This is a genomic window from Streptomyces sp. NPDC001781 (assembly GCF_053596035.1).
This window is the reverse complement of sequence record NZ_JBSFFI010000010.1, coordinates 110,779-163,739: the sequence shown is the minus strand read 5'-3', so window position 1 is coordinate 163,739 and position 52,961 is coordinate 110,779. Positions and strand designations below refer to the sequence as shown.

Annotated in this window: 71 protein-coding genes and 1 pseudogene (2 of these 72 only partly in view); 47 read left to right on the top strand and 25 right to left on the bottom strand. The window is 71.6% G+C overall.

Going from position 1 to position 52,961, the window contains the following annotated elements:
* Window positions 1–491 carry the start of a gamma-aminobutyraldehyde dehydrogenase gene (locus ACWCV3_RS12745; protein WP_451222352.1) on the bottom strand. It extends 1,048 nt beyond the left edge of the window, so the window shows 491 of its 1,539 coding nt (coding positions 1–491); the start codon lies at window positions 489–491; the stop codon falls past the left edge of the window.
* A 207-nt stretch (window positions 492–698) separates the two neighbouring features.
* Between ACWCV3_RS12745 and ACWCV3_RS12740 the strand changes: the two genes are divergently transcribed.
* On the top strand, window positions 699–1,262 hold the full coding sequence (locus ACWCV3_RS12740; protein WP_451222350.1) for an NADAR family protein: 564 nt from the start codon (window positions 699–701) through the stop codon (window positions 1,260–1,262).
* On the opposite strand, the gene ACWCV3_RS12735 is transcribed toward ACWCV3_RS12740, so the two are convergent.
* Entirely contained in the window at window positions 1,248–1,952 is a 705-nt protein-coding gene (locus tag ACWCV3_RS12735; protein ID WP_451222348.1) for a DUF4190 domain-containing protein, read from the bottom strand. The two genes, ACWCV3_RS12740 and ACWCV3_RS12735, sit on opposite strands and share 15 nt — an antisense overlap.
* Before the next feature lie 141 nt (window positions 1,953–2,093).
* On the opposite strand from ACWCV3_RS12735, the gene ACWCV3_RS12730 reads away from it, so the two are divergent.
* Window positions 2,094–3,143, top strand: coding sequence for an adenosine deaminase (locus tag ACWCV3_RS12730; protein ID WP_451222346.1), 1,050 nt, complete (start codon window positions 2,094–2,096; stop codon window positions 3,141–3,143).
* A gap of 37 nt (window positions 3,144–3,180) precedes the next feature.
* A complete protein-coding gene (locus tag ACWCV3_RS12725; protein ID WP_451222344.1) occupies window positions 3,181–3,870 on the top strand; it encodes a glycerophosphodiester phosphodiesterase in 690 nt (229 codons plus the stop codon).
* A gap of 113 nt (window positions 3,871–3,983) precedes the next feature.
* Here the strand turns inward: ACWCV3_RS12725 and ACWCV3_RS12720 are convergent, their stop codons facing one another.
* Genes ACWCV3_RS12720 through ACWCV3_RS12700 form a run of 5 tightly spaced genes read right to left on the bottom strand, consistent with a single transcriptional unit; the run spans window position 3,984 to window position 9,988 of the window.
* Window positions 3,984–6,350, bottom strand: coding sequence for an ATP-binding cassette domain-containing protein (locus ACWCV3_RS12720; RefSeq protein ID WP_451222342.1), 2,367 nt, complete (start codon window positions 6,348–6,350; stop codon window positions 3,984–3,986).
* Between the two features lie 49 nt (window positions 6,351–6,399).
* On the bottom strand, window positions 6,400–6,810 hold the full coding sequence (locus ACWCV3_RS12715) for a VOC family protein (RefSeq protein WP_451222340.1): 411 nt from the start codon (window positions 6,808–6,810) through the stop codon (window positions 6,400–6,402).
* Window positions 6,811–6,820: 10 nt separating this feature from the next.
* Window positions 6,821–7,264, bottom strand: a complete 444-nt coding sequence (locus ACWCV3_RS12710) for a helix-turn-helix transcriptional regulator (protein ID WP_451222338.1) — start codon at window positions 7,262–7,264, stop codon at window positions 6,821–6,823.
* Between the two features lie 35 nt (window positions 7,265–7,299).
* Window positions 7,300–8,493, bottom strand: a complete 1,194-nt coding sequence (locus ACWCV3_RS12705; protein ID WP_451222336.1) for an extracellular solute-binding protein — start codon at window positions 8,491–8,493, stop codon at window positions 7,300–7,302.
* Between the two features lie 46 nt (window positions 8,494–8,539).
* Complete coding sequence (locus ACWCV3_RS12700) at window positions 8,540–9,988, bottom strand: gamma-aminobutyraldehyde dehydrogenase (RefSeq protein WP_451222334.1); 1,449 nt, start codon at window positions 9,986–9,988, stop codon at window positions 8,540–8,542.
* Between the two features lie 208 nt (window positions 9,989–10,196).
* Between ACWCV3_RS12700 and ACWCV3_RS12695 the strand changes: the two genes are divergently transcribed.
* From ACWCV3_RS12695 to ACWCV3_RS12660, 8 genes are all read left to right on the top strand, one after another.
* Window positions 10,197–10,715, top strand: a complete 519-nt coding sequence (locus tag ACWCV3_RS12695) for an Lrp/AsnC family transcriptional regulator (RefSeq protein WP_161203079.1) — start codon at window positions 10,197–10,199, stop codon at window positions 10,713–10,715.
* A gap of 2 nt (window positions 10,716–10,717) precedes the next feature.
* Window positions 10,718–12,082, top strand: a complete 1,365-nt coding sequence (locus ACWCV3_RS12690) for an aspartate aminotransferase family protein (protein ID WP_451222332.1) — start codon at window positions 10,718–10,720, stop codon at window positions 12,080–12,082.
* Between the two features lie 179 nt (window positions 12,083–12,261).
* Complete coding sequence (locus ACWCV3_RS12685) at window positions 12,262–13,002, top strand: ABC transporter ATP-binding protein (RefSeq protein ID WP_451222330.1); 741 nt, start codon at window positions 12,262–12,264, stop codon at window positions 13,000–13,002.
* Window positions 12,984–14,252: a hypothetical protein gene (locus ACWCV3_RS12680; RefSeq protein ID WP_451222328.1), complete on the top strand. Its 1,269-nt coding sequence runs from the start codon at window positions 12,984–12,986 to the stop codon at window positions 14,250–14,252. The genes ACWCV3_RS12685 and ACWCV3_RS12680 overlap by 19 nt, the downstream gene beginning before the upstream one ends.
* 104 nt (window positions 14,253–14,356) lie before the next feature.
* Window positions 14,357–14,764 carry a VOC family protein gene (locus ACWCV3_RS12675; RefSeq protein WP_451222326.1) on the top strand — a complete coding sequence of 136 codons (408 nt, stop codon included), beginning with the start codon at window positions 14,357–14,359 and terminating at the stop codon, window positions 14,762–14,764.
* A gap of 10 nt (window positions 14,765–14,774) precedes the next feature.
* Window positions 14,775–15,257, top strand: a complete 483-nt coding sequence (locus tag ACWCV3_RS12670; protein ID WP_451222324.1) for a phosphotransferase-like protein — start codon at window positions 14,775–14,777, stop codon at window positions 15,255–15,257.
* Window positions 15,258–15,422: 165 nt separating this feature from the next.
* Entirely contained in the window at window positions 15,423–16,550 is a 1,128-nt protein-coding gene (locus tag ACWCV3_RS12665; protein WP_451222322.1) for an LOG family protein, read from the top strand.
* Window positions 16,551–16,708: 158 nt separating this feature from the next.
* Window positions 16,709–17,416, top strand: a complete 708-nt coding sequence (locus ACWCV3_RS12660; RefSeq protein WP_451222320.1) for an LAETG motif-containing sortase-dependent surface protein — start codon at window positions 16,709–16,711, stop codon at window positions 17,414–17,416.
* A gap of 37 nt (window positions 17,417–17,453) precedes the next feature.
* On the opposite strand, the gene ACWCV3_RS12655 is transcribed toward ACWCV3_RS12660, so the two are convergent.
* The 5 genes from ACWCV3_RS12655 to ACWCV3_RS12635 form a co-directional block, all read right to left on the bottom strand.
* Window positions 17,454–18,512, bottom strand: coding sequence for an ABC transporter ATP-binding protein (locus ACWCV3_RS12655; RefSeq protein ID WP_451222318.1), 1,059 nt, complete (start codon window positions 18,510–18,512; stop codon window positions 17,454–17,456).
* Window positions 18,512–20,113 (bottom strand): ABC transporter permease, encoded by a 1,602-nt coding sequence (locus ACWCV3_RS12650; protein WP_451222316.1) that lies wholly within the window; start codon window positions 20,111–20,113, stop codon window positions 18,512–18,514. Before ACWCV3_RS12650 ends, ACWCV3_RS12655 begins: the two co-directional genes overlap by 1 nt.
* A 50-nt stretch (window positions 20,114–20,163) precedes the next feature.
* Window positions 20,164–21,237 carry a thiamine ABC transporter substrate-binding protein gene (locus ACWCV3_RS12645; protein WP_451222314.1) on the bottom strand — a complete coding sequence of 358 codons (1,074 nt, stop codon included), beginning with the start codon at window positions 21,235–21,237 and terminating at the stop codon, window positions 20,164–20,166.
* 229 nt (window positions 21,238–21,466) lie between these two features.
* Window positions 21,467–22,573: a 23S rRNA (adenine(2503)-C(2))-methyltransferase RlmN gene (gene rlmN / locus ACWCV3_RS12640; RefSeq protein WP_451222312.1), complete on the bottom strand. Its 1,107-nt coding sequence runs from the start codon at window positions 22,571–22,573 to the stop codon at window positions 21,467–21,469.
* Between the two features lie 118 nt (window positions 22,574–22,691).
* Window positions 22,692–23,210 (bottom strand): hypothetical protein, encoded by a 519-nt coding sequence (locus tag ACWCV3_RS12635; protein WP_451222310.1) that lies wholly within the window; start codon window positions 23,208–23,210, stop codon window positions 22,692–22,694.
* Between the two features lie 375 nt (window positions 23,211–23,585).
* Here ACWCV3_RS12635 and ACWCV3_RS12630 point away from each other — a divergent pair, with 375 nt between their 5' ends.
* Complete coding sequence (locus ACWCV3_RS12630; protein ID WP_451222308.1) at window positions 23,586–23,762, top strand: hypothetical protein; 177 nt, start codon at window positions 23,586–23,588, stop codon at window positions 23,760–23,762.
* Window positions 23,763–23,854: 92 nt separating this feature from the next.
* Here the strand turns inward: ACWCV3_RS12630 and ACWCV3_RS12625 are convergent, their stop codons facing one another.
* The 5 genes from ACWCV3_RS12625 to rpsB all read right to left on the bottom strand — a co-directional run bounded on the left by ACWCV3_RS12625 (window position 23,855) and on the right by rpsB (window position 28,464).
* Window positions 23,855–24,895, bottom strand: a complete 1,041-nt coding sequence (locus ACWCV3_RS12625) for a phosphatidate cytidylyltransferase (protein ID WP_451222306.1) — start codon at window positions 24,893–24,895, stop codon at window positions 23,855–23,857.
* Entirely contained in the window at window positions 24,895–25,452 is a 558-nt protein-coding gene (frr, locus tag ACWCV3_RS12620; protein WP_026248385.1) for a ribosome recycling factor, read from the bottom strand. The genes ACWCV3_RS12625 and frr overlap by 1 nt, the downstream gene beginning before the upstream one ends.
* 179 nt (window positions 25,453–25,631) lie before the next feature.
* Complete coding sequence (gene pyrH / locus ACWCV3_RS12615) at window positions 25,632–26,390, bottom strand: UMP kinase (protein WP_031183704.1); 759 nt, start codon at window positions 26,388–26,390, stop codon at window positions 25,632–25,634.
* 190 nt (window positions 26,391–26,580) lie between these two features.
* Window positions 26,581–27,417 (bottom strand): translation elongation factor Ts, encoded by an 837-nt coding sequence (tsf, locus tag ACWCV3_RS12610; protein ID WP_030808611.1) that lies wholly within the window; start codon window positions 27,415–27,417, stop codon window positions 26,581–26,583.
* A 147-nt stretch (window positions 27,418–27,564) separates the two neighbouring features.
* The gene (gene rpsB / locus ACWCV3_RS12605; RefSeq protein WP_451222303.1) at window positions 27,565–28,464 is read right to left on the bottom strand and encodes a 30S ribosomal protein S2; all 900 of its coding nucleotides are present in this window, start codon (window positions 28,462–28,464) and stop codon (window positions 27,565–27,567) included.
* 271 nt (window positions 28,465–28,735) lie between these two features.
* Between rpsB and ACWCV3_RS12600 the strand changes: the two genes are divergently transcribed.
* Entirely contained in the window at window positions 28,736–29,314 is a 579-nt protein-coding gene (locus ACWCV3_RS12600) for a peptidoglycan DD-metalloendopeptidase family protein (RefSeq protein ID WP_451222301.1), read from the top strand.
* 181 nt (window positions 29,315–29,495) lie between these two features.
* Here ACWCV3_RS12600 and ACWCV3_RS12595 read toward each other — a convergent pair whose 3' ends face one another.
* The 6 genes and pseudogenes from ACWCV3_RS12595 to ACWCV3_RS12570 form a co-directional block, all read right to left on the bottom strand.
* The gene (locus ACWCV3_RS12595) at window positions 29,496–30,053 is read right to left on the bottom strand and encodes a TetR/AcrR family transcriptional regulator (RefSeq protein ID WP_451222391.1); all 558 of its coding nucleotides are present in this window, start codon (window positions 30,051–30,053) and stop codon (window positions 29,496–29,498) included.
* Window positions 30,054–30,116: 63 nt separating this feature from the next.
* Entirely contained in the window at window positions 30,117–30,959 is an 843-nt protein-coding gene (whiG, locus tag ACWCV3_RS12590) for an RNA polymerase sigma factor WhiG (protein ID WP_451222299.1), read from the bottom strand.
* A gap of 326 nt (window positions 30,960–31,285) precedes the next feature.
* Complete coding sequence (dprA, locus tag ACWCV3_RS12585) at window positions 31,286–32,443, bottom strand: DNA-processing protein DprA (protein WP_451222297.1); 1,158 nt, start codon at window positions 32,441–32,443, stop codon at window positions 31,286–31,288.
* Window positions 32,440–33,828: pseudogene (locus ACWCV3_RS12580) on the bottom strand (YifB family Mg chelatase-like AAA ATPase); the annotation flags it as partial. The pseudogene ACWCV3_RS12580 and the gene dprA, both read right to left, overlap by 4 nt.
* 61 nt (window positions 33,829–33,889) lie before the next feature.
* Complete coding sequence (locus ACWCV3_RS12575) at window positions 33,890–34,072, bottom strand: hypothetical protein (RefSeq protein WP_451222295.1); 183 nt, start codon at window positions 34,070–34,072, stop codon at window positions 33,890–33,892.
* A gap of 244 nt (window positions 34,073–34,316) precedes the next feature.
* A complete protein-coding gene (locus ACWCV3_RS12570; protein ID WP_451222293.1) occupies window positions 34,317–34,751 on the bottom strand; it encodes a helix-turn-helix domain-containing protein in 435 nt (144 codons plus the stop codon).
* Between the two features lie 289 nt (window positions 34,752–35,040).
* Here ACWCV3_RS12570 and ACWCV3_RS12565 point away from each other — a divergent pair, with 289 nt between their 5' ends.
* The 24 genes from ACWCV3_RS12565 to ACWCV3_RS12450 all read left to right on the top strand — a co-directional run bounded on the left by ACWCV3_RS12565 (window position 35,041) and on the right by ACWCV3_RS12450 (window position 45,767).
* Window positions 35,041–35,313, top strand: coding sequence for a helix-turn-helix domain-containing protein (locus ACWCV3_RS12565; RefSeq protein WP_451222291.1), 273 nt, complete (start codon window positions 35,041–35,043; stop codon window positions 35,311–35,313).
* Complete coding sequence (locus tag ACWCV3_RS12560) at window positions 35,310–35,498, top strand: hypothetical protein (protein WP_451222290.1); 189 nt, start codon at window positions 35,310–35,312, stop codon at window positions 35,496–35,498. The genes ACWCV3_RS12565 and ACWCV3_RS12560 overlap by 4 nt, the downstream gene beginning before the upstream one ends.
* A gap of 89 nt (window positions 35,499–35,587) precedes the next feature.
* Complete coding sequence (locus ACWCV3_RS12555) at window positions 35,588–35,950, top strand: hypothetical protein (protein ID WP_451222288.1); 363 nt, start codon at window positions 35,588–35,590, stop codon at window positions 35,948–35,950.
* Window positions 35,947–36,807 (top strand): hypothetical protein, encoded by an 861-nt coding sequence (locus ACWCV3_RS12550; RefSeq protein ID WP_451222286.1) that lies wholly within the window; start codon window positions 35,947–35,949, stop codon window positions 36,805–36,807. Before ACWCV3_RS12555 ends, ACWCV3_RS12550 begins: the two co-directional genes overlap by 4 nt.
* Window positions 36,808–36,883: 76 nt before the next feature.
* Window positions 36,884–37,069 carry a hypothetical protein gene (locus ACWCV3_RS12545; protein WP_451222284.1) on the top strand — a complete coding sequence of 62 codons (186 nt, stop codon included), beginning with the start codon at window positions 36,884–36,886 and terminating at the stop codon, window positions 37,067–37,069.
* The gene (locus ACWCV3_RS12540) at window positions 37,066–37,527 is read left to right on the top strand and encodes a MarR family transcriptional regulator (RefSeq protein ID WP_451222282.1); all 462 of its coding nucleotides are present in this window, start codon (window positions 37,066–37,068) and stop codon (window positions 37,525–37,527) included. The genes ACWCV3_RS12545 and ACWCV3_RS12540 overlap by 4 nt, the downstream gene beginning before the upstream one ends.
* Window positions 37,527–37,814: a hypothetical protein gene (locus tag ACWCV3_RS12535; protein ID WP_451222280.1), complete on the top strand. Its 288-nt coding sequence runs from the start codon at window positions 37,527–37,529 to the stop codon at window positions 37,812–37,814. Before ACWCV3_RS12540 ends, ACWCV3_RS12535 begins: the two co-directional genes overlap by 1 nt.
* Window positions 37,811–38,704, top strand: coding sequence for a Rad52/Rad22 family DNA repair protein (locus tag ACWCV3_RS12530; RefSeq protein ID WP_451222278.1), 894 nt, complete (start codon window positions 37,811–37,813; stop codon window positions 38,702–38,704). Before ACWCV3_RS12535 ends, ACWCV3_RS12530 begins: the two co-directional genes overlap by 4 nt.
* Before the next feature lie 63 nt (window positions 38,705–38,767).
* Window positions 38,768–39,304, top strand: coding sequence for a hypothetical protein (locus ACWCV3_RS12525; protein WP_451222276.1), 537 nt, complete (start codon window positions 38,768–38,770; stop codon window positions 39,302–39,304).
* Window positions 39,301–39,549 (top strand): hypothetical protein, encoded by a 249-nt coding sequence (locus ACWCV3_RS12520; protein ID WP_451222274.1) that lies wholly within the window; start codon window positions 39,301–39,303, stop codon window positions 39,547–39,549. The genes ACWCV3_RS12525 and ACWCV3_RS12520 overlap by 4 nt, the downstream gene beginning before the upstream one ends.
* Window positions 39,546–40,037 carry a hypothetical protein gene (locus ACWCV3_RS12515; protein WP_451222272.1) on the top strand — a complete coding sequence of 164 codons (492 nt, stop codon included), beginning with the start codon at window positions 39,546–39,548 and terminating at the stop codon, window positions 40,035–40,037. Before ACWCV3_RS12520 ends, ACWCV3_RS12515 begins: the two co-directional genes overlap by 4 nt.
* Window positions 40,034–40,480, top strand: coding sequence for a hypothetical protein (locus ACWCV3_RS12510; RefSeq protein ID WP_451222270.1), 447 nt, complete (start codon window positions 40,034–40,036; stop codon window positions 40,478–40,480). The genes ACWCV3_RS12515 and ACWCV3_RS12510 overlap by 4 nt, the downstream gene beginning before the upstream one ends.
* On the top strand, window positions 40,477–40,719 hold the full coding sequence (locus ACWCV3_RS12505; protein ID WP_451222269.1) for a hypothetical protein: 243 nt from the start codon (window positions 40,477–40,479) through the stop codon (window positions 40,717–40,719). Before ACWCV3_RS12510 ends, ACWCV3_RS12505 begins: the two co-directional genes overlap by 4 nt.
* Window positions 40,719–40,907 carry a hypothetical protein gene (locus tag ACWCV3_RS12500; protein ID WP_451222267.1) on the top strand — a complete coding sequence of 63 codons (189 nt, stop codon included), beginning with the start codon at window positions 40,719–40,721 and terminating at the stop codon, window positions 40,905–40,907. Before ACWCV3_RS12505 ends, ACWCV3_RS12500 begins: the two co-directional genes overlap by 1 nt.
* Window positions 40,907–41,344, top strand: a complete 438-nt coding sequence (locus ACWCV3_RS12495) for a hypothetical protein (RefSeq protein WP_451222265.1) — start codon at window positions 40,907–40,909, stop codon at window positions 41,342–41,344. The genes ACWCV3_RS12500 and ACWCV3_RS12495 overlap by 1 nt, the downstream gene beginning before the upstream one ends.
* 34 nt (window positions 41,345–41,378) lie before the next feature.
* Window positions 41,379–41,654: a hypothetical protein gene (locus tag ACWCV3_RS12490; RefSeq protein WP_451222263.1), complete on the top strand. Its 276-nt coding sequence runs from the start codon at window positions 41,379–41,381 to the stop codon at window positions 41,652–41,654.
* Window positions 41,655–42,566: 912 nt separating this feature from the next.
* Entirely contained in the window at window positions 42,567–42,926 is a 360-nt protein-coding gene (locus ACWCV3_RS12485) for a hypothetical protein (RefSeq protein ID WP_451222261.1), read from the top strand.
* Between the two features lie 49 nt (window positions 42,927–42,975).
* Window positions 42,976–43,536 carry a WhiB family transcriptional regulator gene (locus tag ACWCV3_RS12480; protein WP_451222259.1) on the top strand — a complete coding sequence of 187 codons (561 nt, stop codon included), beginning with the start codon at window positions 42,976–42,978 and terminating at the stop codon, window positions 43,534–43,536.
* Between the two features lie 25 nt (window positions 43,537–43,561).
* Window positions 43,562–43,885, top strand: a complete 324-nt coding sequence (locus tag ACWCV3_RS12475; RefSeq protein ID WP_451222258.1) for a hypothetical protein — start codon at window positions 43,562–43,564, stop codon at window positions 43,883–43,885.
* Window positions 43,882–44,241 carry a hypothetical protein gene (locus ACWCV3_RS12470; RefSeq protein WP_451222256.1) on the top strand — a complete coding sequence of 120 codons (360 nt, stop codon included), beginning with the start codon at window positions 43,882–43,884 and terminating at the stop codon, window positions 44,239–44,241. Before ACWCV3_RS12475 ends, ACWCV3_RS12470 begins: the two co-directional genes overlap by 4 nt.
* Complete coding sequence (locus tag ACWCV3_RS12465; protein ID WP_451222254.1) at window positions 44,238–44,474, top strand: hypothetical protein; 237 nt, start codon at window positions 44,238–44,240, stop codon at window positions 44,472–44,474. The genes ACWCV3_RS12470 and ACWCV3_RS12465 overlap by 4 nt, the downstream gene beginning before the upstream one ends.
* Window positions 44,471–45,277 carry a hypothetical protein gene (locus ACWCV3_RS12460; RefSeq protein WP_451222253.1) on the top strand — a complete coding sequence of 269 codons (807 nt, stop codon included), beginning with the start codon at window positions 44,471–44,473 and terminating at the stop codon, window positions 45,275–45,277. Before ACWCV3_RS12465 ends, ACWCV3_RS12460 begins: the two co-directional genes overlap by 4 nt.
* On the top strand, window positions 45,274–45,537 hold the full coding sequence (locus ACWCV3_RS12455; RefSeq protein ID WP_451222251.1) for a response regulator transcription factor: 264 nt from the start codon (window positions 45,274–45,276) through the stop codon (window positions 45,535–45,537). The genes ACWCV3_RS12460 and ACWCV3_RS12455 overlap by 4 nt, the downstream gene beginning before the upstream one ends.
* Before the next feature lie 56 nt (window positions 45,538–45,593).
* On the top strand, window positions 45,594–45,767 hold the full coding sequence (locus ACWCV3_RS12450; RefSeq protein WP_451222249.1) for a hypothetical protein: 174 nt from the start codon (window positions 45,594–45,596) through the stop codon (window positions 45,765–45,767).
* Window positions 45,768–45,824: 57 nt separating this feature from the next.
* Here the strand turns inward: ACWCV3_RS12450 and ACWCV3_RS12445 are convergent, their stop codons facing one another.
* Window positions 45,825–46,034, bottom strand: coding sequence for a hypothetical protein (locus ACWCV3_RS12445; protein WP_451222247.1), 210 nt, complete (start codon window positions 46,032–46,034; stop codon window positions 45,825–45,827).
* 41 nt (window positions 46,035–46,075) lie between these two features.
* A complete protein-coding gene (locus ACWCV3_RS12440; protein WP_405554302.1) occupies window positions 46,076–46,333 on the bottom strand; it encodes a hypothetical protein in 258 nt (85 codons plus the stop codon).
* 193 nt (window positions 46,334–46,526) lie between these two features.
* Between ACWCV3_RS12440 and ACWCV3_RS12435 the strand changes: the two genes are divergently transcribed.
* The 10 genes from ACWCV3_RS12435 to ACWCV3_RS12390 all read left to right on the top strand — a co-directional run.
* Window positions 46,527–46,706: a hypothetical protein gene (locus ACWCV3_RS12435; protein WP_451222245.1), complete on the top strand. Its 180-nt coding sequence runs from the start codon at window positions 46,527–46,529 to the stop codon at window positions 46,704–46,706.
* Complete coding sequence (locus ACWCV3_RS12430; RefSeq protein WP_451222244.1) at window positions 46,706–47,470, top strand: hypothetical protein; 765 nt, start codon at window positions 46,706–46,708, stop codon at window positions 47,468–47,470. The genes ACWCV3_RS12435 and ACWCV3_RS12430 overlap by 1 nt, the downstream gene beginning before the upstream one ends.
* A gap of 9 nt (window positions 47,471–47,479) precedes the next feature.
* Window positions 47,480–47,626, top strand: a complete 147-nt coding sequence (locus ACWCV3_RS12425; RefSeq protein WP_451222243.1) for a hypothetical protein — start codon at window positions 47,480–47,482, stop codon at window positions 47,624–47,626.
* Between the two features lie 13 nt (window positions 47,627–47,639).
* On the top strand, window positions 47,640–48,146 hold the full coding sequence (locus tag ACWCV3_RS12420) for a hypothetical protein (RefSeq protein ID WP_451222241.1): 507 nt from the start codon (window positions 47,640–47,642) through the stop codon (window positions 48,144–48,146).
* Window positions 48,146–48,520, top strand: coding sequence for a hypothetical protein (locus ACWCV3_RS12415; RefSeq protein ID WP_451222239.1), 375 nt, complete (start codon window positions 48,146–48,148; stop codon window positions 48,518–48,520). Before ACWCV3_RS12420 ends, ACWCV3_RS12415 begins: the two co-directional genes overlap by 1 nt.
* 75 nt (window positions 48,521–48,595) lie before the next feature.
* Complete coding sequence (locus ACWCV3_RS12410; RefSeq protein WP_451222237.1) at window positions 48,596–48,733, top strand: hypothetical protein; 138 nt, start codon at window positions 48,596–48,598, stop codon at window positions 48,731–48,733.
* 167 nt (window positions 48,734–48,900) lie between these two features.
* Window positions 48,901–49,545 (top strand): DUF4352 domain-containing protein, encoded by a 645-nt coding sequence (locus tag ACWCV3_RS12405; RefSeq protein WP_451222235.1) that lies wholly within the window; start codon window positions 48,901–48,903, stop codon window positions 49,543–49,545.
* 157 nt (window positions 49,546–49,702) lie between these two features.
* Window positions 49,703–50,089: a hypothetical protein gene (locus ACWCV3_RS12400; protein ID WP_451222233.1), complete on the top strand. Its 387-nt coding sequence runs from the start codon at window positions 49,703–49,705 to the stop codon at window positions 50,087–50,089.
* The gene (locus tag ACWCV3_RS12395) at window positions 50,086–51,435 is read left to right on the top strand and encodes a terminase large subunit domain-containing protein (RefSeq protein ID WP_451222232.1); all 1,350 of its coding nucleotides are present in this window, start codon (window positions 50,086–50,088) and stop codon (window positions 51,433–51,435) included. Before ACWCV3_RS12400 ends, ACWCV3_RS12395 begins: the two co-directional genes overlap by 4 nt.
* Window positions 51,436–51,444: 9 nt before the next feature.
* Window positions 51,445–52,961, top strand: the 5' portion of a protein-coding gene (locus ACWCV3_RS12390) for a phage portal protein (RefSeq protein ID WP_451222230.1). 808 nt of this gene lie beyond the right edge of the window; only the first 1,517 of its 2,325 coding nucleotides appear in the window; it begins with the start codon at window positions 51,445–51,447; its stop codon lies beyond the right edge, outside the window.

Genomic DNA, 52,961 nt, shown 5'->3' with positions numbered 1-52,961 from the left:
ATCGACCCGACGACCCCGATGGGCTCACGCCGGACGTAGGACGTGTGGTCACCGGAGTACTCCCCCGCCGACTGCCCCTGGAGCTGCCGGGCGGCGCCCGCGAAGAAGGCGGTGTTGTCGATGGTGCCGGGCACGTCGAACTCGCGGGTGAGCTTCAGCGGCTTGCCGCACTGGAGCGACTCGGCCCGGGCGAAGTCCTCGGCGCGGTCCGCGAGCACGGCGGCGAAACGGTTCAGCGCTTCGGAACGCTCGCCCGGCGTGACGGCGGCCCAGTCGGGGAACGCCGCGCGCGCGGCGTTCACGGCCGCGTCGACGTCGCTCTCCCCTGCGAGTTCGTAGCGGTAGACCTCCTCGCCGGTGGCCGGGTCCGTCACCGCCTGGGTGCGGCCCGAGGTGCCCGGCGCGGCGCGTCCCGCGACGAACTGCGCGCCCTCGGCGAAGCGGTCGCGGGCGGGAAATCGTTCCGGGGTGTCGGTGCCCGGCTTGTGCATGTCGCTCTCCTCCGCCGGACACCCCTTCGGGGGCCGGGTGGCGTGGCTCCAGCTCGATTTGAGTGCCGATCCTGACAGAGGAGCGGGAGTGCAACAAGGGATTCCGTTGTTGCCTTTTGGTTACGCGACGGAATCTGTCGACCAGGTGTCGAGTGGGCCAGGGAAAGGCGGGACGAGTTGTCAGTGGTGGCTGCCACACTCGCGTGCATGGGGAAGATCGACGGGGTGGAAGCACTGCTCGACGCGGTCCGGGCGGGGGTGCCCGTCAAGTATCTGCACTTCTGGGGGCACCGCCCGCAGCGGGACGGGAGTGTCGGCACGGGGTGCCTGAGCCAGTGGTGGCCGGCGCCGTTCACCGTGCACGGGGTCGAGTACGCGACCGCCGAGCACTGGATGATGGCGGGCAAGGCGCGCCTCTTCGGCGACCCGGAGGCCGAGCGGCAGGTGCTGGCCGCGGGGCATCCGGCCGGGGCCAAGAAGGCGGGGCGGCTGGTCCGGGGCTTCGACGAGGAGACATGGCGCCGGGAGCGGTTCCGGATCGTCGTCGAGGGCAGCGTGCACAAGTTCGCCGCCGACCCCTCTCTGCGCGCGTACCTGCTCGGCACCGGTGAGCGGGTACTGGTGGAGGCGAGCCCGGTCGACCGCGTGTGGGGGATCGGGCTCGGCGTCCAGGACGAGGCCGTGTGGGACCCGGCCCGGTGGAAGGGGCCGAACCTCCTGGGCTTCGCGCTGATGGAGGCCCGGGAGCGGCTGCGTTCAGAGGCGGGGTGAGGCGGGGATCCGGGGCGCGGAGTTGTAGGAGGAGCCGAAGGGGTCGTCGTCCTGCCGGCTGTCCTCCTTGTTCGCGGCGAACACGAGGATGCCGATGAAGACCGCCAGCGCGGTCACGCCCACGATGATGCCGATGATGCCGAGCACGAAGCCCGCCTGGGCCTGCCCGCGGTTGGTGGCCTCACCCCGGTCGGCACGCCTGCGGCCCTGGACACCGAGGATCACGGCGATGACACCGAGGATCAGGGAGACGACGCCGTAGAGGCAGAACAGGACGATGGAGAGGATGCCGAGCACCAGGGCGGCGGTACCGGCGTTGTTCTGCGGGACCGGGCCCATGGGGCCACCGGGCCAGCCGTAGGCCGGGGGCTGGGGGTAGCCCTGCGGACCGGGGTAGCCCTGCGGACCGGGGTGGCCCGGGTAGCCGTAGCCGGCCGGGGTGTAGGGCGGGAAGCCGGGGCCGTTCGGACCGATGGGCGGGGGTGGGACGGCGGACCCGCCGTGCTGCGGGGGCACGGTGGGACCGGTCTGGGGGCCCGAGCCGACGGCGGGCATGGAGGGCATGGTCGCCTGGTCGTGGACCGAGGGCGGGGTCGGCCGGCCCTTCTGGAGGGAGGGTCCCTGGGGCGGTGCCCACGGGTCCCGGCCACTCGCCCCTCGTCCGCCGTCGGGCTGCGCCTGCTCCGTCACGTCCTCATCCCCCCACGTAGCTTGTCAGCCCATGTTAGAGCCGCCGCCCGGCCCCTACGGAGCTGCCCCTGGCCAACCGTGACGCCGGGCAGCCCCGCCTAGGATGTCTGCGCACCATCCGACCAGCCTGGGGAGGCTCCCTTGACCGAGCGCAGCGCCGCCCGCGATCCGCACGACTTCATCGCCGGACTGCCCAAGGCCGAACTGCACGTCCACCACGTGGGCTCCGCCTCCCCGCGCATCGTCTCGGAACTGGCCGCCCGGCACCGCGACTCCAGGGTCCCGACCGACCCCGAGGCGCTCGCGGACTACTTCTCCTTCACCGACTTCGCGCACTTCATCCAGGTGTACCTGTCGGTCGTGGACCTGGTCCGCACCCCGGAGGACGTCCGGCTGCTGACGTACGAGATCGCGCGCGACATGTCCCGCCAGCAGGTGCGGTACGCCGAGCTGACCGTCACCCCGTTCTCCTCGGTGCGGCGCGGCATGGACGACCGGGCGTTCATGGACGCGATCGAGGACGCACGCAAGTCCGCCGAGGCCGACTTCGGGACCGTGCTGCGCTGGTGCTTCGACATCCCCGGCGAGGCCGGGCTGGTCTCGGCGGAGGAGACGGCCCGGATGGCCACGGACGACCGCGTCCGGCCCGAGGGCCTGATCTCCTTCGGCCTCGGCGGCCCGGAGATCGGCGTCCCCCGTCCCCAGTTCAAGCCGTACTTCGACCGCGCGCGGGCCGCCGGCCTCCACTCGGTCCCGCACGCAGGCGAGACCACGGGCCCCGAGACCGTCTGGGACGCCCTCACCGTCCTCGGCGCGGAACGCATCGGCCACGGCACCAGCTCGGCCCAGGACCCCCGGCTGCTGGCCCACCTGGCCGAGCACCGCATCGCCCTGGAGGTCTGCCCCACCTCCAACATCGCCACCCGCGCCGTCCGCACCCTCGACGAGCACCCCCTGAAGCGGTTCGCCGACGCGGGCGTGCTCGTCACCATCAACTCCGACGACCCCCCGATGTTCGGCACGGACCTCAACAAGGAGTACGCGATCGCGGCCCGCCTCCTGGGCCTGGACGAGCGGGGTCTGGCGGTCCTCGCGAAGAACGCGGTGGAGGCGTCGTTCCTGGACGCGGCGGGCAAGGCGCGGATCTCGTCGGAGATCGACGCGTACACCGAGGCGTGGCTCGCCAGGTGACCCCCCTCCCGCCCGGCCTGCTGCCAGAATGACGGCCATGCAGACCTGGACCGCCGTCGCCCACCGGGGCGACCCCTACCGCTTCCGCGAGAACACCCTCGCCTCCCTGCGCTCCGCGCTCGACCGGGGCGCGGACACGGTGGAGATCGACGTACGCCTCACCCGCGACGGCGTCCCCGTCCTCCTGCACGACGACACCCTGAAGCGCCTGTGGGAGGTCGACCGTCCCCTGTCCGCGCTGACGGCGGCCCAGGTGACGGAACTGACGGGGGGCGGCATCCCCACCCTGGCGGAAGCGTTGTCGGCGACGGAGGGCGCGCGGGTCATGGCGGACCTGTGCGGAGGCGTGACCCCCCGCACGGCGGCGGAGATCCTGGGTGTGATCCGCGACGCGGGCGCGGAGGACCGCGTCTGCTACTCGGCGGGCGCCGAATCCCTCCTGACCCTCCGCACAGCCGCTCCCACCGCCGAACTGGCCCTCACCTGGACCACTGTGGCCCGCCCCCGCCCCGCCCTCCTCAGCGCCCTGCGCCCCCACTACCTCAACTACCGCTTCTCCCTGATCGACCGCGACCTGGCCACCCGCGTCCACAAGGAGGGTTACCTCCTCTCGGTCTGGACCCCGGACACGGAACGCTCGATGCGCAAGCTGCTGGCCCTGGGGGCGGACTCGATCACGACGAACCGGATCGACACCCTGACCGCCCTGCGCCGGCAGAGGGGATAGCGCACCGCTCCGAAGCGGGTGGCACCACCGGAGCGCGGTGCGCTCGAGCGAAGTGCTCCGGCGGCCTTTGCGCATGCGGATCAGGCAGCCGGAGCCTCCTAGGGCGGTGCCCCTCACTCCCCCACGTACTCCGCCAGGTGCCGTCCCGTGAGCGTCGATCCGTCCGCCACCAGTTCCGCCGGCGTCCCCTCGAAGACGACCTGGCCGCCGTCGTGCCCTGCGCCGGGTCCGAGGTCGATGATCCAGTCCGCGTGGGCCATCACCGCCTGATGGTGCTCGACGACGATGACGGACTTGCCGGAGTCCACCAACCGGTCGAGCAGGCCGAGGAGTTGCTCCACATCGGCGAGGTGGAGGCCGGCGGTCGGCTCGTCCAGGACGTAGATGCCGCCCTTCTCCCCCATGTGCGTGGCCAGCTTCAGCCGTTGACGCTCGCCGCCGGAGAGGGTGGTGAGCGGCTGACCCAGGGTGAGGTAGCCGAGGCCCACGTCGGAGAGACGGGCCAGGATGCGGTGCGCGGCCGGGATACGGGCCTCGCCCTCCGCGAAGAACGCCTCCGCCTCGCTGACCGGCATCGCCAGCACCTCGCTGATGTCGCGGCCTCCGAGCCGGTACTCCAGCACCGCTGCCTGGAAGCGCCGCCCCTCGCACTCCTCGCACGTCGTGGCGACGCCCGCCATCATGGCGAGGTCGGTGTAGACGACCCCCGCACCGTTGCACGTCGGGCAGGCGCCCTCGGAATTGGCGCTGAACAACGCGGGCTTGACCCCGTTGGCCTTCGCGAACGCCTTGCGGATCGGGTCCAGCAGCCCCGTGTACGTGGCGGGGTTGCTCCGCCGTGACCCCTTGATCGCCTCCTGGCCGACGGAGACGACCCCCTCCCCCTCGGGGACCGACCCGTGCACCAGCGAGCTCTTGCCGGATCCGGCGACCCCGGTCACCGCGACCAGCACCCCGAGCGGGATGTCCACGTCGACGCCGCGCAGGTTGTTGGCGTCCGCGCCCCGGATCTCCAGCGCGCCGGTGGCCTGACGGACGGTCTTCTTCAGCGAGGCCCGGTCGTCGAGATGGCGCCCGGTGACGGTGTCCGAGGTCCGCAGCCCCTCGACGGTGCCCTCGAAGCAGACGGCGCCGCCGCCCGTACCGGCACCCGGACCGAGGTCGACCACATGGTCGGCGATGGCGATGGTCTCGGGCTTGTGCTCCACGACCAGCACGGTGTTGCCCTTGTCGCGCAGGCGCAGCAGCAGACCGTTCATCCGCTGGATGTCGTGCGGGTGCAGTCCGGTGGTGGGCTCGTCGAAGACGTAGGTGACGTCGGTGAGCGAGGAGCCCAGGTGGCGGATCATCTTGACCCGCTGTGCCTCGCCGCCGGACAGGGTGCCCGAGGGGCGGTCGAGGGAGAGGTAGCCGAGGCCGATCTCCACGAACGAGTCGAGGCTGTGGCCCAGCGCGGTCAGCAGCGGGGCCACCGAGGGGTCGTCGAGACCGCGCACCCATTCGGCGAGGTCGGTGATCTGCATCGCGCAGGCGTCCGCGATGCTCACGCCGTCGATGGTGGAGGTACGGGCGCCCTCGTTCAGCCGGGTGCCCTCGCACTCGGGACAGACGGTGAAGGTGACGGCCCGCTCCACGAAGGCGCGGACGTGCGGCTGGAGCGAGTCGACGTCCTTGGACAGGAACGACTTCCGGATCTTCGGGATCAGGCCCTCGTAGGTGAGGTTGACGCCCTCCACCTTGATCTTGGTGGGCTCCTTGTGGAGCAGGTCGTGCAGCTCGCGCTCGGTGAACTTGGCGATCGGCTTGTCCGGGTCGAAGAAGCCGCAGCCGGTGTAGATGCGGCCGTACCAGCCGTCCACGCTGTAACCGGGGATGGTGAGCGCGCCCTCGCGCAGCGACTTGGAGTCGTCGTAGAGCCGGGTGAGGTCGATGTCGGTGACCGCGCCCCGGCCCTCGCAGCGCGGGCACATCCCGCCGGCCCGGCTGAAGGTCACCTTCTCCGCCCTGCGCGCCCCCTTGTCCACCTTGATCGCGCCGCTGGCCTGCACCGACGCGACGTTGAAGGCGTACGCGCCGGGCGGGCCGAGGTGCGGGGCGGCGAGCCTGCTGAACAGGATGCGCAGCATGGCGTTGGCGTCGGTGGCGGTGCCGACGGTGGAGCGCGGATCGGCGCCGAGGCGCTGCTGGTCCACGATGATCGCTGTGGTCAGCCCGTCGAGCACGTCCACCTCGGGGCGGGCGAGCGTCGGCATGAAGCCCTGGACGAACGCGCTGTACGTCTCGTTGATCAGCCGCTGCGACTCGGCGGCGATGGTGCCGAACACCAGCGAGCTCTTGCCGGAGCCGGAGACACCGGTGAACACCGTCAGCCGGCGCTTGGGGATCTCGACGCTGACGTCCTTCAGGTTGTTCACCCGCGCGCCGTGGACCCGGATCATCTCGTGGCTGTCGGCGGCGTGCACGTCCGTGCCCCTGGTCATCCCGTCTCCCTCTTCACGTACTGGCTGCTCGTCCTGCGCCGGTCCTGGCTCAGCGGTGCTCCTGGATGCGGAGCATGTTGCCCGCGGGGTCCCGCACAGCGCAGTCCCGGATGCCGTACGGCTGGTCGGCGGGCTCCTGGACGATGTCGGCTCCGGCCGCCACCAGCCGGTCGAAGGTGCCGTCCAGGTCCGGGGTGGCCAGCACGAGGCTGGCGTACGTGCCCTTGGCCATCATCTCGGTGATGACGCGCCGCTCCTCGTCGGTGATGCCGGGGTCCATGGCGGGCGGGCTCAGCACGATGCTGGTGTCCGGCTGGCCCTTGGGGCCGACGGTGAGCCAGCGCAGGTTGTTGTGTCCCACGTCGTTGCGCAGCTCGAAGCCGAGGGTGTCCCGGTAGAAGGCGAGCGCCGCCTCGGGGTCGTCCTGCGGGAGGAAGCCGGCGTGAATGGTGAGGTCCATGGCCGTCACGCTAGCCCTGGCCCGGGACCCGCGCTTCTCGATTCCTGACCGGTCTGGTCACCACCTTGACCACGCAGGTCGGCAGCCCCTCCGTGGCCCGCGCGGCCTCGCTCCGGTAGACGCTCGGCGCCATCCCGACCAGCTCGCTGAACCGCGTGCTGAACGTCCCCAGCGACGAGCACCCCACCTCGAAGCACACCTCGGTCACGCTCAGATCCCCGCGCCGCAGCAAGGCCATCGCCCGCTCGATGCGCCGCGTCATGAGATAGCTGTAGGGCGACTCCCCGTACGCGGCCCGGAACTGCCGGCTGAGATGCCCGGCCGACATGTTCACCCCACGGGCCAGTTCCTGAACGTCCAGCGGCCGCGCGTACTCCCGGTCGATCCGGTCCCGCACCCGCCGCAACAACCTGAGCTCCCTCAGACGGTGCGGGGCACCGGGTGACGTGGTCATCCTGAGATCGTGCCACGGCGGGGGGCGTCGGCCCCCTACAACCCCACGATCGAGTTCCACCGCCGCGCGAACTCCGGCCGTTCCGTCGGCTTGATGTCGCGGGCGATGGCGAGGCGCCCGCGCATGGGGCCGTCGGGGAAGATCAGGGGATTCGCGGCGAGAGCGGCGGTCTCCCGGTCGGGGCTGTCGGCGAGGATGTGCCGGGCTGCCGGGACCGGGCAGACGTAGTTGACCCAGGTGGCGAGTTCGGCGGCCACCGACGGGGTGTAGTAGTGGTCGATCAGGCGCTCGGCGCTGGCCTTGTGGGTCGCGCGGTCGGGGATCATCAGGGAGTCCGACCAGAGTTCGGCACCCTCCTCGGGGACGACGAAGCGGATGTGCGGGTTGTCGGCCTGGAGCTGGATGACGTCGCCGGAGTACGCCTGGCAGGCGAGGACGTCACCGCTGACCAGGTCCTTGGTGTAGTCGTTGCCGGTGAAGCGGCGGATCTGGCCCCGGCGGACCTCGCGTTCCACCTCGTCGCACATGGTGTGGAAGTCGGCGGCCGTCCAGCGGGTGATGTCCACGCCGTTGCCCTGCATCAGCAGCGCGAACGCCTCGTCCAGCCCGGACAGCAGGGTCACCCGGCCCCTGAGGTCCCTCGCCCAGAGGTCCTTCACGTGCCGGATCTCGCGGCCGAGCCTGCGGCGGTCGTAGGCGATGCCGGTGATGCCCGACTGCCAGGGGACGGTGTACATGCGCCCGGGGTCGAAGGCGGGCCGGCGCAGCAGCGGGTCCAGGTACTCGGCCACGTTGGGCTGCTCGGCCCGGTCCATCCGCTGGACCCAGCCGAGGCGGACGTAGCGCGCGCACATCCAGTCGCTGATGACGATCAGGTCCCGGCCGGTGGGCCGGTGGTTCATCAGGGCGGGGCTGATCTTGCCGAAGAACTCGTCGTTGTCGTTGATCTCCTCGACGTAGTCGACGGAGATCCCGGTGCGCTTCTCGAAGGCGTCCAGCGTGGGCCGCTTGTTCGCGTCGCCGTCATCGGTGTCGATGTACAGCGGCCAGTTCGACCAGGTCAGCCGGTGATCGGTGGCGGACCGGTCGGGGGCGGAGCGGTCGCCGGGGCGGACGTACGCCGAGGGCACCCCGCACCCGGCGAGCGCGCCGAGCGCGGCGGTGCCCCCGAGGGCCCGCAGCACGGACCGGCGGGAGGGGGCGGAACCACGAACAGAGGTGTGAAGCACTCGGAAAGTGTGCCGCCCCGTCCCCCCGGGGGACAATCGGACCTGGTCAGGAGTCCAGCGACGTCATCACGTGCTTGATCCGCGTGTAGTCGTCGAACCCGTACGCCGACAGGTCCTTGCCGTAGCCCGACTTCTTGAAGCCGCCGTGCGGCATCTCCGCGACCAGCGGGATGTGGGTGTTGATCCACACGCAGCCGAAGTCCAGCTTCTTGGACATGCGCATGGCGCGCCCGTGGTCCTTGGTCCACACCGAGGAGGCCAGCGCGTAGTCGACGCCGTTGGCCCACTCGACGGCCTGGTCCTCGTCGGTGAAGGACTGGACGGTGATGACCGGCCCGAACACCTCGTTCTGGATGATCTCGTCGTCCTGCTTGAGGCCGGAGACCACGGTCGGGGCGTAGAAGTACCCCTTGTCGCCGACCTGGTGGCCACCCGACTCGACCTTGGCGTGCGCGGGCAGCCGCTCGATGAAGCCGGCCACCTGCTTGAGCTGGTTGGGGTTGTTCAGCGGGCCGTAGAGCACGTCCTCGTCGTCCGGCTGCCCGGTCTTCGTCTCCGACGCGGCCTTGGCGAGCGCGGCCACGAACTCGTCGTGGATGGACTCCTGGACGAGGACGCGGGTCGCGGCCGTGCAGTCCTGGCCGGCGTTGAAGAAGCCCGCCACCGAGATGTCCTCGACGGCCTTGGGGATGTCGGTGTCCTCGAAGACGACGACCGGCGCCTTGCCGCCCAGCTCCAGGTGGACCCGCTTGAGGTCCTTGGACGCCGACTCGGCGACCGACATGCCCGCGCGCACCGAACCGGTGATGGAGGCCATGGCCGGGGTCGGGTGCTCGACCATCATGCGGCCGGTGTCGCGGTCGCCGCAGATGACGTTGAAGACGCCGGCCGGCAGGACCGAGCCGATGATCTCGGCGATGAGGACGGTGGAGGCGGGGGTGGTGTCCGAGGGCTTGAGGACGACCGTGTTGCCCGCGGCGAGCGCCGGGGCGAACTTCCACACGGCCATCATCATCGGGTAGTTCCACGGTGCGACCTGCGCGCAGACGCCGATCGGCTCGCGGCGGATGATGGAGGTCAGGCCGTCCATGTACTCGCCGGCGGAGCGTCCCTCCAGCATCCGGGCCGCGCCCGCGAAGAAGCGGATCTGGTCGACCATCGGCGGGATCTCCTCGGAGCGGGTGAGCCCGACGGGCTTGCCCGTGTTCTCCACCTCGGCCGCGATGAGTTCCTCGGCCCGCTCCTCGAACGCGTCGGCGATCTTGAGCAGGGCCCTCTGCCGCTCGGCGGGGGTGCTGTCGCGCCAGGCCGGGAACGCCTTGGCTGCCGCGTCCATGGCGGCGTCCACGTCCGCCTGCCCGGACAGCGGCGCGGTCGCGTACACCTCACCGGTGGCGGGGTTGACCACCTCGGTGGTCCGTCCGTCGGCGGCGTCCCGGAACTCACCGGCGACATAGTTCCGGAGTTTGCGCAGCCCACGCGGCTCGGTGCTCACTGCCGGCCTCCTGATCTGGTTCGAGGGTTCGAGCTGTCCCCGCCCCGGAGGGCCGCACGGGCTGTCCGATGGCTGAGACAGCCCAACCCTAGTCGGGACACCCGCGTTTTCAACACCCCCACCGCGACCCGTCCTGCGAAATCCGCACACTGAACGCCCCTGGACAACGAATTTCATCGATCGAGCCTTGCGAAACTGTCGAGGTGTCGTGCACAGTGAGGGCGTGGCCAGTCGAAGCACAGAACACAGGGACTCCGCCCGCGAGTCCAGGAGCGGCACCCCGCAGTTGGACGCCGTGTCCCTCGCCATCATCGAGCAGCTCCAAGAGGACGGCCGCAGGCCCTACGCCGCGATCGGCAAGGCGGTCGGACTCTCCGAGGCCGCGGTGCGCCAGCGGGTGCAGAAGCTGCTCGACCAGGGCGTGATGCAGATCGTGGCGGTCACCGACCCGCTCACCGTGGGCTTCCGCCGCCAGGCGATGGTCGGGGTGCACGTCGAGGGCGACGTGGACGGGGTCGCGGACGCGCTGAGCGCCATGTCGGAGGTCGAGTACGTGGTCATGACGGCGGGCTCCTTCGACGTCCTCGCCGAGATCGTCTGCGAGGACGACGACCACCTGCTGGACGTGATCAACCGGCGTATCCGGGCCCTGCCCGGTGTCCGCTCCACCGAGAGCTTCGTCTATCTCAAGCTCAAGAAGCAGACCTACATGTGGGGAACCCGATAACCGTGACGCAGAAGGACCTCAGCCGCACAGCGTACGACCACCTGTGGATGCACTTCACCCGCATGTCGTCGTACGAGAACTCGCCCGTCCCCACCATCGTGCGGGGCGAGGGCACCCACGTCTTCGACGACAAGGGCAAGCGGTACCTCGACGGCCTGGCGGGTCTGTTCGTGGTCCAGGCCGGGCACGGCCGGGTGGAGCTGGCCGAGACCGCGCTGAAGCAGGCGCAGGAACTGGCCTTCTTCCCGGTGTGGTCCTACGCCCACCCGAAGGCGATCGAGCTGGCCGAGCGGCTGGCCGGCTACGCCCCCGGCGACCTCAACAAGGTCTTCTTCACCACCGGCGGCGGCGAGGCCGTGGAGACCGCGTGGAAGCTGGCCAAGCAGTACTTCAAGCTGGTCGGCAAGCCCGCCAAGCACAAGGTGATATCCCGCTCGCTGGCCTACCACGGCACCCCGCAGGGCGCCCTGTCCATCACCGGCCTGCCCGCGCTGAAGGCGCCCTTCGAGCCGCTGGTGCCGGGCGCGCACAAGGTGGCGAACACCAACATCTACCGCGCCCCGATCCACGGTGAGGACCCCGAGGCGTTCGGCCGCTGGGCCGCCGACCAGATCGAGCAGCAGATCCTCTTCGAGGGCCCGGACACGGTAGCGGCCGTCTTCGTGGAGCCGGTGCAGAACGCCGGCGGCTGCTTCCCGCCCCCGCCCGGCTACTTCCAGCGGGTGCGCGAGATCTGCGACCAGTACGACGTGCTGCTCGTCTCGGACGAGGTCATCTGCGCCTTCGGCCGCCTGGGCACGATGTTCGCCTGCGACAAATTCGGCTACGTCCCCGACATCATCACCTGCGCCAAGGGCATGACCTCGGGCTACTCCCCGATCGGCGCCACGATCGTCTCCGACCGGATCGCCGAGCCGTTCTACCGGGACGACAACGTCTTCCTGCACGGCTACACCTTCGGCGGTCACCCGGTGTCCGCCGCAGTCGGCCTCGCCAACCTCGACCTGTTCGAGCGCGAGGGCCTGAACCAGCACGTCCTGGACAACGAGGGCGCCTTCCTGCGCACCCTCCAGAAGCTGCACGACCTGCCCATCGTCGGCGACGTCCGCGGCAACGGCTTCTTCTACGGCATCGAGCTGGTGAAGGACAAGGACACCAAGGAGTCCTTCGACGCCGACGAGATCGAGCGCGTCCTGTACGGCTTCCTCTCCAAGGCCCTGTTCGAGAACGGCCTGTACTGCCGCGCCGACGACCGCGGTGACCCGGTGATCCAGCTCGCGCCGCCGCTGATCGCCAACCAGGAGACGTTCGACGAGATCGAGCAGATCCTGCGCGCGACCCTGACGGAGGCGTGGACGAAGCTCTGACCCCTCCGCCCCCGGCCCCGGCTCCGCCCGTTCGAGTGAGAACGGCGGTCCGGGGCCGTGTGCTGTGCCGCCTCCCCCTCGGTGCTGCCTACCGTGCCCAGTGACCGATCGGCCCGCTCTTCGTTCCCCCGAACAGGGCACAGGACACGGGAAAACGGATCAGAACCGAGGTGTACGCCATGGAGGCTCCGCCGGACAACGACGTGCTGTGGGCACGCTCCCTGCACTTCAAGCATCCCGACGGCTCCCCCGGCATCGCCGGCATCTCGCTGGGCGTCCGGGAGAGCGAGATCCTCGCGGTCGGCGGCCCGCGCGGCAGCGGCAAGACGACCCTGCTGCGCTGCCTGTCCGGGCAGGTCCGGGTGGACGAGGGCGAGGTGTGGTTCAACAGCTCCCCCGTGCACACCATGGGCCCGATGGCCCGCGAGAAGCTGCGCCGCGACCGCTTCGGCTGGATCGACCCGGCCCCGGCGCTCGTGCCGGAGCTGAACGTGTGGGAGAACGCGGCGCTGCCGCTGATGCTGCGCGGTACCGGCCGCCGCCGCGCCAAGGTGGCCGCGATGGAGTGGCTGGAGCGGCTGGACGTGGGCGACAAGTCCAGGAAGCGCCCGCACGAACTGCTCCAAGCGGAGCGGCAGCGCGTCGCCATCGCCCGCGCGCTGGCCCCGGGGCCTACGGTGCTGTTCGCCGACGAGCCGACCGCGCCGCTGCACCGGGCCGACCGGGGGCACGTCCTGCGCACGCTCACCACGGCGGCCCGCTCGCACGGCATCACGGTGGTCCTCGCCACGCACGACCCGGAGACGGCGGCCCTCGCCGACCGCTCGGTCTCGCTGCTGGACGGACGCCGGGTGAAGACCGTGCACCTCCCGGACACCCCGGACACGGAAGGCCGGGCGGCGTGCTCGCTCTCCGTCTGACCCGCGCGGCCAGACCCGCCGTCCAGTTGCGCCGCCTGCTCGTGGCGGCCGCCTCGGCGGGCACCGGCTTCCTGCTGCTCGGCTCCCTCGGCTACGCGATGGGCCACCCCGGGACGCCGGGCGCGGCGGCGCTGCGCCTGGCCTGGTGCGTGGTGCCGCTCGCCGCGACGGTCTACCTGGCCGCCGCGGTGGCCCGTACCGACCCCGGCACCCAGCCCCGGCCGGGGCTGTCGGCGGTGGGACTCGGGCCCGGCCGGCTGATGGCGGTCTCCGCGCTGACCACCCTGCTCGCCTGCACCCTGGGCTCGTTGGTCGCCCTGCTGTTCTTCCTGCATCTGCGCGGCGACCTGTCGGGGCTGCCCATCGACGGCAGGGGCGCGCAGTTCACCGCGGCCGGCCGGCCGCTGCCGGTCCCGGCCGCGCTGACCCTGCTGGCTCTGCTGCCGGTCACCGCGTCGGGCGCGGTGGCGCTCAGCCTCCGTCCCCGGGACCCGCGCCGTCCCACCGCGAGGGGCGCGTCCTTGGGCGCCCGTCGCCACGCCGTCCTCCACAAGGCGGAGGCCCCGGCCGAGATCCCCGTGGAGGCCGGGGCCGGGGAGGCCGGGGCCGAGGACGCGAGCTGGTCGGACGTGCTGACCGTCGCACCGCCGCCCCGCGAGGCCCCGGCGGGCTTCCCCTGGGGTGTCGCCGCGCTGGCGGCGGGCCTCGCCGTGCAGGCGTACGCCAACCGGGCCGCCCCGGCGTCCGTGCTGGCGCTGCCCGTGGAGGGTGCGGCGGTGCTGGCCGGCTGGCTGCTCACCGCGCTCGGACTGGTACTGGCCGCGCCGGGTCTCGCCTACCTGTGCGGACGGGTGCTCCAGTCGGCGCAGCCGGGCGCCCTGCGGCTGCTGGCGGGTCGGGTGCTGATGTCGGAGGCCACGCGCATCGGACGCCCGCTCGGGGTGGTCTGCGCGGTGACGTCGGCCGCGCTCGCCACGACCGCGATGTACGACCAGCCGGCGGCCGCCTTCGGCCCGCTGTCCACCGTGGCCACGCTGGTGGTCGGCGGCTGCTCCCTGGCCACCTTGCTGACGGCCGCCGTGGAGACCCGCCAGTCCCGCGCCGGCACCACGGCCGCGCTGCTCCGCCTCGGCGCCCCCGCCACGATGCTGCGGGGCTCCGCCGCGCTGCGGGCCGCCGCGCTGATCGCGCTGTTCGTACCCCTCACCCTGCTGATCGCCTACCTGTCGGCGCTGCCGCCGACGCACTGACGTGAGGCGAGCGGAAAAAGTTCGCGGGCCGCCGATGAGTTCTCCGGCGGCCCGCCGTCTGTACCGGGGAAAGCAGCACGCGCATTGATCGCAGGGGAGAGACCGTGTACCAGCAGATGATCTTCATGAACCTGGTCACCACCGACGTGCCCGCCACCCGGAAGTTCTACAGCGACCTGGGTTACGGCATCAACGAGCAGTTCAGCACGGACGACGTGGTCAGCGTGGTGATCAGCGACACCATCGTGGCGATGTTCCTGTCGCCCGCGCACTACGCCCAGTTCACCCAGAAGAAGATCGTGGACTCCCGGACCTCCAGCGAGGCCCTGCTCTGTCTGAGCGCCGAGAGCCGGGAGAAGGTCGACGAACTGGTCGAGAGGGCCATCGCGGCGGGCGGCACCTCGCACGGGGCGACCCAGGAACACGGCTTCATGTACGGCCGCGCCTTCGACGACCTCGACGGCCACACCTGGGAGATCATGTGGATGGACCCGGCCGCCGTCCAGGGGTGACCACGCCCCGATGACAACAGGCCGCGTCAGCTTCCTGAACGGTACGTCGAACTCCGGGAAGTCGAGCATCGCGCGCGAGTTGCTCGGCATCCCGGACGACGGCGTGCACCCCCATCTCGCGGTGGACTCCTTCAACGCGAAGCGAGCCCAACGGGATATGTCCCGAAAGGAGTTCGAGACCGTCTTGCGCCGGACCCGGCGCGGTTTCCACCCCTTGGTCTCGGCCATGGCCGAGACGGGCAACGACCTCGTGGCGGACCACGTGCTCGGCGAGACGTGGCGGCTGACCGACCGCCTGGCCGTACTGCGGCCCGAGGACGTCGTCTTCGTCGGAGTCCACTGCCCGCTGGAGGAACTGGAGCGGCGCGAACGGGCGCGCGGCGACCGGGAGGCGGGGCTCGGCGCCCTGCGGTACGACCTCGTCCACGCCCACGGCGACCACGACCTGGGTGAGGCGGGTCCGGGGGATGAGCCGGAGCAGCACTGGCTGTGACCGGAAAGGTTCGCCGGAAAGCTCGCGGCGTCCGGTGCGGTGCATCGCAAGGCGGACCATCGCCCGCGTACCGGATGTACCCGGGCGACGCGACAACGCGGCGAGGTGCCGTGCCGGACGCCGCGAGCCGGTGAACCTTGCCGGTCACGGCACTAGCATGTGCGGATGCCTCCGATACCCGCCCGACCCGAAGAGGTCGCCCCGGACCACGAGATCGAGTCGCTGGCGGAGTTCGACGCCGTCGTCGCCGCGCACGGGACGCTCGCGGGATTCCGCGTGCAGGCCGTCGACCTGACCGGCCGTACGGAAGACCTGCTGCGGCTCGATTCCGGGGGCGCCGCCTTCCTCGGCTGCCCCATGGACCCCGGCGCGGCGACGCATCTGACCGCCCGTGGGGCCCTGGTGTTCCCGCCGGTGCCGGGCCTGCCCTTCGACCCGTACCGAGGATTCGTCTACACGCCCGAGGAGTTGTTCGCCTCGTTGGCCGACGGGTACGAGGCGACGCCGGACGCGCTGGCGTACACGTGGTTCCAGCGGACCAGGTCCGACGGTGACATCCTCGCCTCGATGCTCCGCGCGATGCACGACGACTCGGTCTCCGACGCGCTGGACGAACATCTCACCGGTGCCCGGGTGGTGGGCGTCATGGGCGGCCACGCGATGGCCCGCGGCACCGAGGAGTACGCGGGCGCGGCCCGGCTCGGCCGCGAACTGGCCCGCGCCGGGTTCACGGTGGCGACCGGCGGCGGTCCGGGCGCGATGGAGGCGGCCAACCTCGGCGCGTACGCGGCGCCGTTCGAGGACGGGATGCTGACCGAGGCCCTGCGGATGCTGGCCAAGGCGCCCTCCTTCACCCCGTCCGTGACGGACTGGGCCCGGGCCGCCTTCGAGGTGCGCGAACGCTGGCCGGACGGGGGCGGGTCGGTGGGCATCCCGACCTGGTTCTACGGGCACGAGCCGCCCAACGCGTTCGCCTCCCACCTCGGTAAGTACTTCGCCAACGCCACACGGGAGGACGGCCTGCTGGCCCGCTCCAACGCCGGCGTGGTGTTCCTGCCGGGGGCGGCCGGGACCGTACAGGAGATCTTCGACAACGCCACCCCCAACTACTATGGCTCGCGCGGCAATCCGACACCCATGGTGCTGGTGGACGAGGAGCACTGGACCGAGAGGCTTCCCGCCTGGCCCCTGCTGCGGGCGTTGGCACGGGAACGGCCGATGGAGTCCCGTATCGCCCTGGTTGGCCGGATCGAGCTGGCTCCCGACGCACTGAAACGTCTCACCGAGCAATAAGAAGGTAAAGTCAACCCCCTTGTACCGCCTATGCATTGACATGCTTATGGCGCACTTATAAACCTGTGTGTCTTGTGGGGAGGCTGGGGCTCAGCTCCGTCCGCTGCTCCAACTCCCCTCCAGCCCCCCGCAGTTCTGCACTCAGCAAAGGACATGACTTGTCCATATCCCGCCGTAACGCGCGCCGCTCCGTGCGCATCCTGGGTGTTGCCTCCGCCTCCGCCGCTCTGCTGCTGGGTCTCTCCAGCCAGGCCCTGGCGTGCAACATCCGTGACTTCTCGGCCGAGGCCCTGTGCACCGGGGACGAGGGCCAGATCGTCGTCACCGACATCGACGCCTCGAAGCGCACCGCCACCGTCACCGTGTTCCTGGAGAACAACGGCGCCGACGACAGGCAGGTCGGTGAGAAGGAGGTGACCGGGGCCCGCGAGGGCGCCAAGGTCGTCTTCGACGAGGACTGGAAGGCCAACGCGACCTACCGCGTCCACATCAAGGTCCCCGGCCTGGTGGACGAGGACATCAAGGGCAACGTGACCACCCCGGCGACCGCGTGCAAGAAGGAGGAGTCCCCCTCCCCGACGCCGCCCGCCTCCGAGTCCCCGGCGCCCACCCCGTCCGCGTCGGTGCCCGCCGGCGACAGCGCCACCCCGGCGCCGTCCGCGAGCGAGAGCAGTGGCGGCGCCGCCCCGGTGTCCGCGGAGCCGAGCAACGCCCCCTCCGCCGCGATCGGTGACTCCAACCTCGCCGAGACCGGTGCGAACTCCAACACCGGCCTGATCGCCGGTGTCGCCGGTGCCCTCGTCGTCGTCGGCGGTGGCGCGGTGTACTTCGGCATGCGCCGCCGCGGCGCCAGGAGCGGCAGCTGACGCTCCGCCCGCCGGACCCGGCAGCGGCCCGTCCCCGTCACGCGCGGGGGCGGGCCGCTGTCCTTGCCTCGGCCCGGCCGAGGACGACGGTCTCCGCCGCGTCGAACTCCACCCCGGTCCCGGCGCCGGTCTCCGGGGCCTCGCGCAGCGGGCAGGCGGCCTCCAGGTGCGGGCCGCCGTCGCGGGGCTGGAGCCGGAGCGCCACATGGGTGCCCTTGAAGGTGCGGGCGGTCACCGTGCAGGCCAGCCCCTCGCCGGCGTCTACGAGCCGCACCCCGGCAGGCCGCACCAGCACCTCCCCGGCACCCTGCGGCGACCCCTCGGGCACGGGCAGCCTGCCCCAGGGGGTGTCGGCGGCCGTCCCGGTCACACTCGCCGGGACCACGTTCTCGAAGCCGAGGAAGCGGGCCACGAAGGCGTCGGCCGGCCTGCGCCACACCTCCAGCGGAGTCCCGGACTGCGCGATCCGCCCGTCCCGCATCACCACCACCCGGTCGGCCAGCGCGAACGCCTCGCCCTGATCGTGGGTGACGGCGAGCACGGTGGTGCCCAACCGGCCGAAGAGGTCCCGGAGTTCGATCACCAGCCGCTCCCGCAGCGAACGGTCCAACTGCCCGAGCGGCTCGTCCAGCATGAGCAGCCTCGGCCGGGGCGCGAGCGCCCGCGCGAGGGCCACCCGCTGCTGCTCACCGCCCGACAGCCCGGCGACCGCACGCCGGGCCGCGCCGGGAAGCCCGACCAGCTCCAGCAACTCCTTCACCCGGGCGTCCCGTTGCTCCTTGGGCATGCCGTGCATGCGGAGTCCGAAGGCGACGTTGCCGCCGACGTCCCGCTGCGGGAAGAGCTGGTGGTCCTGGAACATCAGCCCCACCCCGCGCCGGTGCGCGGGTACCCCCGCCTGGTCACGGCCGTCGAGCGACACCCGCCCCGAGGACAGGGGCTGGAGTCCGGCCACGCTCCGCAGCAGGGTCGACTTGCCGCTGCCGCTGGGCCCGAGCACGCACACCACCTCGTGCTCGGCGACCTCGAGGTCCACCGTGTCGAGCACGGGCCGCCCGCCGAGACGGACCGTCGCCTCTTCGAGGCTCAGCAGCATCAGAACTCCCCCGTCCGGTCGGTGCGCAGCCGCTCCAGCACGAGCAGCGCGGCCGCGCAGACGACCATGAGAATCGTGGAAAGGGCCATGGCCTGGCCGTAGTTCAGCTCTCCCGGCCGTCCGAGCAGCCGGGCCACCGCCACCGGCAGCGTGGGGTTGTCGGGCCGCGCGATGAACACGGTCGCCCCGAACTCACCGAGCGACACCGCGAACGCGAACCCGGCCGCGACCAGCAACGCCCGCCGCACCAGCGGCAGATCGACCTCCCGCCACACCCGCCAGGGCGACGCACCGAGCACGGCGGCCGCCTCCCTGAGCCGGGCGTCCACCGCCCGCAGCACCGGCAGCATGGTCCGCACCACGAAGGGCGCGCCGACCAGCGCCTGCGCGAGCGGGACCAGGAACCAGGACTGGCGCAGGTCCAGCGGGGGCTCGTCCAGCGCGATCAGGAAACCGAAGCCGACCGTCACCGCGGAGACACCCAGCGGCAGCATCAGCAGCGCGTCGAACCCGCGCATCAGCCGGCCCGCGTCCCGCCGGGCCAGCGCCGCGGCGGCGAGGGCGCCGACCACCAGGGCGATACCGGTGGCGGCGACGGCGTACTCCAGCGAGGTCCACACCGCGTGCAGCGGCGCCACCAGGAACGTACCGCCGTCGGCGTCGGTCAGTGCCCGGTAGTAGCCGAAGCCCGGCGCGTCCAGCGAGCGGCGTACGAGTACTCCGAGCGGCAGCACCAGCAGGACGGCGACGGTGGTGAGGACTCCGCCGAGCAGGGCCCACTGGCCGGCGCCGCGCGGACGGCGGGCGGTGCCGGAGGCGTCGACCAGGCGCAGCGCGGTCTCCCGGCGCCGTACCGTCCAGGCGTGCACGGCGAGGATCGCGCCGACCGCCGCGAACTGCACCAGCGTGAGGACGGCGGCCGTGGTCAGGTCGAAGACCTCGGAGGTCTGGCGGTAGATCTCCACCTCCAGGGTGGAGAAGGTGGGTCCGCCGAGGATCTGGACCACACCGAAGGAGGTGAAGGTGAACAGGAAGACCATCAGCGCGGCGGCGGCCACGGCGGGCGCCAGCGCGGGCAGGGTCACCTGGCGCCAGGCGCGCAGCGGGGACGCGCCCAGCATCCGGGCGGCCTCCTCCTGCCGCGGGTCGAGCTGTCCCCAGAGACCGCCGACGGTGCGGACGACGACGGCGTAGTTGAAGAAGACGTGCGCGACGAGGATCGCCCACACCGTGGTGTCCAGGCGGACGCCCCACAGCTCGTCCAGCAGTCCGCCGTGGCCGACCAGGGCGAGGAACGCGGTACCGACGACCACCGTGGGCAGCACGAACGGCACGAGGACGACGGCCCGCAGCACCTGCTTGCCGGGGAACTCCAGCCGCGCGAAGACCCAGGCGGCGGGCAGCGCGATCAGCAGGGTGAGCGCGGTGGAGGCGAGCGCCTGCCAGGTGGTGAACCAGAGCACGTGCCGGATGTCGGAGCGGCCGAGCACCTCGGTGAACCGCCCGAGGTGCCAGGCGCCGCCCGCCTTGAGCCCGCGCGCGGTGATCGCGGCGACGGGCCAGGCGAAGAACAGCGCGAAGAACGCGACGGGCAGGGCCATGAGCCCCAGCCGCGCCGCGCTCCCGCGGCTTCGCCGTCCGGCCGCTCCGGTCACTTCAGTACGAGTGACGTCCACGAGCTGACCCACTGGTCGCGGTTGGCGGCGATCCTCGCGGGCGCCATGGTCGCCGGGTCCTTGGCGGCGGGCCCGTACTCGGTGAACTCGGCGGGGACCCGGGCGTCCTTGGTCACCGGGTACACGAACATGTTGAGCGGCATGTCCTGCTGGAACCGCTTGGTCAGGAGGAAGTCGAGGAACGCCTTGCCGCCGGCGGGGTTCTTCGCGTGGTTCAGCAGGCCGGCGAACTCGACCTGCCGGAAGCAGGTGCCGTCGGCGACGCCGGTCGGGGCGGTCTTCGGCTTCTTCTTGGCGTAGATCACCTCGGCGGGCGGCGAGGAGGCGTACGACACGACGAGCGGGCGGTCACCGCCCGCCTTCCTGCCCTCGGAGGAGCCGGAGAACTCCTGGTAGTAGGCCTGCTCCCAGCCGTCGACGACCTTGACGCCGTTGGCCTTCAGCTTCTTCCAGTACCCCTCCCAGCCCTTGTCGCCGTAACCGGCCGCGCTGCCGAGCAGGAAGCCGAGGCCGGGCGAGGAGGTCGCGGCGTTCTCGGTGACCAGCAGGTTCCTGTACTTCGGGTCCGCGAGGTCGGCGAAGGTGCGCGGCGGCTTCAGCTTGTGCTCGGTGAAGTACGCCTTGTCGTAGTTGACGCAGATGTCGCCGTGGTCGACCGGGGTGACGCGGTGCCTGGCCGCGTCGAGCTGGAAGGCGCCGTCGACCTGGCCGAGGCCCTTGGCGGCGTACGGCTGGAAGAGGCCGTTGTCGAGGGCGCGGGAGAGCAGGGTGTTGTCGACACCGAAGAAGACGTCCCCCTGGGGGTTGTCCTTGGTGAGGATCGCCTTGTTGACGGCCTGGCCGGCGTCGCCGTCCTTGAGGACGCGCAACCGGTAGCCGGACTGCTTCTCGAAGTCCGCGATCACGTCCTTGGACGCGGCCCACGAGTCGTGGCTGACGAGGGTCACGGTCCTGGTGTCCGCGGCCCCCTTGGTGTCGGTGGACCCGCACGCGGAGAGCGTGAGCAGGCCGAGGCCGGCCGCCGCGGCCACGAAGGTCTTGGTGTGCACTGGTGATCCTCCTGGGTGGGCCAGGAAGAGACGCGGCCCTGCGCGGACTCCGCGAGGGAGGCCGGGCAGGGCGCAGCAGCTTGAGTGGTGACCGAACTTCCTACCCAGAATGACCTGGGCGAGGTTCAGAGGGTCTGCGGCCTGGTTGCCGCACTCTCAGCGCTGTGGCGCTCCCCTGTCGGAATATGCAGATGTATGACTCGTATGACGTTGTACTGACCGGCCCAGGTTACCGCTCGGTGGCCGCGAGCTGGCCACACGCCCCGTCGATCTCCTGACCGCGGGTGTCCCGGACGGTCACCGGCACGCCGTGCGCGGCGATGGCCTCCACGAACGCCTTCTCGTCCTCGGGCCGGGACGCGGTCCACTTGGAGCCGGGGGTGGGGTTGAGCGGGATCAGGTTGACGTGCACGGGCCTGCCCTTGAGCATCCGGCCGAGCCGGTCGCCCCGCCACGCCTGGTCGTTGATGTCCCGGATGAGCGCGTACTCGATGGACAGCCGACGGCCCGACTTCGCCGCGTACTCGAACCCGGCGTCCAGCACCTCGCGCACCTTCCACCGCGTGTTCACGGGGACGAGGGTGTCGCGCAGCTCGTCGTCGGGGGCGTGCAGGGAGATCGCCAGCCGGCACTTCAGGCCCTCGTCGGCGAAGCGGTGGATGGCGGGGACGAGGCCGACGGTGGACACGGTGATGCCGCGCTGGGAGAGGCCGAGACCGTCGGGGGCGGGATCGGTGAGGGCACGAACGGCCCCGACCACGCGCTTGTAGTTGGCGAGCGGCTCGCCCATGCCCATGAAGACGATGTTGGAGAGCCGGGCGGGCCCGCCGGGGACCTCGCCGTCCCTGAGCGCACGCATGCCGTCCACGATCTGGTGCACGATCTCGGCGGTGGACAGGTTCCGGTCGAGGCCGGCCTGGCCGGTGGCGCAGAACGGGCAGTTCATCCCGCACCCCGCCTGGCTGCTGATGCACATGGTGACCCGGTCCGGGTACCGCATCAGCACCGACTCCACGAGCGTGCCGTCGAACAGGCGCCACAGCGTCTTACGGGTGGTCCCCTGGTCCGTGGACAGATGCCGGACCACCGACATCAGCTCCGGGAACAGCGCCTCCCGCAGCTTCTCCCGCGAGCCGGCCGGGATGTCCGTCCACTGCTCGGGGTCGTGCGCGTACCGGGCGAAGTAGTGCTGCGAGAGCTGCTTGGCACGAAACGGCTTCTCCCCCGCCTCCGCGACGGCGTCCTTCCGCTCCGCGGGCGAAAGATCAGCGAGATGCCGCGGCGGCTTCTTGGCTCCGCGGGGGGCAACGAAAGTGAGTTCTCCGGGCTTGGGCATGGTGGTACCAGTGTCTCAGATCGACTTGGGGTGCCCGGGCCGGAGCGGGGTGGGGGTGGTCACCCCTCGGTGGTGTCCGTCGACGTACCACGGACGCTGCCGGGAGGCCGTCGGCTGGTCACCACACGTCGACGGACCAGACATCCCCCTTTTGATGTCCGCCTGGATCTGGGTCGCCTGACCCGTAGGGGTCAGGGTCGGCGACGACGTGGATGCGGGCGGCGGACGCGGATACGCGGTAGCAGTCCATGTCACTCGACGTGCTGTGCTGGTCGAGTTCCACCGTGTGGCCCAGGGCCAGGATGGCGGCCTGCAGTTCCTCGAACGGGACTCTGGGTGCGAATTCCCCGTATTCCCGTGAGAGCGGGGACGGCACGATGCTCGGGGACTGGTCGTACAGGAGTCGTTGGATCTTCACGCCGAAACCGAAGCACGACATCTGCCCTTGCCGCCCTGGCTGGTCCGGCGAGAAGTTGATCTCCACGAGCCCGTAGTCCCGCCGCAGCAGGCCACCACCGGGAACATCGAGGCTCGTCGCCCCCAGAACGGCTTCCCAGGTTTTCGGGCCGGCACCGAGACCAACTCCGAGAACCTCACCGCAGACGGCGACATGAGCGTAGAAGTCCAGAGCGGACACCGGCCAACTCCCTCAACAGTCCGGACACAAGTGGCTTCAGCCCCGCCGGCCCACTGCCCGCAGCACACCACCTGATCGAAACGAGCCCTCGAGTAGCGGCCCTGAGCCCAGAGCCCAGAGCCCAGAGGAGACTACTGGTCGGATGCCGCCGAGCTTCCACGTATCTCGGGGTAGAGGCGGTGTCAGCGATGTACAGCTCGAAGGGCAGGAAGTCGCCGATGAAGGGCAGTGTCCAGTCGGCCTTGAAGAGCTGGCCGAACGCCTGGGTGCTGCTGGGGCTGATCCGGAAGAGCCGGAAGCCCTGCGCTGAGACGCGCGACGGTCCGAGTCCAGAGTGGCGGCCTGCCCTGCGGACCGAGGCGGAAGGGTAAGGGAATGCCGACGGCTCTCAAGGTTCTGATCGTGGCCACGTGCTGCGCCACGATCGGGCTGGTCCTGAACATCATCGACGCTGGTATCAGCCCGCTGGTCGGGGTGATGACCGCCCTCTGGGCCGTACTCTTCGCGACGACGGCCTGGGCCGTGATCAACGACCGCCGTCGGCGGGCCTGAGACCGCGCCGACGCCGGCTTCAGCCTTTCTGCGGGGACAACGCAGCGGGCCCCGCTCTCGGAGGGAGAGCGGGGCCCCGGGCCGAACGGCGACTAGGAGCCCACGAACGCCACCAGCAGCAGCCACACCACTGGTGCCGTGGGGAGCAGGGAGTCTAGGCGGTCCATGATTCCTCCGTGGCCGGGGAGGAGGGTGCCCATGTCCTTGATGCCGAGGTCCCGCTTGATCATGGACTCGCCGAGGTCGCCCAGCGTGGCGCTGCACGCGACCGCGAGGCCGAGGACCAGGCCCTGCCACCAGGCGCCGTCCTCGATGAGGAACTGCATGCACAGGGCGCCCGCGACCATGGCGAAGGCGATCGCGCCCAGCAGGCCCTCGCGGGTCTTGCCGGGGCTGATGCGCGGAGCGAGCTTGCGCTTGCCGAAGCGCCAGCCGACCGCGTACGCGCCGGTGTCGCTGACCACGGTGAGGAGCAGGAACGTCAGCACCCGCCAGGCACCGTCGTCGGCGGTGAGCATCATCGCGACGAAGGTCGCCAGGAACGGCACGTAGAAGGCGGCGAAGACGCCGGCCGTGACGTCCTTGAGGTAGCCCTCCGGCGGCTGCGTCATCCGCCAGACCAGGACGGCCAGCGCGGTGAGCGCCGTGGCCACCCAGGCGCCCTCGGCGCCGCGCGCGTACCCGGCGACCACCATGGCCGCGCCGCCCACCGCGAGCGGCACCAGGGGTGCCTTGATGCCCTTGCGTTCCTGGAGCCGGCTGGTCAGCTCCCACAGACCGACGACCACCGCGACGGCGACCACACCGACGAACACGGCCTTGACGACGAAGAGCGAGGCGATGATGACCACGCCGAGCCCCACGCCGACGCCTATGGCCGCGCTCAGGTCACGGCCCGCGGTCTTCTTCGGCACGGGCACCGGCTGAGGGGCGTCGGGCATCGGGTCGTCGTCCTGGTCTCCGCCATACGCGGGTACGTCGGGCACGCTGGGCATGGGGCGAGTCTGCTGCGCCTCGGGCGCATCGTATGCGGGACCCGCCGTGACAGCCCCCTGGACAGGCCCACCCGCGGTGGGCCCCCAGTACCCGGCCTGCCCCGCCTGCGGCGGCGCCCCCCAGGAAGAGTCGCTCATCAGACTTCGAGGAGCTCCGCTTCCTTGTGCTTGAGGAGCTCGTCCACCTGCGCCACGTACTTGGCGGTCAGGTCGTCGAGCTCCTTCTCGGCGCGGCGGCCCTCGTCCTCGCCGACCTCGCCGTCCTTGATCAGCTTGTCGATGGCGTCCTTGGCCTTGCGGCGCACGGAGCGGATCGAGACCTTGGCGTCCTCGGCCTTGTGCTTGGCGACCTTGATGTAGTCGCGGCGGCGCTCCTCGGTCAGCTCGGGGAACACCACACGGATGATGTTGCCGTCGTTACTGGGGTTGACGCCCAGGTCGGAGTCACGGATCGCCTGCTCGATGTTGCGCAGCGCGCTCTTGTCGAACGGGGTCACCACGGCCATCCGCGGCTCCGGCACGGAGAACGAGGCGAGCTGGTTGATCGGCGTCGGGGCACCGTAGTAGTCCGCCACGATCTTGTTGAACATCGCGGGGTGCGCACGGCCGGTGCGGATCGCGGCGAAGTCCTCCTTGGCGACCACGACGGCCTTCTCCATCTTCTCCTCGGCTTCGAGGAGGGTCTCTTCGATCACCACTTGCTCCTGCGTGTCTTGAGTAAGGCCCGGCCCCGATGCCCGGTCGGGCGGCGGGCCGGCTGCGTCGCGTCTGCTTCCTGCACGGTTCCCGACCGGCAGAAGATTGTCCATCCCCCGGCCGGGGCGCGTTCCGTCCTTGCCCCGGACGGGTCGCGCCGGTGGCGCGGGGCCGCCGGTCAGTCCCGGCTTCCCTCGTCACCCACGAGCGTGCCGATCTTCTCACCCTTGACAGCCCGCGCGATATTGCCCTCGGCCAGCAGCTCGAACACGAGGATCGGCAGGCTGTTGTCGCGGCACAGGGTGACGGCGGTGGCATCGGCGACCTTGAGGTCGCGGGTGATGACCTCGCCGTAGCCGAGCGCGTCGAACTTGACGGCGTCGGGGTTGGTCTTGGGGTCGGCGTCGTAGACACCGTCCACACCGTTCTTGCCCATGAGCAGCGCCTCGGCGTCGATCTCCAGGGCACGCTGGGCGGCGGTGGTGTCGGTGGAGAAGTACGGCATGCCCATTCCGGCACCGAAGATGACCACGCGGCCCTTCTCCAGGTGGCGCACGGCGCGCAGCGGGATGTACGGCTCGGCGACCTGGCCCATCGTGATGGCGGTCTGCACGCGGCTGTCGATGCCCTCCTTCTCCAGGAAGTCCTGGAGGGCGAGGCAGTTCATCACGGTGCCGAGCATGCCCATGTAGTCGGACCGGGCCCGGTCCATGCCGCGCTGCTGGAGCTCGGCGCCGCGGAAGAAGTTGCCTCCGCCGATCACGACCGCGATCTCGGCGCCGTCACGCACGACGGCGGCGATCTCGCGGGCGATCTTGTGCACCACGTCCGGGTCGACGCCGAGGCCACCGCCGCCGGAGAAGGCCTCTCCGGACAGCTTCAGCAGAAACCGGCCGCTTACTTTGCCGTCGTCGCTCTTCTGGGCCTTGGTGGTCATGGAGATCCCGCCTCTTTCACGTGTTGCACATACGAAGAAGGCCATTGCCGGTGGGTCGCTTCTCGCTCCCGTGCGCGGCAATGGCCTCCTCGTCAGATCTGCTGCCGTCCGCCGCACAGCCACGGACGGCGGACCGCGCGGACGACTGCTGTCGACCCTATCGGGGTCGCGCGTCGATCGCGGTACGGACTCAGATGCCGACCTTGATGCGCGAGAAGCGCTTCAGGGTGACACCGGCCTCGTCCAGCACCTTCTGGACGGACTTCTTGTTGTCCAGGGCGTACGGCTGGCCGAGCACCGTGGCGTCCTTGAAGAAGCCGTTGAGGCGACCCTCGACGATCTTGGCGATCGCGGCCTCGGGCTTGCCCTCGGCGCGGGTGGTCTCCTCGGCGATGCGGCGCTCGGACTCGACGACCTCGGCCGGCACGTCCTCCTTGGAGAGGTACTTCGGCGCGAACGCGGCGATGTGCTGGGCGATGCCCTTGGCGACCTCGGCGTTGGGCTTGTCCAGCTCGACGAGGACACCGATCTGCGGGGGCAGGTCGGGCATCGTGCGGTGCATGTACGCGGTGACGTAGCCGTCGGTGAACTGCGCGAAGCGGTCCAGGACGATCTTCTCGCCGAGGTTGGCGTTGGCCTCGTCCACGAACGCCTGGACGGTCTTGCCGGGCTCGATCTCGGAGGCGAGGAGCGCCTCGATGTCGGCCGGGGAGGTCTTGGCGACGTGCTCGGCGATGGCGTTGGCCACGGCCTGGAACTTGTCACCCTTGGCGACGAAGTCCGTCTCGCACTTCAGCTCGACGAGGACACCCTCGGAGTTGTCGTCGGCGATGATGGAGACCACGGCGCCGTTCTCGGCGGAGCGGCCCTCACGCTTGGCGACGCCCTTCTGGCCCTTGATGCGCAGCGCCTCGACGGCCTTCTCGACGTTGCCCTCGGCCTCGTCCAGCGCCTTCTTGCAGTCCATCATGCCGGCGCCGGTGAGCTCACGGAGCTTCTTGACGTCGGCGGCGGTGTAGTTCGCCATGAGTCAGTGAGTCTTTCTGGAAGTCTTGGGAGATCGGAGATCCGCACGGGCCCGCGACCGGCCGGTGGCCGGGTCGCGGGCGTCGTGTCGGGCTACGGATGACGGACGGGGTCTGGGTTCGTGCCGGCCCCGCCGTCAGCGCCGGTGTCAGGCCTGCTCGGCCTTGGGGGCCTCGACCTCGGCGGCAGCCTCTTCGACGGCCTCGGAGACCGCGGCGTCGGGGGCGGGGGCCTCGGCGGCGGTCTCGACGGCCTCGGTGGCCTCGTCGGCCTTCTTCTCGCCCTCGAGCAGGTCGCGCTCCCACTCGGCCAGCGGCTCGGCCGCGGCCTTCTCGCCCTTGTCACCGGTGGCGACGCGCGAGCGGGAGATGAGGCCCTCGGCGACGGCGTCGGCGATCACGCGGGTGAGCAGGGTGACGGAGCGGATCGCGTCGTCGTTGCCCGGGATCTTGTAGTCGACCTCGTCGGGGTCGCAGTTGGTGTCGAGGATGGCGACGACCGGGATGTTGAGCTTCCGGGCCTCGCCGACCGCGATGTGCTCCTTCTTGGTGTCCACGATCCAGACGGCGCTGGGCACCTTCTGCATCTCGCGGATACCACCGAGGGTCTTCTCGAGCTTGGCCTTCTCGCGGGAGAGGACCAGCAGCTCCTTCTTGGTCAGACCGGAGGCGGCGACGTCGTCGAAGTCGATCTGCTCGAGCTCCTTGAGGCGCTGCAGACGCTTGTAGACGGTCGAGAAGTTGGTGAGCATGCCGCCCAGCCAGCGCTGGTTGACGTAGGGCATGCCGACGCGGGTGGCCTGCTCGGCGATGGCCTCCTGCGCCTGCTTCTTCGTGCCGACGAACATGACCGTGCCGCCGTGGGCGACGGTCTCCTTGACGAACTCGTAGGCGCGGTCGATGTACGACAGCGACTGGAGCAGGTCGATGATGTAGATGCCGTTGCGCTCGGTGAAGATGAAGCGCTTCATCTTCGGGTTCCAGCGACGGGTCTGGTGACCGAAGTGGACGCCGCTCTCCAGCAGCTCCCGCATCGTGACGACGGCCATGGCCATCTCCTTGAGTTTCTCGGTTGTGCCGCGTCCGCCGGACGGCGGTCGCGCCTGACGCCCGCGGTGCGCCGTGCCGCGAAGGACCGAGGGGCGCTTGTACGAACCCTGTGACGGGCTTCGTACCGGGGCGTGCGAAGTCGACCCGGTGACCCGGATCGCCAGAAGAAGTGTACGGGACGGCCGGGGCGGCGGGTGACGCCGCTGTCCACAACCGGCAGGTTGTCCACAGATCCCGCCGGGATCGGCCGTTGGACGGCAGGGTCCTCGTATGCGATCACTGGTGCGTCACGGGCCGAACCGGGTGCTTGTGCCCCTGCTGCTGGCCTTCGCCGCGCTCACGCCCCTGGCGTGGGCGGAGCCGCCGCCGGAAGGGAGACCCCCTGGTGAGCGGGTGCCCGCGCTGGCCCGGACGTGGCCGGTGGGGACGCGTCCGACGGTGCTGCGGGGCTGGGAGCCGCCCGCCACCGTGTACGCCGCCGGGCACCGGGGCGTGGACCTGGCGGCGGGGCTGGGCGCCCCGGTGCGGGCGGTCGCGGCGGGCCGGGTGTCGTACGCGGGGCGGGTGGCGGGACGGGGCGTGGTCGCGGTGGCGCTGGCGGGTACCGCGCTGCGGACGACGTACGAGCCGGTGCGGGCCGGGGTGAGGGCGGGTACGGAGGTCCGGGCCGGGGAGGTGGTGGGGACGGTGGAGGGCACCGGGTCGCACTGCCCCGAGGCGTGCGTGCACTGGGGGCTGCTGGACGGGGAGACCTATCTGAACCCGCTGGGACTGCTGCCGCCGCGGCTGCTCGGGCACGGCCCGTCCCGGCTGCTGCCGGTGCTGGGGGTTCCGGTGCCGCCGGGTTAGGGCCTGCCCGGCGGATCGAGGTGCGCGGAGGCAGCGGTGCCGGTCGACCCCGGTGAGCGTGGTCTGGTGCGTCCGGGTGCGAGGCGGAGGAGGCAGTCGACGCGGAGCGTCGGCGAGGGGCGGCAACGCGGCGAGGGGCGGCACCAGCCCCGCGAGCCCGGCATGGTCCGAACGAGAGGCCCTAGCCCCGGACGCCCCGCAGCGCTATGGCGACGGCCGCCTCGGTGATCGCCTCGGGATGTTCGGCCGCGCCGAGTTCGATACGGCGCACGGCCGCGTCCACGACGCCCTGGAGCAGCATCGCGGCGAGCCGGGGCTCCTCGTGCCCGAGGTCGGCCAGGGCCTCGACGATCATGGCCACGAGCCCGCCGTGGGCGGCGCGGATCTTCTCCCGGGCCCCGGTGTCGAGTTCGCCGGCGGAGATGGCCACGACGGCGCGGTGCCGCCGGTCCCCGACCAGGGCGAGCTGGCGGCGCACATACGCCTCGACCTTGCCCTCTGCGGTGGGGGCGTCGGCCATCGCGGCCTCGACCTCCGCCGCCCAGACGGGGAAGTCGGCCTCGCACAGTTCCTCGACCACGGCGCCCCGCGACCGGAAGTACTCGTACACCGACGACCTGGCAAGACCGGTGCGCTCCGCGAGCGCGGGGAAGGTCAGCGCGTCCGTCCCGCCCTCGGACAGCAGGGTCCGGGCCGCGTCCAGCAGGGCGGCTCGCTGCATCGACCGGTGCTCGGCCACGGAGGCCGCTCGAATCCTTGGCACGCACCCACTTTACGGACCGGCCGCGGAACGCGGCAGGAGTCAGCGTCCGAAGCTCGCCAGTTTGGCCCGGAGCTGGAGCACCGACTTGGTGTGGATCTGGCTGACCCGGCTCTCGGTGACTCCCAGGACGTTGCCGATCTCCGCGAGGGTCAGGCCCTCGTAGTAGTAGAGCGTGACCACGGTCTTCTCCCGGTCGGGCAGGGTGTTGATGGCCCGCGCCAGGAAGCGGCGCAGCTCCCGGTCCTCGGCCACCTCGACGGGGTTGTCGGCGGCGGTGTCCTCCAGGGTGTCCATGAGGCTGAGCCGGTCGCCGCCCTCGCCGCCGACGTGCAGCAGTTCCTCCAGCGCGACGACGTTGGCCAGGGACAACTGGCTGAACACCGCGTGCAGCTCCTCGACCTCCACGCCCAGTTCGGTGGCGACCTCCTGCTCGCTCGGCGTCCGCCGCAGCTTCGCCTCCAGCGTGGCGTAGGCCCGCTCGTAGTTGCGGGCCTTCTGCCGGACCGAACGGGGAATCCAGTCCAGTGCCCGCAGTTCGTCGATCATGGCGCCGCGGATCCGGGTGATCGCGTACGTCTCGAACTTGATCTCGCGCTCGATGTCGAACTTCTCGATCGCGTCGATCAGCCCGAACACCCCCGAGGAGACGAAGTCGGCCTGCTCCACGTTGGACGGCAGCCCGACGCTCACGCGGCCCGCCACGTACTTCACGAGTGGCGAGTAGTGCAGGATGAGCTGCTCCCGGAGGCGCTCGTCCCCTGTCGCCTTGTACGACCGCCACAGCTCGTCGAGCGTCGAGGGAGCGGGCGGCCGCACGCTGCCGCCGTCGCGGGCGGCTGGGGGGGCCGCCGCCCGGTCGGAGCCGGAGGTGTGCTGGGGCATTCGTCGCCTAGTGCCGTTCTGCCGTGAAGTGCCGTGAACTGCGGTGCCGTCGGTGGGGATGCGGGTGGGTGCTGGGTACCGGGTCGTCGGTGGGCGCGGGCCGCGCGAAGGGGTGCGGGCCGGCCCGTCCGTGCCCGAACTTTCGTGAGCGTAGCGTGACTGAGGAGTCGCGGTGTGCGAACAGCTGGGCACCACCCGTGCGCGCCCCCCGGCACGACCCCGCTCCCCCGCTTCACCCGGTTCGCTCAGCGTGACCGGTTACGGGCGTCAACTCCGTTGAATCCCAAGGGCGTAGAGGATTCCCCCGGACGGCCGAACACCCTCGGTCAGAGCAGGTGCGGATCCCCGCCGACCGGGACCACCGCCTGGCGTGTCAACCTCCAGCCGTCGTCGTGTCGTTCGACGTAGCCAAGCGCTCGAAGCTCGTACAGCCGGGCGACCGCCTCCTCACGGGTGGTGCGCGCCTCGCGGGCGATCTCCTCGGGCCCGGCCGGACGGGCGGCGGGCAGGGCGGCGAGGACCGTGGCCGCGTCGGGGTCGAGCAGGTCGCGCGGGAGCACCGGGCCACGCCGGGGCGGGGCCAGTTCACCGATCCCGCCGACGAGTTCGACGACGTCCGCCGCGTCGGTCACCAGCACCGCCTCCCCGCGCAGCAGCTCGTGCACCCCGGCTGAGCGTCCGCTGGTGACCGGACCGGGCACCCCCATGGTGAATCTGCCGAGTCGCTGGGCGGCTCGGGCCGTCGCCAGCGAGCCGCTGCGGCAGGCGGCCTCGACGACGACCGTGCCCCGGGTGAGCGCGGCGATCACGCGGTTGCGGACGATGAAGCGGCTGGGCGTCGGATGATCCCCGGGCGGCAGCTCTCCGATGACGAGACCCTGCTGGGCGATCCGGTCGAGCAGCGCGGCGTGCCCGCGCGGATACGCCTGGTCCACCCCCGAGGCCAGCACGGCCACGGTCGCCCCGTCGGCCGCGAGGGCACCCCGGTGCGCGGCACCGTCGACCCCGTAGGCCCCGCCGGAGACGACCACCCAGCCCCGTTCCGCAAGCCCGGCGGCGAGGGTGGCCGCCACATGGGAGCCGTACTCGGTGCAGGCGCGGGCCCCCACGACGGCCACGGAACGCAGCGCCCACATCCGCAGTCCCGGCCGGCCGCGCACCCACAGGCCCACAGGGCGTCCGTCGCCCAGGTCATCGAGCTGGGCGGGCCACTCGGCGTCCCCCGGGCACACGAACCGTGCCCCGGCCTCCCGCGCGGCCGCCAGATCCGCCTCCGGCTCGGCGTGCGCCGCCCGTGCCAGCAGCCCGCGCCACCGGGTGCCGCTCACCCCCGGCAGCGGGTCACCGCCCTCTCGCAGCCGTCGCACCACCTCCGGGACCCCGAACAGCCGCAGCCACCGTCCGCCGGTGTCGTCGCCGGGTTCGATCACTCGGGTGAGGAACACCCGCCCGGTCCGCTCATCCGCCGCGCGGTCCGCCGTCATGCCACCGCTCCGATGGCCATGGGCACACCGCGGGGCACGCCGGTGCGCAGTTGCAGGGCGAGGGCCACGTCCCCGGGGTCCGGGCGGTCGTGTCCGGCCAGGTCGGCGACGGTCCACGCGACCCGCAGCACCCGGTCGATGCCGCGCGCGCTGAGCACGCCCCGCTCCAGATGGCGCTCGGCCTCGTCCATGGCCCCCGCGACGGCGTGGAAGCGGCTGCGCAGCTCCCGTCCGGGCACTTCGCTGTTGGTGGCCCACGGGGTCCCGGCCAGTCGGGCCGCCGCCCGCTGCCGGGCCTCACTTACCCGCTGCGCCACGGTCGCGGTGGACTCGCCGCGCGCACCGGGGTCGGTCAACTGGGCGCGGGTCACCGGGTCGACCTCCACCCGCAGGTCCACCCGGTCCAGCAGCGGGCCGGAGAGCCGGGACTGGTAGCGCCGGATCGCGGAGGGCGGGCAGTCGCACAGGGAGTCGCGCTGCGAGAAGCGCCCGCACGGGCACGGGTTGGCCGCGAGCACCATCAGGAACCGCGCCGGGAACCGCACCACGCCCGCGCTCCGCGCGATCACCACGTGCCCGGACTCCAGCGGCTGCCGCAGCGCGTCCAGCGTCTGGCCGTGGAACTCGGGCGCCTCGTCCAGGAACAGCACGCCCCGGTGGGCCAGGGAGACGGCGCCGGGCCGGGCGACGCCTGGACCTCCGCCGACCAGCGACTGCATGGTGGCCGAGTGGTGCGGGGCGCAGTAGGGCGCCAGGTCGATGAGCGGCTTGCCCGGTGGGAGCAGCCCGGCCACCGAGTGCACGGCGGTGACCTCCAGGGAGTCCTGCCGGGTCAGCGGGGGCAGCACGGCGGGGAGCCGTTCGGCGAGCATCGTCTTGCCCGCGCCCGGTGGGCCTTGGAGGAAGAGATGGTGCCCGCCGGCCGCGGCCACCTCCACGGCCGTGCGGGCCGAGGTCTGGCCCACCACGTCGGCCAGGTCGTGGCCCTGGTCGTGCTGGGCGGCTCCGGCGCCGTGCATACCGGTGGCCGCGCCGGTACCGGGCATCCGGAGCCCGGCCAGGAGCGGATCGGGGCGTCCAGTGGCGTCCGGCTCCTCCTCGGGTACCGGTTCGTCCGCGAGGACGGCGATGAGCTGGCGCAGACTGCGGACGCCGAGCACGGACACTCCGGGCACCAGCGCGGCCTCGGCGGCGGCGCACTCCGGGACGACGACCTGGGTGTACCCGGCGTCGGCGGCGGCCAGGACGGCGGGCAGGATGCCCCGGACCGGCCGGACCCGGCCGTCCAGACCGAGTTCGCCGATCATGACGATGTCGGCGAGGACCCTGGGGTCGATGCGCTCGGCCGCGCCGAGCACGGCACTCGCCACGGCGAGATCGAAGCCTGGTGAAACGCAGTAATAAAGCCGCAGGTCGAGTGACCTGCGGCCTCACTGATCCTCAGAACTACCGTGCGCCGGGCCAGTTCTGCACCCACCAGCCCTCACGCACGATGCGCTGGAGCTGGTCGCGGAACTCGTCGGCAGCCTTGGGGTGCACGTACTTACGGGAGACGAGCCAGAGGAACTCGCCTTCCTGCTCTACCCCGATCACCGCCCTGTCGCCCGGCAGGGCGTCGCGGAGCTCCATTCTCAACTCGGCGACGGGTTCAGAGCCGCTCGTCTGGGGAACGTCCTCTTCACCTACCAACGCCTGGTTCTCCCCGTCGGCCATCGCTGTACCTCCCCGCGTTACTGCACCGCCAGATGCGTACTCGCTCATACGTTCGAACGAGTGTTCACACTGATCCTGAACGCCCCCCAGGCGGATCATTGACGATGCCACACGGTTACCTGTGTGACCAGAGAGAATCGCTGTGTAGCTGAAAGTCGTACTAATGGTCCGACTTGCCTTGGCCAGGGCCGTTACGCTGCGCTCGGCGGCGGGCGAAGATCTCCGCAATCTCCGCGAACTCTTGACGGTCTTCCTCGCTCATCTCCTCGGCGCGCGCCACGATGATGCGGGTCGTCAGGTCGTCGCTCCAGACCACATCCGGGTCCGCTCGCGGGTCGAAACCTAGGAACTGGGCAGCCGCCGCGGCCTTGAGGACGCGCTCCGGGAGCCCGAGGGCAGAGGCGAGAATCGTGACGGCGCCCTCCCTGGGGGTCAGGACAGACTCGCCGCGCTCCAGCTTCGACAGCCACCCGAACTTCACCTGTGCCTCGCCGGCCTCGTCCACCGTCCGAGCTTCCAGCTCGCGGAGGCTGTAGCCCAGCTCAGCGCGGCGCGTGCGGATCAGGTCGGTGAAGTCGGTGCGCTGCTCAGACATGGCATGCATTGTGCCCTCTCGCTCCCCTGCGTGACGCCACGTGCCTACGTTACGTCGCCCGACTATCGAACAAATGGCAGGTCAACGGGCACAACCTTCTGCCCCCTGGCACTAAGTGTCTACGTGAGCGCACAGCTTCGCCACCCTTCGTGAACGGCTTGACCTAATCCGAACCCCTTGTGCGTCTGCGTAGACAGCACGTCTACGGCTGTGTACAGTCCTTCTTGTCCACACAGACGCACACATTGTCTACGGAGGTGAACACCCCTTGCGTCCGCAACAGAACCCGATGCACATCGTGAGCTCCGACCTGCTGGTCCTCCTCATGAAACGCACAGGCGACGGCCAGCCCGTCAGCGTCCGCGAACTCGCAGATGCGGTCGGTTGCCACCCCTCCAAGATCGACCACCTGCGCAACGGCCGCCGCCAATCGGCAACTCAGGCCGAGGCAGAGGCAATTGCCAGACGGCTTGGAGTCGACCTGATGTGCCTCTGGGAGCACACCGGCCGCACCGTCGCAGCGTCGGCCGAGCTGTCCCCCATCGCCGCGGTGCCGGCGTGAGCGCGCCCGCGGGGTTCTCCCGCGCCGCCGCGGAGCGCCTGCTCGGCCCGGCCGTGGTGGACGCGGTCCGCCGCCAGGTGGACGCCGCTCCGCCCCTGGGACCGGAGCAACGAGCGCGCCTGCGGGCCGTGTTCGTCACGGCGCAAGGCCTGACACCACGGACGCCCGCTGCGGAAGCCGCCTGACCCCATACGCGCCGAAGGGCCGCCCGCTTGTCCGGCTCGGCGACCCCACGACCGGCGCACCTCTACACACAGAGAAAGAGAGGCCACCGATGGCCATGGACTCTACCGTCCGCCCGCTCTCGGAGTTGACGGACCTGATGGCGCAGACCAGTGACAACCGCATCGCGGTGGAGTCGCTGCTCGACTACACGCCGCTGCCCGCCCCGACCCTGATCGCCCGCGCCGAGGCCGTGTTCATCACGGTCGCCGACGTGGACGACCTCGGCCTGTGGCTGAACGAGCTGGGCGGCAAGGTGCACCGCACGTGGGCGGGTGACGGCCTGGAGCTGTGGACCCTGCTGACGCTGACCCCGCCGTCCCGCCGCCGGGGCCGGGTGCCGGTCCGGGTGTCGGTGCCGGTGCCGGCGGGCGAGCTCGTCATGGACTACATCCGTGCGGCGGTGGCGGCATGAGCGAGACGCTGATGACGCCGGAGCGGCGCTCCACGATCGAGAGCCTGCTCGGCGGCGCGAAGCCCGCTACGACCGTCCTCGTTCAGCAGATGGCGAAGGCTGTTCAGGACCGGGCCGCTCATGAGCACCCGACGTGGGAAGACCTGTACTGCCTCAACCTCGTCTCCTGGATGGGTGAGCGCACCGCACCGGTGCTGCGTCGCCTACTGGACGCGGAGTCCCAGGCGGAGCGGTATCGGACCGCATGGCGCACGGCCCGTACCCGAGCGCTGGCCCTGGGGGGCGCCGCTGACCGGGCCGGGGAACGAGCCCGTGCGGGACAGGCCGCGCTCCAGGACATGCTTGAAGCGCTGCTGACCAGGCAGATCGAACGAGACGCCGCGCTGAAGAGGGTCGCCGAGCTGGAGGCGCAGCGGGAGCGGCGCCGGGTGCGGCTCGTTGCCGCAGAGGCCGACCTGCTGGAGATGCGCGGCCTGCTCTCTCCGAACGGCCAGCCCCGCCGCATCCCGACCGAGGTCGAGATTCACGAGCGGGTGTCGCCGGCCGTTGAGTGGCTGCTGCGCCGCGTCGCCGAGCTGGAGGTCGCGCCGGCCACGGTCTACCGCGCCGAGCATCCGGACTCCGGGATCACCCTCGGCCACTACGGCACCGAGGCCGCCGCCCGCGCCCACTGCGAGGCCGAGGAACGGCGCGCGTGGTCGTCGTCCAGCGTTCTCCGCTTCGACTGGATCGAGGACGACGAGGACCGCGTCGCCGAGCTGGTGGTCACCGCCGGGCAGAACGAGGAGTCCACCACGGGCTACATCGTCACGGCCCTGGAGCTGGCCTCCGAGTACGACGAGGAGGCGGACGCGTGATCCCCCTCGCCTTCATCTTCGCCGCGCTCGCCCTGTACCTCCTCGGCGCCGTCGCCGTGGTCCGGGGGTGTGAGCGATGACCCCGCGCCCGTTCGGCTGCGACGGCAACGACTGCGACTACGACGAGCAGGCCCGCTGGTTCCACGTGGACTGTGCGCTCGCCGGTCGTGGCGCCTCGGAGATCCGGCACCCGTCGATGCTGCCCACCCGCCGCTACTTCGCGGCCAACCCGCTGCCGGTGCAGGAGAGGCGGTCCGCGTGAGCACCGACTTCTACCAGCCCGGCACCACCTACAGCCACCCCATGCACGACTGGGCGTTCCGCGTGGACGCCATCACCACGCACCCCGAGAACAACGAGCTGACCGCGCTTGGTTGGCGGTTCTTCAAGGGCGAGTGGGAGCCCTGCGCCTACCACCGCGACGACTGGGAGATCGGCCAGTTGGCCGGGTGGATCGAGGAGCAGAGCAGCCGCCCGGCGGCCGACGCCACTCCCGGCCTGACCGGGCGCCAGGCCCGCCTCCTCGACGCGATCCGCACCCACGAGGGCCCGTGGACCACCGCCCGCGCGCTGTCGCTCTACGCCCTCACCGACCCCGGCGTCGTCCAGCGCGGCACCGCCCGCCGCGACCTCGAAGCGCTCCACAAGGCCGGACACCTCGCGCTCGTGGACGACCCCGACAACCGCCACTTCGTACTGCACAGGAAGGGCGACGCCTGATGACGACCGTCGCGCAGGCCGGGGCTCAGCCCCCGGCCGCCGGCCCCGCCCCCGGCTGGCCGCAGGACTGGGACCGCGTCCTGGACAAGGCCATCCGCGAGTGGGGCGGTCAGTGGACCACCGCCCGCGTCCAGCAGCTCTACGGCGTCCGGTACGGCCGGCGCCTGTACCGCGAGGACGCCCGCGCGTTCCTGTCCCGCCGCGCCCGTCAGGGCGTGATGCGGCTGCACGACGAGCCGAACGCCCGCTACTACACCCCGATCACCCGGAAGGACGGCCGCCCGTGACCGCCACCGCCCCCAAGCTCACCGAGCAGCAGGTCAGCTTCCTGCTCCAGCCCATCAGCGGCAAGCGCGTCCGCAACCTGCGAGGCATGTCCCACCTCGAAGCGTGGGATGTCCGCCGCCAGCTCATCCGGATCTTCGGGTTCGACGGGTTCACCGTGGAGACGCAGTCCCTGGACCTCGTACACGAGAACGGCAACCCGAACTACCGGAAGAAGAACAAGGCAGGCGAGGAGTACGGACCGACGTACACCGCCTGGACGATCGTGTACCGGGCACAGGTCCGGCTCACGGTGAAGGCGACCGACGGCCGACCGCTCGCGGTGTTCGAGGACGCCGCCGCAGGCGACGCGGTCAACCAGCCGTCCGTGGGCGACGCCCATGACCTCGCCATGAAGACGGCCCTCTCGCAGGCGCTGAAGCGGTGCGCGGTCAACCTCGGTGACCAGTTCGGCCTCAGCCTCTACAACGACGGTTCGCAGAGTGCCGTGGTCATGCGGTCGCTGGCCTACATGGGTGAGCCCGTGGCCGAGTCGGAGGACGCGCCGGTCGGGGCGGAGCCGACGCCGGACGGGCCGGGCAGTGAGCCGGAGCCGGAGCCGGAGCACCAGGCGGTACACGCGCCGGCCGCCGCGCAGCAGACCCGCCCGAAGCCCACGCCCGCACCGGACCCGACCCCGGCCGCCGCTCCCCGCCCCGGGGCCATGCCGCCCGCAGGAGCCGCCGAGCGGCAGACCGCCCTCGATGCGATGTGGGCCGCCGCCCGCGACGCGCACTTCGTGGACGGCCTGCCCGCGCAGTTCGCCGACTCCTTCGGCCACCCCATCGAGCAGGGCACGGCCGCCGAGTTCCGTCAGGCCACCGCGCTGATGCGCGGCACGGCCGCCGCCTGACCCACCGAACGCACCACGGGCCGCCCCGCGGCAATCGGGGCGGCCCACCCCAAGGAGTAGCACATGAGCCTGAAGGACACCGCGCGCACCGTCGCCGTCCTCTCCACCTTGCAGGACGCCATCGGCGACCAGCTCAAGGCCGCCAAGCGCGACCTGGAGACCGGACTGCGGGACGCCAAGGCCCAGACCGGCACGCAGAAGATCGCCGTTGCTCTGGACGAGGGCGAGGACATCGGCACCGCCACCCTCGTGCAGCCGAAGCCGGCCGCCGCCATCACCGACCTGAAGGCGTTCACCGCGTGGGTCGTCGCCAACTGCGCGACCGAGATCGAGCGCCGGTTCGTCACCGAGGTGCGGCCCGCGTTCCAGAAGAAGTTGCTGGCCGAGATCACGGCGGCGGGCACCGCCGAGTGGGCCGACCCGGAGACCGGTGTCATCCACGAGGTGCCCGGCGTGACCATGCAGGGCCGCTCGGCGTACACCCGGCTGACCGTGCCGGACGCGGGCAAGGCGGCTATCGCCGCCGCCTGGCAGGCGGGCACGCTCACCCTCCCCGGTATCACCGGCCCGGCCGAGGTGGAGACGGGGGCTGAGTCGTGAGCCTCCGTACCCTCCTGCGGCAGCTCCGCCGCCCCGGCTCTGGTCGCCGCCGCGCGACCGGCCCCCAGCCCACCGACCACGCCATCACGATGCTGCGCCCGGTGGACGCCCTCGTCACGGATGAGGCGTGGTGCCCGGCCGAACAGCAGGTCACCCTGCACGCGTTCCTCGCGCTCGGCGGCCGGATCTGCTGGACGTGCCGTCACCTCACCATGACGCCCGTCCCGCCCGGAGGTGCCGAGTGAGCACCCCGTTCCTGCCCGAGGTCCCGGCCGCCACCCCGGCGGCCGGGCCCCAGCCCGGACCGTTCGTCATCGCCCTGCCCACCGGGCTGAAGCTGCTCAACAGCAACCAGCGTCTCCACCGACACGAGCAGGCCCGCATCACCGCGAAGCTGCGCGCCGCCGCGATGGAGGCCGTCAGCGAGTGCCCGTCCCTCATGGACGCCCTCAGCGTCACCGGAGACCAGCCCCTGTTCCAGCGGGCGCACATCCTCGGCGTCGTGCACCCGGGGTCCGCGCGGCGTGCAGACCCGGCCAACCTCTACCCGTCCTTCAAGGCCGCGGTGGACGGCCTCGTGGACGCGGGCCTGTTCGAGGACGACGACCACACCCGCGTCGTCGGCCCGGACATGCGCCTCGGCCGCGTCGTGAAGCGCGGACAGATCGTCCTCGTGGTGAAGGGCCTGGCCCCCGGCGAGGACCCCCTCGGCTACCAGGCGGTGACCCCATGAAGGTCCGCGCCGACGTTGCCGAGCTGCTGCGCGCTGGCCTCAGCAACCGCGCCATCTCCCGCGAACTCCACGTGGACGCCGCGGACGTGGCCACCGCACGAGACGTGCTCGGCCTCCCCAAGGCCAAGTCCGGGAAGCGCGCCGCCGGATCACCCGAAGACCTGTTCTGGCGGCGCGTCCAGCCCACCGAAGACGGACACATGGTGTGGACCGGCTACCGCGGGAAGGCCGGTGTCCCCGGCCTGCGGCACGGCGGCCGGTTCTACACCGCCAACCGGCTGGCCTTCCGCATCGCCACCGGCCGGGACCCGGAGGGCAAGGTGCTGCCGTCCTGCGGGCGCAACGACTGCACGGCGCCCAGGCACCAGGCCGACCGGGAGGGGCGGGCCGAGGAGCGGAAGGTCGATGCCCTGTACGCCGGGATCTTCGGGGCGTCGGCGTGATCGGCCGGAAGCGACGCCGCGCCCCGCCGGCCGAGCCCGAGTACCGGCCGGGCCAGCTCCTCGACTGGCGCGACTCCCGCCACTGGTCCGACCGGCCCCTGCCCTGCCGCTACTGCGGCTTCCCCGCGCACACCCGGGACTCCCGGATGAAGCCCGCTCACAAGGTCTGCGCGGAGGACGCCCTCGCCACCCAGGCCGCCGAAGCGGCCGACGCCTACCACCAGAACGGACAGACCTGATGGCCCTGCACATCACCGGCCTTGCGCACGGCGACGTAGCCGAGGTCATCGAGTGCCTGCTGGTCGGAGCCGACCACTGCTCCGACCACGCACCCGAACTCGCCGAGCAGCGCCGGGCCATCGCCCACCGCCTCGGCGACGCCCTCGACCAACTCCCCACCCCCGAACTCCGAGAGGACTCCATCTGATGCCCAAGCTCGCCCCGGCCGACGTACCCGAGGTCAAGCTCGACGCCGCCGCCGCACCCATCGAAGCCTGCCTCTCCCGCGAACAGCGCCGCGGCCTCTTCGAGAAGCCCGGCACCACCGTCTACGCCATCGTCGCCCTCACCTCCAAGAGCTACACCGGGCACGCCGAGGGCGAGGACAAGGACCCCCAGGTCAAGGTCCGCGTCACCGAGTGCGAGGTGGCCCGCAGCGACGAGGACGCCGCCGCCCTCGCGGACGCCAAGCGCGCCATGTGGAGGGGCCGTCAGATCGACGGCACGTTGGACGAGGTCGGCGAGGGCCCGCAGCGCCCCGCCGCCGCCCTCCTCGATGTCACGGCGAGCAAGCCCACCGAGGACGAACTGCGCGAGCACAAGCGCCGCGTGGAGGACAAGCGCCGCGCCGAGTACGTCCGCTGAACCACCCACCACCCCCCGAACTGAAGGGACCGCCATGACCAGCGGCTTCAACCCCGTCAAGACGCCCGTCTCCGAGTACCCGCACCCCGTCGGCACGACGATGCGCGGCTCGATGGGCTCCCTGTCCACCGTCACCGACCGCGACGGCTTCGCCTTCCTCGCCTGCTGCACCGAGCACGAGGCCCAGGGCAAGGCGTCCGGCTACTTCGTCCAGTCCGAGGACGGACGCGTCCTGGACCGCTCGGTGCCCGAGCCCGAGGCCGACGGCTACGTCTGCCCGCACGTGCCGGGCGCCGGCCTCCTCGGCTGACCCACCCCCGTCCGGGGCGGTCGTACACCGGCCGCCCCGGACCGGTCCGGATCTTGCCGGATCGGTTCCGCAACAACACGAGAGAGAAACCGAGTTGAGCACTGAGGAGCAGGCCACCGCCCCCGGCAGCGTGCCGAACGCGTACGGCAACGCCCTGTCCTGGCGCTGGACACGGCAGATGTCCGCGTACCTACGCCGGTCCGGCCTGCCCCTGCTCCTGTGCCAGCTCCGAAACCTCGCCGCCGCCTCCGGAGAGATCGCGTTCAGCGGGGACCGCAAGCCCATCCGCATCCAGGACATCGCCAAGGCCGCGTGCTGCGACGAGAAAGACGCAAGGCGCTACATGGAGGCCGCGATCCGGGCCGGCGTCGTCCGCGTTCTCGGCGAGCGGAAGCGGGGCAAGGCGACCCGATACGCGTTGATCGTGACCCCGTACCCGGACTGGCAGGCGGCCGAGGATCACCTCCGGGGAACCGCCCGGAAGCGGGCCCCGGGGTGGGAGCAGCCCGCCGAAAGTTCGGGGGACAGAGACCCGAACCAGTTCGGGGGACAGCGCCCGGAACTTACCGCCGGTACGGCTGAAGAAGTTCGGGGGACAGCGCCCCGTATGAGTTCGGGGGACAGCGCCCCGAACGGTTCGGGGGACAGCGCCCCGAACAACCCAGGAGGGTACCCATGGGGTTCCCAAGACGGGGCTGAGGTTGTTTCCCAACCTCAGCTAGATGGGCCCCCCGGACAGCAATCCGAATCCCACGAACACCCCCACACCAACCGGCGAGACGCCGGACCGGCACCCACCGCCACCGCCGGCCGCTGCCGCGAATGCTCGATCCCCCTCATCCGCCCCGGCCGCGACCTCTGCGCCGGATGCGAGCAGTACCTCGCCACCACCACCCACGGAAGGCACAGCGCGTGAGCCCCATCCGACCGGAGAACCGCGACCGCTACCCGAGCAACTGGCGAGACATCAGCCTCCGCATCCGCACCGTCCGCGCCGCAAGCCGCTGCGAGTGCCACGGCGAATGCGGACGCGGCACCCACACCGGCCGCTGCCCCAACCGCAACGGCCAACCCGCCTACGGCACCGGCTCCACCGTGGTGCTCACCGTCGCGCACCTCAACCACACCCCCGAGGACTGCCGCGACGACAACCTCCGCGCCATGTGCCAGGGCTGCCACCTCCACTACGACCGCGACCACCACCGCCAGACCGCAGCAGCCACACGCCGAGCAGCCATCGAGAGCGCCGGCCAACTCGCCCTCGACACCTGACCAGCAGCCCAGCCAACCGCCCCAGCACCAACCCCTTGGGAGCGCCGGAATGACCAGCCTTCACGACCTCACCGCCCGCACCCCCGGCCTGCCCTGCCGCACCGACCCCGAGCCCTGGTTCAGCCCCGACCCCACTGCCCGCCAGTACGCCGTCCAGCAGTGCCGCACCGCCTGCCCCCTCCTCGCTGCCTGCCTTCAGCACGCCTTCACCGCGGGCGAGCAGTCCGGGGTGTGGGGTGGCGTCGACATGGACGCCCGCACGATCGGCTGCGGGACCGAGCGCGGGTTCCGGGTGCACAAGCGGCGCAGCGAGGAGCCGTGCGAGTCGTGCCAGGCCGCGCACGACGAAGCGGTGGAGACGGACCGGCGGCGCCGGCTGGCGGCTGAGCATGCGGCTGGGGGCTCGTTGCGCGGCTACTGGATGCATCGCCGGTTGGGGGAGGACGCGTGTGTTCCGTGCAAGCGGGCGCAGGCCCGTAGGTCGCAGGAGCGGCGAGACGAGGCCCGTGCGGCGGCTGGGCGGGCGCGTGGGGCGTGGGGCGACTCCGGGGACGCCGATGACGTGCCGGGCGCTCAGGCGGGCGTACACGGGCTTGCTGCTGCCAGTTGACCGACCATCACCGAGGAGACCGATCATGACCGCGCCCGATGACTTCGAGTTCCGCGTCTCGCCGGACCGCCGACAGATCGCCGTGTGGGAGCCCGGCAACGAGCCCTGGTTCGCACCCGAGTCCAACATGCACGGCAGGTGGATCACGTCCGACGACATGGACCGCCTCGGCTGGACGGCCTACCGTGCCGCGCCCGTGGACCGGGCCGCCGTCCTGAACGCTGCCGCGCAGCACCTGTACACCGCGCTGTTCCCCGCCGTTTACGACGACCTCGGGCAGAAGGCCGCCGAGGGCGTTCAGCGGGCCGTGTCCGAGCTGCGCCGCATGGCCGACGAGGCCAGCCGATGAGGCACCTCACCACCACCCTCACCACGGCCTACGCCCTCGCCGCCGCCGCACTCATCCACGCCGGCCTCACCGCCGCACAGACCGGCCAGCCCGGACACGCCGCGCTCTGCGCCGCCGCCGCCGTACTCCTCGGCCTCGGCATCGTCCACCACGCCTACCACCGCGACCAGCTACGCACCGCCCTCGCCCGGCTGGAGCGCGCCGTCCGGCCGGCGGGCCCGAGCGAGCAGCAGCTCGCCGACGAAGCCGCGCTCGCCTGGCACGCGGTGGCCGATGCCTGCTGCCTGACGTGGCTGATGTCCAAGGGCGTCGACCACGACCCGACCACCTGCACCCCGAAGGACCACCACGCATGAGCCCCGTTGATGAACTCCGCGCCGCTGCTGCCAAGCTGCGCCCGTCCTCCCCAGCCGCCGCCGTCCACGTCACGCCAGCCGTGATGGAGGCGCTGGCCAAGCTCCTTGACGACTCGGCCACCGTCCACCTGCCCGACACCGAGTGCGGCTACTGCGACTCCGCGCGCAACCCGTTGCGCCTGCCCTGCCCGGCCCTCGCCGTAGCCCGTTCAATCAACGGAGAGCAGCGGTGAGCCCCGCCCCCTACAGCCCCGACGCGCGGGCCGTCGTCCGCGCCATCGACGCCCTGACGACGCAGGTCAAACGCGTCGCCGACACAATGGCGACGCCCGTCGCCGTCATCCGCGACGGGGTGACGACGCCCCTCGACGCCCAACCGCAGACGACCGACGACGGGACACGCTGCCCTTCCTGCGACCACAAGCGCGAGTCTCACGACGGCAACGGCAAATGCTGGTTCACCGGTTGCATGACCGCCCCGTGCGCGCAGCACCCGGCCCCGGCCGCCGACGAGGAGGCGCAGCGGTCCGTCCGGCGGGACAACCTGCTCCTCCTTCTCACCCGGCTCCAGGGCGGGCTCTTGAGCGCCGAGGAGAAGGAAGCCCTGCGCCAGTGCGTGAGGGCGGAGATCACCGAGGGGGACACCGCGCGCGAAGTGGCAGCCGGGAACAAGCGGCACGTGCAGGTGATGTACTGCGAGCTGACCGAGGCCCAGGCCGCCATCGAGCGGGTGCGCGCCCTGCGCCAGCCGTTCGTCATGTGGCGCGACATCGCTGCCGCCCTGAACGGCACCGAGCAGGCCGCCGAGGAACAACCCACCTGCACCGCCACCATCCCCGACACCTCCACCCCGGACACCCTCCACCACTGCGTGATGCCAGCCGGCCACTACGACGAGACTGACGTGCCCGTACACCCCTGGCCCAACCGCCGCCCCGGAGGCTGGCACACGGACGGCGAAGGACACGCATGGCTGGACCGGGCCGCCAACGCCACGCCCCACACCGAGCCGACCGCCGAGGACGGCACCGAGTGACCGCCCCGCCCACCCCGCGCCCCTTGACCCAGCGGCAGCGCACGCTCCTCTTCCTCGTCGCCGCAGGCGGCACCAACGCGAGCATCGGCCGCGCGCTGGGCATCCAGCCCGACACCGTCGCCGGACGGCTCGGGCACATCTACGCCACGCTCGGTGTCCCCGACCGCGCGTCCGCCCTCGCCTTCGCCATCTACCGGGGCGAGATCACCCCGGCCGACCTCGCCCGGATCTACGGGCAGCAGCCCTCTGGCGGAACCTGATCACCCCGTGGCACCGTCCCACCCATCACCACCAGCACCACAGACCAAGGAGCGCTATGGCAGACGAGCAGCCGGTCACGGCCGCAGAGATGGCCCAGGCGATTGCCGCAGCCATCATGGATCGAGCTGAGAAGCTGACCAAGTACCCGGACAGCAGGGAAGCCGCCGCCGGACTGAAGGATCTGGCCGAGGCGTACGCCTGGCTGAAGTCCGCGAGCCAGCCGCACTAACGACGCAGGTCAGACGCCCCGTTACCCCGTCCGACGACGGCAGGTGACGGGGCGTCGTCACGCCCACTGGTCCGGGCCCACCCCGCGCCAGTCGATCAACGGCGAGCCCGGCAGCTCCTCGGGCTCCAGCTCCAGCCCAGCCCGCCGCAGGAACTCCGCCACGTCCGCGAGCCCGTACGCCAGCCCGAGAATCTCCCCGTCCACGCGCACCCGACGGCCGCCCGACGGGGACGGCGGAGCAACGACGACGCGCAGGGGATCGGGCACCTGACCAGCGTCACCCCGCCGACGACGGGGCGCAGCCGGGACTACGCCGACCGGCCCTTACCCGCCGCGATCTGGCCGGCCGTCTCCCCGGTCACGCCCATCCGCTCACCGATCACCCGGTAGGTGTGGCCGCCCGCCTTCGCCGTACGCACCGCCTGCTGCCGCACATCAGCCACCAGCCGGTGCAGCTCGGGCCACTCGCGCAGCACCTCGGCGCAGGCCGCCGCCCTGTCCAGCGCATCCGGGATCGCCTCCAGCGCGCGCAGCGCCTCACGCACCCGCTCAACCTCACCAGCCACCACGCCACCTCCCGGCCCGGAGCGTAGGCCCGCACGATCACCCGTCCAGGGGGTACCCACTGGCGCCCAAGGGGTACCCCTTGGTACCGTCCTGACGGGCCCGACGACGACCGACGACGCCCCACAACTGAACGAGCCCCGGCGGTGGTTGCACACCGGCCGAGGCTCTGACCACCGGAGAGGTGAAGTCTCCATGGCTGACCGCAGCGTACCTGCAACCACGCCCGTCCACGAGGACGCGAACGCGACCACCGCGCAGCTCCAGCAGCGCGCCGCCGCCGACCTCGCCGCCGCCCGCACCGCCGCCGAGGCGAAACAGGAGCACGGCGGCCCCGGCAACCGGCAGGGCATCCTCCTCGGCGGTGCCCGCTGATGGCCGCCCCCTGGTACGCCCGCGTCGCCACCACCGCCGGCCGCCCCGCCGTCCTCGGCGCCACGCTCATCATGTCGATGCCCGGCGAGTACCACGTCGCCAAGTTCGCAGGCTGGACCGACCCCTGGGCGTACGGCATGCCGTTCTCCCTGTCCGCCTACGCCGGTATCGCCGCCGTCGTGGCCGCCACCCGACCGAAGGGCGCACGCGGCCGGTTCTCCGCCACCGTGGGCGCAGCGTTCGCCATCGTCCTCGCGCTCGCCGCGCAGGTCGTCGCGCACCTGGTCACCACCGGGCACATGGACCATGACCAGGCGTGGCTCATCGCGGTCACGTCGATGGTGCCCCCGGCCGTGCTCGCGCACCTGCTGCACCTCGCGGCCACGCCCACGCCTGCCACCGAGAGCGTGCCTGCGCCCGCCCCGGCCCCGGCCGTGACCGTGGAGCGCACCGAGGAGCCGCCCGCGCCGGTCACCGCGGCCGTACCGCCGAAGCCCGAGCAGGCACCCGCGCTCCCGCCCGTCGAAGATCACGTTGCGGACACCCGCAAAGCGATCACCTACCGGGACCCACGCTGCGCCGCGATCCGCCCCCTGTACGACGACGGCACCCGGCCCGGCACCGCCGCCATGCGCGACGCCCTGATCGCCGCCGGATACGGGCGGGTCGGTGACAGCACGATCCGCGGCGACATCCGCGCCGAGATCGAAAAGCACGAGCCGCACCTGAAGCAGCTCCCGCCGGCCATCGGCCGCACCGCGTAGCGGGCCGCCGTGCTCCTCGCCGTGTTCTTCGTGCTCGCGGCCCTCGCCGCCCTGATCGGCCTCGCCCTGGTCGACCTCCGCACCGTCCCGCCCATCACCGGGACGACCGCGATCATCCTGACCCTCGCGGCGCTCGGCGTCGCCGTCCTCCGCTGAAGGACCCCAGCTCATGACGTACGTAACCTACGGCGGTGTCACCGTCGGCATCTGCCTCCTCCTGCACCAGCTCGTCACCTGGTGGCCAGGCACCAAGGCCCTCCGCAAAGACCCCGTCCGCCACGCGGCCTCCCTCGCCCCGTTCCTCCTCGCGTGGGCGTACGGCGTCCTCGCCATCCTCACCGTCGGCGGCCTCGTCGGCTGGGGCGCCCGCACCACCCTGTGGATCTCCAACTGGCTGGGAGACGTGTCCCTGGTCTGGGGCGTCGGCGGGGACACCGGGCACAAGGCCAGCGCCAGCCACTACCTGCCGCTCACCCAGGCCGGCGGCGCGCTCGTGCTGATCCTCACCGTGGTGCTGATCGCCATGGCGAAGAAGTCCCGGTACGGCGACGAGATCAAGCGCGGCGCCTGGTGCGGGGTGTGCCTCGGCACCAGCGCGGGCGTGGCCGGGTTCGCCGCGGTGCCGCTGGCGATGGCTGCGAACGCGATCGGCGACCACGTCTACGGGGTCATGTGATGGCGAAGCGGGAGCCCGAGCTCGAGCCCGAGGCGCCGCCGTCGCGGTTGGCCGGCGGCTGCGTCCTGGCCCTCCTCGCCGCCGTGGCCCTGGCCGCGCTGTTCGCGGTGGACGAGGCGGTGGGGGTCCTCGTCGTGGTGGTGGCCGGGACGTTCGCGCTGTGGCGCTCGGCCCGCCGGGTGTCCGATTCGTCCGCCCCTCCCCCACCGGAAGCGGGGCGCCCCTCCTGCCGTGAATGCGCTGGTCATGAGCTTGTGAGCGCGACCCCTTCCCGAAGCGAGAAGGGGATGTGGATCTACGCCACGGCCACGCCGGACCGGCCCAACCACACCCACATCCACGTCGGGCCCCCGTCCGACGAGACACCCGCATAGCCCCGGGGCGGGCGCCCGCCTGCCAGCTAGTCGCCCGCCCCGACCCCACCCCAACCACGAGACGGAGACGCCATCATGGCACTCGGCTGGAAGAAGAACCCGAGCCCTGACGACCCACGCCTGAAGGGCCGCGAGACGGAGTACCAGGCATCGCGCGGCGGCTGGTTCCCGCCGAAGGACAAGCCGGTCCCCGGGGCGAAGAAGGGGAAGTGACCGCGGGCCGTCACACCCCGCTGCCACACTGATCCTGGGCCCCGCCGTGAAGTTCCCCCGACGGCGGGGCCCAGCCGCGTCCAAAGAATCTTGGTTCGCCGTGCAACCACACACGTCCTTCACGAGTCATACACCCGCAGCACACCTCACAGCCCTCGGGGGGACACATGAACCAGCAGCCGCAGCAGCCCGGTTGGAACGGCCCGCAGCAGCCCGGCCAGCAGCCGCAGGGATGGGCCGGACCCGGCGCCCCGCAGCAGTGGGGGCCCCCGCCGCAGCCCCCGAAGAAGACCGGCGCCGGGAAGATCATCGGCCTCGGATGCCTCGGCATCGTCGGCCTGTTCGTCGTCATCGGCATCGCCGCAGCCGTGGCCGGCGGAGGCGACAGCGACGAGGGCAGCAAGAAGCCCGCCGCCACGGCGAGCAGCAAGCCGAAGGGCGACGCGGGCAAGAAGGGTGACGACGCGAAGGCGGACAAGCCCACCGGTCCGATGCAGGTGACCGCCAAGACGGTGGCCTTCAAGAAGAGCATCCTGGCCAGCGGCGACAACTACACCAGCGTCTCGGTCACCATCGCCGCCACCGGCAAGGACGAGGTGGACGTGAACCCGCTGTACTGCTCGATCATCGACAGCACCGGCAGCAAGCACAGCGCCGAGCTGGCCATGGACGAGGACCAGCTCGACGCCACGAAGCTGGCCCCGGGCGAGAAGACCACGGGCTCGATCACCGGCAAGGGCAAGTTCACCCCGAAGTACGTGTCGTGCACGGACGGGCTGATCGGCGACGCGGTGCGCGCCGACGTGTCCTGACCTCACACCCTCCCGGAGCCCCGTCGACCAGCGTCGTCGGGGCTTCGTCGTGCCCGGCGGATTGCAGCCCCCAAGATCCTGGCCCGCCCGAAATCCGTACCGTCCTGCCCAGGGAGGTGCGGTGGCGCGGCGACAGCCCCAACACGATCTCGGCCTCGTGCGGCAGCACGAGGTCGTACGCCTGCGTACCCAAGAGCGGATGCAGTTCCGGCAGATCGCCGAGCACCTGCACTGCGACGTGAAGAACGTCTACGAAGCGTGGAAGCGCGGCGTGGCCGACCTCGCCAAGCAGGCCGCCGACGCCCACGGCCAGTACCTCGGCGAGCAGCTCGCCAACCTGGACATCGCCATCAACTCCCTGATGCCGAAAGTCATCAAGGGCGACGTGCGCGCCGTCGAAGGACTCGTCCGCCTCTTCGACCACCAGGCGAAGCTCCTCGGCCTGTACGCCCCGGTGAAGGTCTCCGCCACCGTCACCGACGAACTGACCGCGCGCATCATGAACCTGGCCGACCAGTTCGAAGACCTCGGAGCCCCGTCATGACGCGGGCCGACGCCCTGCGCGAGAAGCTCCGCGACCTCCCGCCCGAGGCCCTGGAGGCGCTGGAGCGTGAGCTGGCCGCGCGCCTGTGGCAGCGACGTTGGGACCGGTGGACGCCGTACCCGTGGCAGGTCCCCCCGGACCACATCGAGACCCTCGGCTGGTGGCTCCAGCTCGGCGGGCGCGGCACCGGCAAGACCGACGGCTGCGCCCGCTACATGGTCGCCCACGTCAACGGGCCCCCGTGCGACGACCGGCTGCCCGGCGGGCACCGCATGGCCATCATCGCCCCGACGCAGGGAGACGCGGCTGAGGCGTGCGTCAACGGGCCGTCCGGGCTGAAGGCGCACGACCCGCGGGTGACGCTGCGGCAGACCACTGGCGGGACGTTCGCGCGCTGGCCGTCCGGCGCCGAGGCGAAACTCTTCGGCTGCCACACCCCCGACGACGTGGAACGCCTGCGCGCGGGTGGTAACCGGTGCCTCGTGTGGATGGAGGAGGTGGCCGCGCAGCGCCGCCTCGGCGAGGCCATCACGCACAGCGAGATGGGCCTGCGCATCGGCCCGAACCCCCACTACATCGCGTCCACCACGCCCAAGCCTCGGACCGAGTTGATCGCCCTCACGAAGCGCGCCGACGTGGTCATGACGCGCGGCCGGACCCGCGACGCCGTGCACCTCCCGCAGGAGCAGCGGGACAAGCTGATCGCCAAGTACAAGGGCACGCGCACCGAGGCGCAGGAGCTGGACGGCATCCTCCTGGAGGACATCGAGGGCGCGCTCTGGTCCCGTGCCGGACTGGACGCTGCCCGCGTCGGTGCCGCCCCCACGCTGGCCAGCGTCGTCGTCGCCATGGACCCGGCCGCCACGTCCACCGACGACGCCGACGAGATGGGCATCATCGTGGCCGGCCGCGGCGCCGCGTACATCCCGGACCGCAACGGCTTCCCGCGCCAGCACGGGTACGTGCTCGATGACCTGTCCGGCCGCATGCCGCCCATCGAGGCCGCACGCAAGGCGATCCGCGCGTACCACGAGCACCGGGCCGACGCGATCGTGGCCGAGGTCAACAACGGCGGCGAGTGGATCGGCACCGTGGTCCGGCAGGTCGACCCCACCGTGAACTACCGGACCGTCACCGCCTCGCGCGGCAAGGCAACCCGCGCCGAACCGGTGGCCGCGCTCACCGACCAGCACAGCGCGCACATCGTCGGCAGCCTCCCGGACCTGGAGGAGCAGCTCGTCACGTGGGTCCCCGGCGACGACTCACCCGACCGGCTCGACGCCTACGTGTGGGCCCTCACCGATCTCATGCTCGCCCCCGCGGGCAACACAGCCGCGGTCGCCTAGGAGGACGACTTGAGTAGCTACAGGAACCGGGCGTTGCGGCGCGCGGCCGAGGCGCGGGCCGCCGGGCTCGAAGCGCTGCGGGACCGGACGCCCGTCACCGTGGCCAGCATCGGCGGGCAGCAGTCCCTCACCATGGCGCTGGACGCCGAGGCCCGCGGCTACGCGAACTCGGCGGTGGCCTACCGGTGCGTGGACGCCATCGCCTCCAACGCGGCCTCCGTGCCCCTGGTGGTGCGCCGCCCGGACGGCGAGGCCATCGACGGGCACCCGGTCGCCCGCCTGTTCAACAAGCGACCCAACCCGCTGATGTCCGCCCGTGCCTTCAAGTCCCTGCTGCTTCAGCAGCTCGAACTCGCGGGCCAGTCCTTCGTCTGGCTGGACCGGGGCGAGACCGGCCTCGGCGACGTGAGCGAGATGCACCTCGTCTTCGATCAGGTCGACGTGATCGTGGACCGGCCGCTCGCGCAGCGCCCCACCACGGCGAACGTGCTGGGCTTCATCATCCGGCGCGCGGACGGCACGCAGGTCCCGGCGCTGCCCGAGGAGATGCTGTGGCTGCGCTACCCGCACCCGTGGGACCCGCTCGGCTGCCTTCCGCCCTGGCGCGCGGCCCGGCACGCCGTCGACATGGACGCGTACGCCCGCGAGTGGCAGCGCTCCTCCTACGCCAACGGCGCCCGGCCGACGGGCGTCGTCTACCTCGGCGACATGGGGGAGACGGAGTTCAACGCCGTCAAGGCCGCGTGGCGCTCCTCGATGCAGGGCCCGGCCAACGCCGGGAAGAACCTGCTGGTCCGGTCGGAGCCGCGCGCGGGCGGCAGCAGCGGCATCGGCTACGAGCGGCTCACCTTCACGCCCGAGGAGATGGAGTACCTCGAATCTCGGATGGCGAACGCGGCCGAGGTGATGCTCGCCTTCGGTGTCCCGCACGACTACCTCGCCGGGGGGACGACGTACGAGAACCGCAGCGCCGCCCGCGGCACCCTGTGGTCCGACACGATCGGCCCGAAGCTGGAGGTCATCGGCTCCGAGATCGACCTGCGCATGCTGCCGTCCGACGCCGAGGAGGCCGAGTTTGACCTGTCGGGGGTGGCCGCGCTCCAGGAGGCGCAGGACTCGGTGGCCAACCGGGTACGGGCCTCGGTGTACTCCGACACGCTGATGATGGACGAGGCGCGTGCCGAGCTGGGCTACGACCCGCTGCCGGGCGGGATCGGGCAGAACACGCTCACCCCGTACCGCGCCCTGTTCGCCCCCGTGCAGGGGCAGGCCGGCGCGGATGCCGCCCGGTCGTGGGACGCCGACTTCTCCCGCCTCCCGGCGACGACGCCCGACATGGGGGCCGTCGTGGAGCGGGCCGTGGAGTCCGTGCTCGCCCGACTGCTCGGCGGCACGTCACCGCAGCTCGACGCCCGTCCGACGCCCCGTCGCCCCGAGCTGAACCGCGCCGACGACGACGCCCCGTCGTCCCCGTCGCTGACCGAGATCGGCGCCGCGTACGACGAACTGGAGGGCGCAGGCCGGCG

Coding starts and splice junctions, on each gene's coding strand:
- ACWCV3_RS12550 (WP_451222286.1), top strand. CDS start 35,947: ATGAGCGAGACGCTGATGACGCCGGAGCGGCGCTCCACGATCGAGAGC.
- rlmN (WP_451222312.1), bottom strand. CDS start 22,573: ATGCCCAAGCCCGGAGAACTCACTTTCGTTGCCCCCCGCGGAGCCAAG.
- dprA (WP_451222297.1), bottom strand. CDS start 32,443: ATGACGGCGGACCGCGCGGCGGATGAGCGGACCGGGCGGGTGTTCCTC.
- ACWCV3_RS12725 (WP_451222344.1), top strand. CDS start 3,181: ATGCAGACCTGGACCGCCGTCGCCCACCGGGGCGACCCCTACCGCTTC.
- ACWCV3_RS12570 (WP_451222293.1), bottom strand. CDS start 34,751: ATGTCTGAGCAGCGCACCGACTTCACCGACCTGATCCGCACGCGCCGC.
- ACWCV3_RS12500 (WP_451222267.1), top strand. CDS start 40,719: ATGGCCCTGCACATCACCGGCCTTGCGCACGGCGACGTAGCCGAGGTC.
- tsf (WP_030808611.1), bottom strand. CDS start 27,417: ATGGCGAACTACACCGCCGCCGACGTCAAGAAGCTCCGTGAGCTCACC.
- ACWCV3_RS12575 (WP_451222295.1), bottom strand. CDS start 34,072: ATGGAGCTCCGCGACGCCCTGCCGGGCGACAGGGCGGTGATCGGGGTA.
- ACWCV3_RS12525 (WP_451222276.1), top strand. CDS start 38,768: ATGAGCCTGAAGGACACCGCGCGCACCGTCGCCGTCCTCTCCACCTTG.
- ACWCV3_RS12600 (WP_451222301.1), top strand. CDS start 28,736: ATGCGATCACTGGTGCGTCACGGGCCGAACCGGGTGCTTGTGCCCCTG.
- pyrH (WP_031183704.1), bottom strand. CDS start 26,390: ATGACCACCAAGGCCCAGAAGAGCGACGACGGCAAAGTAAGCGGCCGG.
- ACWCV3_RS12555 (WP_451222288.1), top strand. CDS start 35,588: ATGGCCATGGACTCTACCGTCCGCCCGCTCTCGGAGTTGACGGACCTG.
- ACWCV3_RS12490 (WP_451222263.1), top strand. CDS start 41,379: ATGACCAGCGGCTTCAACCCCGTCAAGACGCCCGTCTCCGAGTACCCG.
- ACWCV3_RS12475 (WP_451222258.1), top strand. CDS start 43,562: ATGACCGCGCCCGATGACTTCGAGTTCCGCGTCTCGCCGGACCGCCGA.
- ACWCV3_RS12495 (WP_451222265.1), top strand. CDS start 40,907: ATGCCCAAGCTCGCCCCGGCCGACGTACCCGAGGTCAAGCTCGACGCC.
- ACWCV3_RS12450 (WP_451222249.1), top strand. CDS start 45,594: ATGGCAGACGAGCAGCCGGTCACGGCCGCAGAGATGGCCCAGGCGATT.
- ACWCV3_RS12420 (WP_451222241.1), top strand. CDS start 47,640: ATGACGTACGTAACCTACGGCGGTGTCACCGTCGGCATCTGCCTCCTC.
- ACWCV3_RS12650 (WP_451222316.1), bottom strand. CDS start 20,113: ATGGCCCTGCCCGTCGCGTTCTTCGCGCTGTTCTTCGCCTGGCCCGTC.
- ACWCV3_RS12655 (WP_451222318.1), bottom strand. CDS start 18,512: ATGCTGCTGAGCCTCGAAGAGGCGACGGTCCGTCTCGGCGGGCGGCCC.
- ACWCV3_RS12535 (WP_451222280.1), top strand. CDS start 37,527: ATGACGACCGTCGCGCAGGCCGGGGCTCAGCCCCCGGCCGCCGGCCCC.
- ACWCV3_RS12545 (WP_451222284.1), top strand. CDS start 36,884: ATGACCCCGCGCCCGTTCGGCTGCGACGGCAACGACTGCGACTACGAC.
- rpsB (WP_451222303.1), bottom strand. CDS start 28,464: ATGGCCGTCGTCACGATGCGGGAGCTGCTGGAGAGCGGCGTCCACTTC.
- ACWCV3_RS12720 (WP_451222342.1), bottom strand. CDS start 6,350: ATGACCAGGGGCACGGACGTGCACGCCGCCGACAGCCACGAGATGATC.
- ACWCV3_RS12435 (WP_451222245.1), top strand. CDS start 46,527: ATGGCTGACCGCAGCGTACCTGCAACCACGCCCGTCCACGAGGACGCG.
- whiG (WP_451222299.1), bottom strand. CDS start 30,959: ATGCCCCAGCACACCTCCGGCTCCGACCGGGCGGCGGCCCCCCCAGCC.
- ACWCV3_RS12565 (WP_451222291.1), top strand. CDS start 35,041: ATGCACATCGTGAGCTCCGACCTGCTGGTCCTCCTCATGAAACGCACA.
- ACWCV3_RS12715 (WP_451222340.1), bottom strand. CDS start 6,810: ATGGACCTCACCATTCACGCCGGCTTCCTCCCGCAGGACGACCCCGAG.
- ACWCV3_RS12740 (WP_451222350.1), top strand. CDS start 699: ATGGGGAAGATCGACGGGGTGGAAGCACTGCTCGACGCGGTCCGGGCG.
- ACWCV3_RS12465 (WP_451222254.1), top strand. CDS start 44,238: ATGAGCCCCGTTGATGAACTCCGCGCCGCTGCTGCCAAGCTGCGCCCG.
- ACWCV3_RS12625 (WP_451222306.1), bottom strand. CDS start 24,895: ATGAGCGACTCTTCCTGGGGGGCGCCGCCGCAGGCGGGGCAGGCCGGG.
- ACWCV3_RS12405 (WP_451222235.1), top strand. CDS start 48,901: ATGAACCAGCAGCCGCAGCAGCCCGGTTGGAACGGCCCGCAGCAGCCC.
- ACWCV3_RS12510 (WP_451222270.1), top strand. CDS start 40,034: ATGAAGGTCCGCGCCGACGTTGCCGAGCTGCTGCGCGCTGGCCTCAGC.
- ACWCV3_RS12665 (WP_451222322.1), top strand. CDS start 15,423: ATGCCTCCGATACCCGCCCGACCCGAAGAGGTCGCCCCGGACCACGAG.
- ACWCV3_RS12415 (WP_451222239.1), top strand. CDS start 48,146: ATGGCGAAGCGGGAGCCCGAGCTCGAGCCCGAGGCGCCGCCGTCGCGG.
- ACWCV3_RS12430 (WP_451222244.1), top strand. CDS start 46,706: ATGGCCGCCCCCTGGTACGCCCGCGTCGCCACCACCGCCGGCCGCCCC.
- ACWCV3_RS12470 (WP_451222256.1), top strand. CDS start 43,882: ATGAGGCACCTCACCACCACCCTCACCACGGCCTACGCCCTCGCCGCC.
- ACWCV3_RS12685 (WP_451222330.1), top strand. CDS start 12,262: ATGGAGGCTCCGCCGGACAACGACGTGCTGTGGGCACGCTCCCTGCAC.
- ACWCV3_RS12630 (WP_451222308.1), top strand. CDS start 23,586: ATGCCGACGGCTCTCAAGGTTCTGATCGTGGCCACGTGCTGCGCCACG.
- ACWCV3_RS12480 (WP_451222259.1), top strand. CDS start 42,976: ATGACCAGCCTTCACGACCTCACCGCCCGCACCCCCGGCCTGCCCTGC.
- ACWCV3_RS12395 (WP_451222232.1), top strand. CDS start 50,086: ATGACGCGGGCCGACGCCCTGCGCGAGAAGCTCCGCGACCTCCCGCCC.
- ACWCV3_RS12410 (WP_451222237.1), top strand. CDS start 48,596: ATGGCACTCGGCTGGAAGAAGAACCCGAGCCCTGACGACCCACGCCTG.
- ACWCV3_RS12670 (WP_451222324.1), top strand. CDS start 14,775: ATGACAACAGGCCGCGTCAGCTTCCTGAACGGTACGTCGAACTCCGGG.
- ACWCV3_RS12710 (WP_451222338.1), bottom strand. CDS start 7,264: ATGACCACGTCACCCGGTGCCCCGCACCGTCTGAGGGAGCTCAGGTTG.